The following is a 45,275-nucleotide window of genomic DNA, read 5'->3' as shown; positions in this document are numbered from 1 at the left end:
CACCAGATCCTAAGTCTGGCGCGGCTACCAATTACGCCACAGGCGCGTGAGAAGCTTTATTTCTCATTTGCGATGCAAAGGTACGCTTTTTTTTTATACCTACAAACATTTCACTGATTTTTTTTCAAAAAAGTACATGCTTCCTCTATTATCGTATCTTTTCCGCGCAAAATATCCTCTTCCGTCATGTCTACACGTATATCCGGATCAATGCCAAACTCTATCTGATTCATCTCCGAATCGTACATTGGGGCTGCCGAAAATCTTATAGACCATCCGTTTGGTATTTCCGAAGAGAATGGCAATCCGGAACCTCCTCCAGTCTTATCGCCCATTATTGTTACAAGAGGCATACTTTTCATGCAATTTACAAAATCGTTTGTAGAGCTGTACGAACGTCTGTTTGCCAGAACTACAGCTTTTCTTTGCCAGCGTATCCCATTGGAAGGTTCAAGATAAACAGGTTCTGGTGTTGAAAACTCATTATGGCCAGGCCCTGTCTTGTGAGACATATACCCTACAAGAATTTTTTCATTTGTAAATCTTGAAGCCAATTTCTGTGCTGTAGTAAGATTTCCTCCTCCATTGTTTCTGACATCTATTATCAACCCGTCACAAAGCTCCATCTCTTTCAGCATATAATCCAGGTTCCCATCACCTATTCCATTAGAGAAACTGGAACAATACACATATCCTATATTATTTTCCAATATCTGATATGTCAGCCCTGATGTATTTACATAATCCTTTCCAAGATAATTGCTCTGGATGCTGTCACTAAAATTACGCGGATATGCATCAAACCATTCTCTGTACTGCGAAGTACCATATCCGCTACTCAAGTTCACATGCCCGTCACGAAGTTCGTTTACCATTTCAGACAGAACTTCAAATAAATTGTAACTGGACATATCGGAAGTGATACGTTTGGAATATCGGGAATATACTTCGTCCCAGTCAAGCCCATACACTTCATTCTTATAATCAAGGAAACAATATTGTTCGTCGATGATCCGCCACAACGACTCAAAATTTGCCTGAGGAGTATTGCCTGAAACATCCTCTCTGATACATGATGACGAAAGCACAGACAACAGCAAGAAAATCAATACTGCAAATAAAGAATTATTCTTCAGTTTCATAAGAAATATCATTTAATCAAAATGGATTAACCTTAGAAGGAAGGCTTATTCTGTTCTTTCCTCTAATCATCTGAAAATTTCTGACAAAGCCTATCATGAAATTATGAGAATAGAAATGACTTTTCAGATTATTGACTTTAGCCTGCTGTATATCGCACAGATAACCGGCACGCATTATCGTCTTGCCTATAGGAAAATCCAGAGTCAGCATCTGACGCACTGTAGGAGCATTGTGAAATGATGTGAAAAGTACATTCTTTCCACTATGTTTCAATGAGAATATTTCATAATAAGACTGCCCATATTCCGGCGAGAACATCAATCCCATAAAAGGAATATTTGCCTGATATCTCAAAGTCATAGGATAACGGCCTATTCTGAGTTTATATATCGCCATGGCTGAAGCATCAATACTGCCATAAACCTTTGCCTGGGCAGGATTATTGGAATTGCGCGTATTATAAATGAATCCACCATTGAGGTCCAGCATCGGACCGAACAATATCTTCAGCCTGTCGTCCACATTATACTGATAATGCAATGCGTACGTCCAGTTAAACATTCCGGAATACGATTTCCCTGATTTTGAGATATTATCAGTGCTTGAGGCATTGACCTGCACTATGCGCTGCGCAGAAACACGACCTCCCATAAGCCTTGTCATACGCATGCTTTCGTGCATGAATCTCAGTTCAGGGCCACGATATTCCAGCGGAGAGAGATATGTGTCGTACACATTAGTTTTACCAGCTCCGACCATAACAGAACGTACGATATACTTATCGTGTGATAATGAATCCTGTGCCAGCACTCCGGCACAAGACATCAACAGTATAAGCAAAACCGATATAAATAATCTACTCATAGGGCTAAAACAACTTCATCTGACCATCATCCTCATTTGGAGTATCCACATCATTATTCTCCACCTCATCAGCTTCAGACTGTACTTCCGGTTCCTCCTCCCTAATTATAGGTTCCAATTCTTCTATTTTATCCACAGCAAATGTAGTAAGTCGTTTTCCTTTAGCCTTAAAGCTCTTGACTCCGACAAATTCGCCGGCATCAACAATCATAGGTTCTCTGAAACTGTCGTGACCACCAAAGACAACATTTATCCTTGGATATGTTTCCGAAGTAAGAAGCAACAGTTCGTTCTGTTTATTCTCACCCAGGAAGTTCTGACGTTTGGTACTCTGTTCGAAACAGAACCTCTTCAGATATGGATAATTCTGCTGGTCGGCATCGTAAAGGACGGCAGTCCAAACCTTATCCGGATCGTATTTTTCCAAAATCATTATGTCTGTATCATAATGGTTATTCAAATCGAAATCCGATGTATAGAATTCTCCGTTCTTATGCACCACAAGTATGCAGTCTTCACTCTGGAATTCTCCCAGATATTCACCACGTCCGTCGTAATTAAGGCGTAGCACATCATAATCGAACCACACTTTTCTACCTCCAAGAGTAGAGCCTCCCTTATGCTTAAGACTTATCTTATGTACTTCCAGACGAGTAAGCAAGTTACCCATTGACTGGCGTCCTTTGATAGATATTTCACTGAAATCACGTTCCAGTATCAGTTTCTTTATTCTAGGATTAGGTCGGAGTGCAACCTTCACCACTTCCGCCTCACCATTTGGGTTGGCAGTAAAGTACATTATCTTAGAGCCAGGATTTCCCTGAGTGACATCATACTCACGGTCGCGTATCATCGAAGTCACATTGAAACGCTTAATAAAGTAAGCTCCATCCTTTCCGTCGCGGTATATCACATTATATATAGTACGCTTGTCATTCTTCTTGAAGATATTCACATACAGGATATTCTTACCTACGAAGAGTTTGTCGCTTATCCTAACTATCTTATATTTACCGTCCTTATAGAATATTATCACATCGTCAATATCAGAACAGTTGCACACATACTCATCCTTCTTCAGCCCTGTACCGATGAAACCTTCCTCACGGTTGATGTAAAGTTTTTCGTTTGCTTCCGCTACCTTGGTAGCCACAATGACATCGAAGTTTCTGATTTCAGTCTTACGCTCGAAGTTCTTGCCATATTTGGCTTTAAGCCCTTCATACCAGTTGATGGTATAATCTGTGATATGAGCAAGATGATTGTCAATTTCCTCTATTTCACCCTTAAGACGCGCTATAAGTTCATCAGCCTTATCCTTGTTGAACTTCAGAATACGTGCCATCTTTATCTCCATCAGTTTCAATATATCTTCTTTGGTTACCTCGCGCACCATTTGAGGATAGAACGGAGTCAGACGGTCGTCGATATGTTCGCATGCGGCATCCATATTTTCAGCCTGTTCGAACTTAGCATCCTTATATATACGCTCTTCGATGAATATTTTCTCCAGTGAAGAGAAATGCAGAGCTTCCAGCTTTTCATCGCGTTCGATATTAAGTTCCTGTCGGAGCAAATCCAAAGTATTGTCAGTAGATTTCTTAAGCACATCGCTGACAGAAAGGAAGTGCGGCTTCTTATTGTCTATCACACAGCAGTTTGGAGATATATTAACCTCGCAGTCTGTAAATGCATACAGGGCATCAAGCGTCTTGTCCGACGAAACACCCGGAGCAAGATGCACAAGAATCTCAACCTTTCCGGCTGTATTATCTTCTACCTTCTTGACCTTGATTTTTCCTTTTTCTACAGCCTTAAGTATAGAGTCTATAAGTGAAGATGTAGTTTTTCCGTATGGAATTTCACTGATACACAGAGTCTTGTTGTCAAGTTTTGAAATTTTGGCTCTCACTCGTACCACTCCACCACGTTCTCCGTCGTTATATTTCGATACATCTATCGAACCGCCGGTCTGGAAATCAGGATAAAGCTGGAATGGCTCGCCTTTAAGATAAGCTATGGCAGCATCACACAGCTCATTGAAATTATGAGGAAGAATTTTAGACGACAGACCTACGGCAATACCCTCAACACCCTGCGCCAAGAGCAAAGGAAACTTCACAGGCAAAGTGATAGGTTCTCTGTTTCGTCCGTCGTATGACGATTGCCACTGAGTAGTTTTCGGATTGAAGACTACATCTAGAGCGAATTTTGATAATCGTGCCTCGATATAACGAGGTGCAGCCGCACTGTCACCGGTAAGTATATTACCCCAGTTTCCCTGACAGTCGATGAGAAGTTCCTTCTGTCCGAGCTGTACCAGCGCATCACCGATAGAGGCATCACCGTGAGGATGGAACTGCATGGTATGACCTACTATGTTTGCCACCTTGTTGTATCTACCGTCGTCCAGACGCTTCATGGAGTGCAGTATTCTTCTCTGCACAGGTTTCAATCCGTCATTGATATGCGGTACGGCTCTTTCAAGTATTACATACGAAGCATAGTCAAGAAACCAGTTCTGATACATTCCGCTCAGCTGATGCCTCACAGCATCATTCGATGTATCAGCCGGTTTATAATCTGAATGGCCTTCGCCTCCCTGCAATTCGTTCTCTTTATCAAAAGTATCTTCGCTCATTTTTAGTATTTTAATCTAGAATAAAACTGTCTTTGCAAATTTAAGAAAAAAAGAGGATATACCACGAAAAGATATATCCTCTTATTTAGACTATTTTATTTTAAAATCTGTTATTTAGCCACTTTTTCAAGCCATTTCACCATGAACAGCATTACTCCCATAGAGATGAGACATACTATCATGAATATTGCCCAACAGTATGCGATAGGAATAGCATTATACATAAGAGGGCCAATCCACAACAGGAGGTTACCTACAGCAGTAGCACCAAGCCACAATCCCTGGCAAAGTCCCAGAAGATGTTTTGGAGCCACCTTCGAAACAAATGACAATCCAAGTGGAGAGATGAACAATTCTGCCACTGTAAGAAGGAAGTAAAGAACTATAAGCACCCATGCTCCGGCCTTCACCTGCTGGTCAATAGGAAGGTCTCTGTATTCTGCAGCAGAAGGATATCCCATTACAAATGAATAACCTGCAAGGAACAGATAAGCCAAGCCAGCGATAAACATACCGATAGCAATCTTACGAGGTGTAGAGATTTCCTTGCCTCTTCTGGAAAGAGAACCGAAAATCATCATGATTATCGGTGTAAGAGTAATCACAAAGAATGGATTTACAGCCTGCCATATTTCAGGAGCAATTGTAGATGTATCAACAAAGTCTCTGGCGAAAAGCGAAAGTGAAGTACCGTTCTGATGGAAAGAGAACCAGAAGAAGATAACAACGCCAAGTACTGCAAACAATGCATACAGACGCTGCTTGATTTCCTTAGCCATTGCAGCCTTTTCTTCAGCTGTATAAGTAACGGCAGCCGCAGCCTCTTTCTTTCCCGGATTTGGGAATTTGCTCTTAGTAGCGAAGAAGATTACCAAAGAAATAAGCATTGCCGCTACAGAAGCAACGAATGAATAATGGATACCTTCATTGAATATCTGAAGATACTGAGCACAGGATGCAGCCATATCTGCAGTCTCGCCAACACACTGCGACATCAGCTGGTTCAAGTTACCCATAGCTTCAGCCGACATACCGTCAGCACCTTTGGCAATATAGTCATGACACAAAGCTGGCAGACTTGCATTGTAAACCATATTATGCGCACTAAGCCACCAACTTCTCAACAGAGGAGCGATAAACGGAGCTATAAGTCCACCGATATTGATAAACACATAGAATATCTGGAATCCTGAGTCTCTCTTACTTTTTGCTTCAACCAGTTCCCTTTCACCTTTAGTGGCAGCCTCAGCTTCAAGGTCATCATACATCTGACCAACAATAGCCTGAAGGTTACCTTTGAAGAGACCATTACCGAAAGCGATAAGGAACAATGCAATACAAGTAAGAGTAAGCAACCATGTAGTATTGCCGGCATTTGCTGTAATAGGAACAGAGAGTGCAATATATCCTATGGCCATAATCACAAGACCTGCCATGATTGTACCTTTATAATTCTGCTTTCTATCGGCTATAAGTCCACCGACAAGACTCAGAAGATAAATACCTGCATAAAAGAATGAATAGATAAGTGTACTTTTTTCCTCACTTATACCAAATTTAGAACAAAGGAATAACACCAGCACAGCGTTCATGATATAGTAGCCAAAACGCTCTCCCATGTTCGAAAGTGCCGCAGGTATCAATCCTTTAGGATGCTTGTTAAACATAAATAATGAAGATTTAAATGATTAATGAATAATTTTTTATGCAAAAATAAAGAAAAAACGGATATTACGCAATATCACGATTATTAAACACAGGTTTTGAGCTGACATAATTATCTTCGGGCATAGAATATAAAAACAAAAAGCCAGCAGATATAAAGGAAGACAAGGCAGATATTTATAAAACAAGGAGACTATCCTTTACGGACAGCCTCCTCAAAAATGAAAATAACTTTATATAAATCCTTCCATAATTTGGAAGGTATTATTAAGCGTTATTATTCAGCCAATTTGTTGTCTGAACCCAAAACGTTGATGATTTTGTGTTTGTAAAGTTTTTCCATGTTGTCACGAGCAGGACCAAGATACTTACGTGGGTCGAATTCAGCTGGTTTTTCAGCGAATACCTGACGTATAGCAGCAGTCATAGCAAGACGAGAGTCAGAGTCGATGTTGATCTTGCAAACTGCAGACTTAGCAGCCTTACGCAACTGTTCTTCTGGAATACCGATAGCAGCCTTCAAAGCACCACCGTATTTGTTGATAGTATCAACTTCTTCCTGTGGAACTGAAGAAGATCCGTGAAGTACGATAGGGAATCCAGGAAGTTTTTCCATAACTGCATCCAATACGTCGAATGCCAATGGAGGAGGAACCATACGTCCAGTTTCTGGATCGATGTGGCACTGTTCTGGAGTAAATTTGTATGCACCGTGAGAAGTACCGATTGAAATAGCCAATGAGTCGCAACCTGTACGAGTAGCGAAGTCGATTACTTCTTCTGGATTAGTGTAAGTGTGGTGGTCAGAAGAAACTTCGTCTTCAACACCTGCCAATACACCAAGTTCACCTTCTACAGTTACCTCAAACTGGTGAGCGTATTCAACAACTTTCTTAGTCAAAGCAACGTTTTCTTCGTATGGAAGGTGAGAACCGTCGATCATCACTGAAGAGAAACCAGAGTCGATACAGCTCTTGCAAGTTTCGAATGTATCTCCGTGGTCAAGGTGAAGAACGATTTCAGGATGTTCGCAACCCAATTCCTTAGCATATTCTACAGCACCCTGAGCCATGTAACGCAACAAAGTAGCGTTAGCATACTGACGAGCACCTTTAGAAACCTGAAGGATAACAGGTGATTTAGTTTCAACTGCAGCCTTGATGATAGCCTGCATCTGTTCCATATTATTGAAGTTGAAAGCAGGGATTGCATATCCACCTTTGATTGCTCTGGCAAACATGTCTCTTGTGTTCACCAAGCCTAAGTCTTTGTAATTAACCATTGTTTCTACTATTTATAATGTTAGTGATTAAATTCCATTGCAAAAATAACAATTAATATATTCTTACCTTCAATTTTAAAAGAAAAAAATATACACAAATCTATATATATTGGATAAATACATCAGTTATTACAAACTTATACACGTATAATGCAATGTAGATATTGCAAGTTTTACATTCTACGTATACTAATACATGAAACGAGATATACAGAAACATTCATCTGATTTGACAGAAAATACAAGAAAACATTTTATTCTCTCTATATATAATCTATATTTATATAAATACAAACTATTTTTTTGTATATATAACCTATATTTATAAAAACACAACTTGTATTTATAGAATAAAACAAAGAAAAAGACTTTTTTGAACACGACAAAATGAAAATAATTCCAGGCTATGACAACGGCCTTATAACTAAATACGAACACATTATATATTAATATATTATCGTCGGAAAGTTTTTATAAAAAACATACGTAAAAAGTTTTCTCTTTTAAAAGAAAAAGCGTATCTTTGCAACCCGAAACAGACCATTACACACGACTAAGTGTTACCAACTAGTCAAAAAATAATAATAAATAAAGTATATACTGAAATGAAAAAAGGAATTCATCCAGAAAACTACCGTCCGGTAGTATTTAAAGACATGTCAAACGGCGATATGTTTCTTTCTCGTTCAACTTGTGCTACAAAAGACACAATTGAATTTGAAGGTGAAACTTACCCATTGGTAAAGTTGGAAATCTCTAATACTTCTCACCCGTTCTACACAGGTAAGTCTAAGTTGGTAGACACAGCTGGACGTGTTGATAAGTTCATGAGCCGTTACAACCGTATTAAGAAATAATACAAAAAGAAATCAAATAAAAACGGGCAACCCATTTTTTGGATTGCCCGTTTTTATTTTGTACATTTTCATTCTTTGTTTTAAGTCAATCTGAACAGAGCGACACAATTTTAGAATACTTGATTTTTATTTCTTCAGGAAATCTTCCCTTGTTGGAGAAAAGCAATCAACAATTACTCCCGGTTCCAGACATATACAGCTATGAAGTACATCCGGCTCCATATACATTCCGTCACCGGCCGTAACTATTTTCTTCTTTCCTCCAATAGTAAACTCAAACTTTCCACTCGATACAAAAGTAACCTGTGAATGATAATGAGCATGCTCAACTCCTACCGGACCTTTTTTCTCAGCCTTGATTTTCACCATCATAAGTTGGCCATCATATCCTAATATCTGACGCTTAACTCCGTCTCCTATAGTTTCCCATTCTATCTTATCTTCTTGAATAAATGTTTCACTTCTTGTTTTTTTCATTTCATTACCATTTTCAGAGTTAGCATAAACTGAATTTGTTACAATTGTTGCCATAAACAATACGGCTGTGAGAATCATCTTTTTCATGTAATAAAAATATTTGAAGTTTATATTATGAAATATTATTTTACATAATCCAATTTTATTACTACAACCCTTATATTCTGATCCTGCTTATCAGTCTGAATTTTTGCTATATGCCAATCTGACGGGAAAAACAAAAAGAAACGTTCAGGAGTAGAATCAATAAACATAGCCTTAGAAGCATCATAAGTATAACCTATAATATCCGGTTTATATGCTCGGTTAGGATATGAAGTCTCATGATCAAGTAAAGCAAAACGTTCTGTACCTTTTACTACATACTGAAGATCGATGTGATGATAGTGAGACTCCGATCCACGTTTTTCCAAAGAATCGTTTGTGCTATCCTCTACACTTGCATACAACTCCGTGCCCGGAATCTGATGTCTTCCGGCGGAAACATTCAGCAAATCAGTCTTAGCCAACCATGAAAACACTGCATCCCATTGCTTTTTGTTCTTATGATACTGCAAATAAAACTCCCCAAGATTAGTACTGACATCTGGTAAAGCCTTGAATCCGTTACTCCATTCCCTTTGCAAGACCCAATTCGTATAATTAACCTGCGATTTACAACAATTCTGCGAGTACGAAATATTACAATTTAGTACCAGAAGAAATAACACTAACAAAAGCTTAAAATTTTTTTTCATATTCTTCAGATTTAATAAATACAACATAATAGGTTTTCACGACAAAAATAACTAAAAGGCTTCAAACGTGTCCACAGTAAACCAAGTTATGCTAATATATTTTCAACTTAATCACAATCATTAATAAAATTATAATTCTTCAAAAACGCTATCATATCATCAAGTGTTCTATAATAATATTTATTCGAGCCTTCTTTTTTGTAATTAAAAAAGCCATGTCCTTGTCCGGAATATAGATATACATCACAAATATTTCCTTGTTCATTCATATTATTCTGAAACCTTAATATTGTTTCTACAGGAATTAATTTATCTTTTGTACCAATCATTACCAATGTAGGGGGCATCATCCTTTTTATATTATGCGCCGGTGAGAACTCCTTATAATATTCTTTGACTTTATTATATGCATACCCTCCAACTGGTCCATTATCTAAAACAGGATTAAATAAAACCAGAGCATCAGGAACAGGATTAATATCTTTATTGTCTGACTCATCGTCAAAAGATTCTATAACAGCAGTAGCTATGGCCAAATGTCCACCGGCAGACCCTCCTGATGCAGCTATTTTTTTAGAGTCTATATTCAACTTGTCTGAGTGCATACGAATATATCTCATAGCAGATCTGGCATCACTAATGCAATCTTTAGGCGAAACCCCACTGATCTTCATTGTCCGATAATCAGCAAGAATAGCAACCATGCCCATTTTGTTTAAAACCAAAGCATGAGGTAAAAACTGTTCGCTATTGACATTATACCACCCGCCTCCGAAGAAAAATACTATTGCAGGATACTGTTTCTCTTTACAAAAGTCATCAGGATAATAAATATTCATTTTTAATTCTACAGAATCAACAGTCTTATAAACCACTGTCTTTTTATTCGTAGTGCTTAAATGATCATCTACTCTATTTGAAGCTACAGTAATTACAGGAATAGAACAAAACAAAATAAAGAACAATAGATTCAAATAAACGAATATTGCAAGGAAAGAACTTCTCATAATATTTTATCATTTAAATTTATACAAAACCAATTTACTTGCAGGTGGCAGTTCCCCTTCTGGTTTTCTGTCTCTGTTTGCATCAAGAGTTTCCCAACGCAATAAATACTTCCCTTTAACAAGAGTACGTACATACATTCCCGGAAAATCGGATACAACCTCATCATACGATTCAGGATAAACACGTACCGGTTCACGTTTGCCACAAGCCTCCAAAGTATTTTCGTCAAACAAAATCTCGCCTTTTCCTTCTTTTATATGATTATAGCCAAAGGCCATTTTACCATCTTTGATTGAAATCGGATTGGTTATAGACAACTCATTTTTCATAGAGCCGTTTCCTTCAAACTGCCAGCGATACTCCCAATCAGTAAGTTTGGACAATTTCCATTCATTATCAATATATTTAGCCGCATAAAGTTGATTGTAACCGTTTTCATCATACTTATGATAACCAATAATTGGATGATTTTGTGAGTCAAAACCTAATTTGATACCTGGATTAAACAATCCACCTTTCACTGGAGTAGCATCTACCCAAAACTCTTTTTTCTCTAACACAATAGGTAATTCAGTCTTTACCCCAGCAATATTCTCCCAATGTAACAGGTCTTTGCTGCGAGCATACGAAAGCGTATGATTGGTTGAGCAATCAGGGGTTTCTCTCCATACCCATATCAGATGATAATAGCCGTCACCACCCAACACAGGACCTTGCATATAAGCGTTTCTTTTACCTTCACCATATGTTAAGTGAGTATCCAACAATCTTTTCCATGACTTTGTCTTAACATCATATATGTTGTATATTTCTGACCCGTTTCCACTTCCACCAGTTCTATAATGAAATATCAGATTACCATCAGGAGATTCCATAAAAGAAGGATAGGTCATACGTTTTTCATCTACTCCAGTCATCTTTTCCACTTGACGTACAGAATGAATATCGTATGGCATTTCTGAACGGAAATATATCAATGGCACAGCATGCATGTTACCAGATACATGTAGATAACCTTCTTTATCGAATGCCATCGTTATATAATTATGACTATCCCACCCTATTTTTGAGGGTAAAACTTTATATTCCAGTTTACCGGATTTCAGGTCACAGGTCGCCAATGTCATCTGATGAAGTGAATCATAGTAAGCCATATACAACTTATCATTCTTTTCAAGCATAGAGAATCCTACTCTGAATGCTGATACTACCTTAGATATTTCCACTCCTTCCTTAGGAAAATCAAAAACTTTTTGATTAGTACATGCAGACAATAATGTCGCCAGAAGAATAAAACTTAATAATTTAACTCTATTCATAACTCACAAATTTATTTAACTTCAATTCGATTATTAGACAAAACAGAAAAGACTGTAGTAAAATTTATTTTTTCATTTTGTATATATAAAAAACATTTGAATTATATAAAGCTATAACTATTGTCCCACATATTTCCAACCGACTAGAATTACCAACATATATCAGAAAAAAATCCTATAGCTAATTTATTCTTTATCAGTTTATATCAATGAAGGCTTTTTCTATATTAAAGCAAGAAAAGTAAGTTTTATTAAACGAAGTAACAATTTAAAGTTTTTCATATAATAACATTCTCATAATTTATCGCAACCTGATAAATATAACAGATTCATAATTTCCCCATTACAAAAATGGTATTACCGCATTTTATTTTCAAATCCCAAATATATCAAACAAAAAATTAAATCCATAATATTAATAACAAAAAAATCCTGCAAAGAATAAAAATATTCCATGCAGGATTAAGAAACAAACTAATATGGTGTAATTACAAAGTCTTCTTGTAAAGTTCTAGAATTATCTCTTCTGTCACCTCACGAGGATTACCAGGAGTACATACATCTGCGTATGCAGCCTTTGCAAGACGTGGAAGGTCTTCTGCCTTGATACCAAGTTCAGAAAGATGCTGAGGTATTCCTACACGTACTGAAAGCTCTTTCACTGCTTTAACAGCAGCATCAGCAGCTTCTTCCTTGCTCATTCCAGCTGAATATACATTCATAGCTTTGGCTATGTCAACATACTTATCGAGTGCTGCAGGTGCATTGAATTCCATAATAGTAGGCAAAAGTAATGCATTTGCTACACCATGAGGAATATCAAATATAGCTCCCAATGGATGAGCCATTCCGTGTACAACTCCCAAACCTACGTTAGAGAATGCCATACCGGCTATGTACTGTGCTACGGCCATACCATTACGTGCCTCTGCATTATTAGGTTCGTTTACTGCTGTTTCAAGATAGCGGGCAATCATCTCAATAGCCTTGATTTCGAACATGTCACTCATTTCCCAAGCACCTTTAGTGATAAGGCCCTCGATAGCATGAGTCAATGCATCAAGACCTGTAGCTGCAGTAAGACTCTTTGGAAGAGTATACATAAGTTCGGCATCTACTATAGCAATGGCAGGAATATCGTTAGGATCAACACAAACCATCTTCTTGTGGTTTTCCTCATCTGTTATCACATAGTTTATAGTAACTTCAGCTGCTGTTCCGGCTGTTGTTGGAAGAGCTATAATAGGTACTGACTTTTTCTTTGTATCGGCAACACCTTCAAGAGAAACCACGTCTGAGAACTCAGGATTGTTAGTTATAATACCAATAGCTTTAGCTGTATCCATTGATGAACCACCACCAATAGCAATAATAAAATCTGCTCCTGAAGCTGCATACGCTGCGAGACCTGCTTTAACGTTAGAAACAGTTGGGTTAGGTTTGATTTCGCTGAACACTTCGTATGGGATATTGGCATTGCGCAAAACTGATAATACTTTATCAGCAACTCCAAACTTAATCAAGTCCTTATCTGTTGCAACAAAAGCTTTAGTCAAGCCAAGACGTGAAATTTCTTTTGGAAGAACTTCTCTCGCTCCGGGACCGAAGTAAGATACTTCGTTTAATACGAATCTATTTATCATAATAATCAATTTTATAGGTTAAACACTCTTTTAAGTTCATCCATCTGTTCATCTGTCATTCCCTTAGGTACAAATCCCATTGAGCATGCAGACTCATAAATCTTGGCAGACTTAGACAGTGTATCTATCATATCGAATGCCTCAATCAGATCCTCACCAATAGCAATTGCTCCGTGTTTTTCCCACATAACTACATCATATTCGTCAAGCTGTTTGATAGTTTCCTCAGCAAGAACTACAGAGCCAGGCAACTGGTATCTTGCTATACCTAAACCTTTCGGACAGAAAGCACGTGTTTCAGGTATCATACTCCAAAGAATCTTGCTCAATACATCTTTTTCAAGAAAAGCCGGATTATGAGTCATTGCGACTAGTTCTATAGGATGTGTGTGAACAACAACTTTATTCTTCCTACCTTTTCCTAGAAGATAATCATGCATCATCAGATGTGAAGGCAATTCAGAAGTAGGACGTATATATTCTTCTGCAATGATGTCATAATATGTACCGTCTTCTGAGATACGTATTATTGACATATTTTTCATTGGAGTAGAATGTACATAACGCATTCTTTTACCTGTACCAGTTACAATGAAATAATTGTTGCACAAATTCTTTACAGGCTGTGGAAGCACAATAGATTCACCAAGTGGCTTAAGCGAAGTAATAGTTTCATCTACTACATCTGTAATATTATAAGATATATTACCACCATTGCGTTCTGCCCATCCGCGTTCCCAAAGGTAACCGGCTACTTCGGCTATCTGAGAGATAATTTCTGAAATTGAATTGTTGTAAACCATCGTTAAGTTATAATTAAATACTATTTAAAATACATTTAGACATTTCTTAAAATCATCTTCTATACCAATGAAGGGAAGAAGATTGAAAATATCAAAATCAATAGACCAACCCCTAAAGCAACAAGAGTCTTACGGTCTGCACCTGCCCATTCGCGCAGGATAATTCCCCACAAATTTGAAAAGACAACATTTAGTGACATAAGTATGCTCCAGGCAAATGCCATAAGGACAGCATTGTCGGTAAAGAAGCTTTTACCCATTTCCAGACCGAAGAACTGTGAATACCATAATACTCCTGCAAGCATGCAGAACAATACATTGTTAATGAACAGTGACGGAGAAACTTTAAAATAGTCTTTCGTTGTTCCATTCTTTATATTCTGCCAGAAACAATAAGCTGCATTGGTAAGGAAACCACCAAAAGTAACCAACAGAATAACAGGCAATCCGGCATAAAGCGGATTGACATTAGCAGATAAAGCTGCCTCTTTAATTGAACTACCGGCATCAAGACCTAGTGCAAAACATGCACTCATAACTCCGGCTAAAAGAGCTACAAGCAAGCCTTTAGTAAGAGCGAAATCTTTAACAGCCGCTTTCTTTTCTTCTTCACTCATAGACTGTGAGCGAAGAGAACCGCTATATCCTATTACCGCGATACCTGCAAGAGTTATACAAACACCTAAAAGAAGTATAAGTCCCTCGCCATGAAACAAATCAGTACCGGCCATAAGTGCGGGAAACAACGTACCGAAAGCTGCACATGTTCCTAAAGAAATAGACTGTCCCAAAGCCACGCCAAGATAACGCATACTTAGTCCGAATGTAAGTCCGCCTACTCCCCACAACACTCCATATACTATTGCCTTCAGAGCTCCTCCTGACGATAGTAATGAAAAAAGGGAACCACCCTCGGGCACCGCCAAGAGTGCTCCGAGAAGTGGAAATACCAACCAGGCAAATATGCCTTGTACCAACCAGAAGTTTTCCCATTCCCAAGATTTGATTTTCTTGATTGGAACATATGAACTGGACTGGCCAAAACTACCTATGGCTATTATTAATAAACCTAATAAAACATCCATTTTATCAACGTTTTGAAGTAACCTCAGCTTCGTATTTTTCTACTTCCGCTATAAAGTCATTGCCTACAGGTACCCCGTTCTTCAGGCAGAACATGTCATAGACTGCATTCCAAGGCAATGCCTTAGCTTCTTCAAGAAGAGCCAGACGCTGGAATCCCATATCGTTTGCTTCATATTCGCGAAGTTTTGCAAGTGGCTCAAGCAATGCACGACACATACTCTTCTGTGCAGCACGGCTACCAATCACATACGCACCTATACGGTTGATTGAAGCATCGAAATAGTCGAGACCGTAATGAACTCTGTCGAGAGCGTCACAACGAACGATTTCACTGAACAAATCGAGTGTAGGATCGTCCATTATTGTTACATGGTCTGAGTCCCAACGAACAGGACGGCTTACATGAAGCATCAGTTCTGGAACATAAAGCAGGAGTGAAGATACTTTGTCAGCTACGCTTTCAGTCGGGTGGAAGTGACCTGTATCAAGAGTTACCATCTTATTGTTCTGTGCTCCGTATGCTACATAGAATTCATTTGAACCTACAGTGTAGCTTTCAAGTCCGATACCGAACACTTTTGATTCGATACAGTCCTTCATATTCTTGTATTCAGTTGCGAAAATCTCATCAAGAGAGTTCTTGAGGTTTTCACGATACTTCATACGGTTTACGGTAATATCCTTGCTACCGTCGTGTACCCATACGTTCATGATACATGGATCGCCCTGAGCCTTACCCATATCTTCTGCAATGGCACGGCAACGCTTGCTGTGTTCAATCCAGAAATCACGAATACCCTTATCTGGATTTGAAAGTGAAAGGTTTCCACTCTTCGGATGACCGAAACATGTAGTGTTGAAGTCAAGCTTCATATCGTTTTCCTTACCCCATTCTATCCAGCTCTGGAAATGAGTTGTGTCAACTTCATCACGGTCTACTACCTTACCCTGGAAATCACCATAGATTTCGTGAAGATTCAGACGGTGTGTTCCCGGAATCATTGATTTAGCCTTTATGATGTCAGCACGAAGTTCGTCAATGTTTCTTGCCTTTCCAGGATAATTACCTGTAGCCTGAATTCCTCCGCTAAGCTGTCCTGCCTGTACTTCAAAACCGGCTACATCATCAGCCTGCCAGCAATGAAGTGAAAGGTGGAAATTCTGCATCTGTTCCAATACTTTGTCTGTATCTACACCTAATGCTGCATAACGTTCTTTTGCGATCTCGTACGATTTTACAATTAATTCTTCTTTCATGGTTTTTAAGTTTATAAGTTTATGATTTTTATTTTATTACTTGTTTATGATTTCCAGATACTTCTGATATGCTTCATTCCAACTTTCTGAATCCATAGGATTATATGTGGAAAGCTCTACGTTGGCAGAAATCACATTTCTCATTTCCTGAAGTGAATTTACAATTCCGGCAGCTTTAGCCTGTAGCATGATATTTCCTACAGATGAAGCCTCAGCAGGACCTGCAATAACAGGAAGTCCTATCGCATTTGAAGTAAACTGATTAAGAAGTGCATTTCTTGAACCTCCTCCTATAACATGAAGTTTTTCAATAGGATTCTCTGCCAATGTATTGAATACATCAAGTGTCTCACGATATTTCATTGCAAGACTCTCGAAAATCATTCTTATATAAGCTGCATGAGTCTGAGGCGCATCCTGTCCTGTTCTCTTACAGTATTCATTGATAGCCTCTGGCATATCTGCAGGATTGACAAACAGAGCATCATCAGGATCGATAAAGCATTTGAAGCCCTCTGCTTCGGAAGCCATCTTTACCATTTCAGGGTAAGAATATTCTATACCGTCCTTCTTCCAGCGTTTCAGACACTGTTCCACAATCCACATACCGGTAATATTCTTCAGAAGCCTGATTGTTCCGTCCACACCTCCTTCATTTGTTATATTGTATTCAGCAGTTTTTTCATTTACCACCGGATGTTCTGTTTCAATACCCATAAGTGACCATGTGCCTGAACTAAGATATGCAAAATTCTTATCCAAGGCTGGGATTGCAGCAACAGCTGAAGCTGTATCGTGTTCTGCCACAGCAACAACAGGTACAGGTTGTATTTGGAGTTCTTCGGCCAGTTCGTCAGTAATATTTCCAATCACAGTACCAGGCTTTACAATAGAAGCCCACTTTTCTCTATCTACTCCAACACTCTTAAGTAACACATCATCCCAGTCTCTTGACTCCGGATTTAACAAACCTGAAGTAGATGCTATGGTATATTCTGTGACTTTCTTTCCTGTAAGCATATAGTTCAACGCATCCGGAATAAAAAGTATTTTATCTGCGTTCTGCATTGAATTACATTTACGCCCATTCATCACATAAAGTTGGAAGATTGTATTGAAATCCATGTGCTGTATACCGCTGCGCATATACACATCCTTGGAGCTCATAACTTTATCGAAATATTCTTCTTTCTTTCCGATAGTCTGTGGGTCTCTGTATGCGTATGGTATGCCACATAATTCTCCATCCGGATTTACACATACGATATCCACGCCCCAAGTATCAATACCCGCCGATGTTACAGGTATTCCTTTACGGGCTACTTCCGTAAAACCTTTCTTCAGATTTTCATACAATGAATAAATGTTCCAATAAAAATGTCCGTTCCACTGCAACATTTGATTAGGAAAACGTGTTATTTCTTCTAAGGTTAACTTCTCTCCTTCCAGTTTTCCCAGTATAGTTCTGCCACTTGTGGCACCTAAATCGAATGCAATAAAATAGTTTACTTTCATAAAAACAATGGTTAACTTGATTACTATGCAAAGATAGTAATTTAGTTCTTAAAGCATTAGTAAAAAATGATGTTAGAAATGGAAGATTTGACGGAAATACATATCTTTGCAAAAATGCCATTATCATGAGAAACGACGCATCAAAAAATTATAAATACCTTATAAGCAGTCAACGGGACGAAGACTGGGGAATAACAGTCAACACTGTAGGATGTGAAACTATTGGAAGTAATTATGAAACATATCCACCACGAACAGGACATCCTGCACAGTTTTTCTTCACACCATCGCGTGGAAGAAGATTAGACAGTTACCAATTACTGTACATAACAAAAGGAAGAGGTATATTTTTCAAATCTCCAGAAGAAAGTATAGAAATAAAGGAAGGTGACATGATTATATTACGTCCTCACCAGTGGCACAGCTATATGCCAGACAAGAAAACCGGTTGGACTGAAATGTGGATTGGTTTCGAAGGAGCAAACATGGACAGCAGATTCAAAAATAATTTCTTCAATAAAGAACAAATAATATATAGAATCGGTGTACAGGATAATATAGTAAATCTATACGACCAGGCCATAAGGATAGCGAATGAAGAGAAGGCTGCTTGTCAACAGTTTCTTGCAGGAATTGCAAATCTGATTCTTGGCATGACTATGTACTACGATTACAACAAGTGTTTCGATACTACGACAGAAGCCCAGATAGACAAAGCAAAAATCATAATAAGAGAAAATCTACTGAAAGGTATCACACCAGAAGATGTAGCCTCCAGAATCAACATAAGTTATTCGTGGTTCAGAAAATTATTTAAAGATTACACTGGAGTTTCCCCAGCACATTACATTCAGGAATTGAAAATACAGGAAGCTAAACAACTATTATCAGGAAGCGATACTAATATAAAAGATGTCTCATATTATTTAGGTTTCGACGACATAGCGTATTTTTCAAAAGTATTCAAGAAATATACCGGATTTACTCCTATCGAATACAAAAGAATTTACTATTGACTATAAACATACTGGCTATACGAGTTTAGATCGAATATTGTCAGAACGAATACATTTTTGTACCTTTGCACTTCAAACAACAGATTTCTATATATGGAATTAAAAGAACATTTCTCCGATAAAATATTCAGTATAATATCCGAAACTGCAGACGAACTGGGATTGGAATGCTATGTAGTAGGAGGCTATGTGCGAGATATATTCCTGAAACGACACTCAAAGGACATTGATGTGGTAGTGGTAGGAAGCGGTATCGATATAGCACAGGCACTAGGCAAAAAATTGGGCAAAGGAGCTAATGTTTCGGTGTTCAAGAATTTCGGGACTGCACAGGTGAAGTTCAGGGACATCGAAGTGGAATTTGTAGGTGCAAGAAAAGAATCATATAGCCACGACAGCAGAAAGCCAATAGTGGAAAACGGAACACTGGAGGACGACCAGAACAGACGCGATTTTACAATAAACGCTATGGCCGTCTGCCTGAACAAAGACCGTTTCGGCGAGTTGGTTGACCCATTTGACGGTATGGAGGATCTTAAAGACAGAATCATAAGAACCCCTCTTGATCCGGACATAACATTCAGCGATGACCCTCTGAGAATGATGAGATGTATCCGTTTTGCCACTCAGCTGAACTTCTACATAGAGGACGAGACATTCGAAGCTTTAGGGAGAAATAAGGAACGTATCAAGATTATATCAAAGGAACGTATCGCAGACGAACTGAATAAAATAATATTATCACCTATACCGTCGAAAGGATTCGTAGATCTTGACAGATGCGGGCTTTTGGAACTTATATTCCCTGAGCTATGTGCCTTACAAGGTGTAGAGACAAGAAACGGAAGAGCCCATAAGGATAATTTTTATCACACGCTTGAAGTACTCGACAATATATCGAAAGCTACAGACAATCTGTGGCTCAGATGGTCTGCCCTGCTTCATGACATAGGCAAACCTAAGACTAAAAGATGGGAACAGAAAGCCGGATGGACTTTCCATAACCATAACTACATCGGCGAGAAGATGATACCGGACATATTCAGGAAAATGAAACTTCCAATGAACGAAAAGATGAAATATGTCCAGAAAATGGTGAGCCTCCACATGCGTCCTATAGTAATAGCCGACGAAGAGGTTACTGATTCTGCAGTAAGACGACTACTCTTTGAAGCAGGTGATGATATTGACGATCTGATGTGTCTGTGTGAAGCGGATATCACCTCTAAGAACGAAGCCAGAAAACAACGTTTCCTGGACAATTTCAAGCTTGTAAGACAAAAACTGAAAGATCTCGAAGAAAAAGACAGGATAAGAAATTTCCAACCCCCTGTAGATGGAGCTGAGATTATGAGAGTTTTCAACTTACAGCCTTGCCGCGAAATAGGTGACTTGAAAAGTTATATCAAAGATGCTATTTTGGACGGTGTAATACCTAACGAACACGATGCAGCATTTGAATATATGATGGAAAAAGCAAAAAAGATGGGATTGAAACCAGTCGATGAATAATACAATCCCTATTTTTATCATCCTGTAGTATTATTGAAATCTACGGGATGATAAATTTTCACAAGACTAAAGCAAAACCTAAAATAAAATCACCGAAAATCTAATATATTTTAATTTTACTCCAAATAAAGTTTTCCACAAAGCCCACTCACAAACCATTCTAAAACATTTTTTAAAGCTAAAAATTTCCATTTTTGTAAATTCCAAATATTTTGATATTTTTTATTTCAGAAATTTGTTTATAGCTTTGCAATACTTTTTCAGAGTGACATCAGTCTCAAAAGGGAATACCGTGAAATTCGGTAACAGTACCCGCTGCTGTGATTCTTGATGAAACGGAACAAGGTTATTCCGACCACTGCCTCATTGGCGGGAAGGTGTTCCGCGGAAAGATCAGTCAGAAGACCTGCCCTGAAAAAGAAAAACAAATAATTGTATGATTTAAAAGACAAAAAAATGGAAACAAAAGACATCTGCATCATCAAAAGAGACGGGAAGCGGGAAAACTTCTCATCTGCAAAAATCTACAACGCCATTACCAAAGCTTTCGTAGCATCAGATCTTACAGACTGCGAAAACCTTATCGACGAAATAACACAGAGGGTAATCAATCATTTCAATACGCCTACCATAGGTGTGGAAGAAATACAGGACCTTGTAGAAATGGAATTGATGAAAGTAAGACCGGAAGTAGCGAAAAAATATATCATCTACAGGCAGTGGAGAAACACCGAACGCGACCGCAAGACAAAAATCAAACATATAATGGATGGCATTGTGGCTATCGACAAGAATGATGTCAACCTTAGTAACGCCAACATGTCAAGTCATACTCCGGCCGGGCAGATGATGACTTTTGCATCTGAAATTACAAAAGACTATACTTACAAATACCTTCTGCCTAAAAAATATGCAGAGGCACACCAGTTGGGTGATATTCACATTCACGATCTGGACTATTATCCCACAAAGACTACCACATGCATACAGTATGACCTGGAAGACTTGTTCGAGAGAGGATTTCACACAAAGAACGGAAGCATACGTACTCCACAGTCTATTCAGAGTTATGCCACTCTTGCTACAATAATCTTCCAGACTAACCAGAACGAACAGCACGGAGGACAGGCAATACCGGCATTCGATTTCTTTATGGCCAAAGGAGTTCTGAAAAGCTACCAAAAGAGTGTAGTTTCAATCATGTCTTTCTTTATGGAAATGAAAGGCATTGACATAACAGAAGAGACTCTGAAAGATTACGTAAAAAAGCATCTCATGACAATAGTCCCGTCTGAAGATGATAAAAACAACCTTATAGAAGAGCTAAAATCAATAGGTGCAAGCATAGAAAAGAAAGAACTGGAACATATCTTAAACAAGGCAAACGAACGTACTCGCAAAGATACTCACCAGGCGATGGAAGGTTTTATCCACAACCTTAACACGATGCACTCAAGAGGCGGCAACCAAGTAGTTTTCAGCTCTATAAACTATGGCACTGACACGTCGGCAGAAGGAAGAATGGTTATAGAAGAGTTGCTTAAATCTACAATAGAAGGCCTTGGAGCTCACGGTGAAGTTCCTGTATTCCCGATACAAATTTTCAAGATAAAGGATGGGGTGTCATATTCGGAAGAGGATTATCAGCTTGCAATGAGCGACTTCGATGCCGCAATGGAAGGAAAGCTACAGTTCAAGGCACCAAACTTCGACCTTTTCCTAAAAGCATGCCGTACTACAGCCAAAGCTTTATTCCCTAACTTCATGTTCCTTGATACCCCATTCAACAAACATGAATTATGGAGAGCAGATGATCCACACAGATATAAATACGAGCTTGCCACAATGGGATGCCGCACAAGAGTATTCGAAAACATTAATGGCGAAAAGACATCACTTGGAAGAGGTAACCTATCATTCACCACAATGAACATGCCAAGACTGGCTATAGAAGCTAGAATCAAGGCAGAAAGTATTATCGATTCAAACAACAAGGAGGCTATCGAACAAAAAGCCAAAGAAGTATTCCTTCAGTCGGTAGAAGAAATGGCAGAAATGATAGCCGAACAGCTATACTCAAGATACCAGTATCAGAAAACAGCCTTGGCAAGACAATTCCCATTTATGATGGGCAACAACGTTTGGAAAGGCGGATGCAACGTAAATCCTAACGAAGAAGTCGGTGACATACTGAATCAGGGAACACTTGGTATAGGTTTCATCGGAGGTCACAACGCAATGGTTGCACTCTACGGTCAGGGACACGGACACAACAAGAAATCATGGGATACTCTTTACGAGGCTGTTAAGAAAATGAACGATGTAGCCAAGAGATATAAAGAGAAATATCATCTTAACTACTCTGTCCTTGCCACTCCTGCAGAAGGCCTGTCAGGAAGATTCACAAAGATGGACAAACGCAAATATGGTATTATAGAAGGAGTAAATGACAGAGATTATTATGTCAACTCATTCCATGTTGATGTAAAAGAACCTATCAACATCGTTGACAAGATTAAATGTGAGGCTCCTTTCCATGCACTTACCCTTGGAGGGCACATCACATACGTGGAACTGGACGGTGAAGCTCAGAAAAATGTAAAAGCTATAGCCAAAATCGTGAAAGTAATGAACGACGAAGGTATTGGTTACGGTTCAATAAACCATCCAGTTGACACTTGCCACAACTGCGGCTACAGAGGTGTAATCTACAGTAAATGCCCTATATGCAACAGCGAAAACATACTCCGCATGCGCCGTATCACAGGTTACCTGACAGGTGATTTGAACAGCTGGAATTCGGCAAAACGTGCAGAAGAACGTGATAGGGTAAAACATGCCTAATCTGAAAAATGATACATTATTTATATACATATCCTGAAACAATAGTCGATGGTGACGGCATCCGGTACTCAATTTATTTATCTGGATGCGGTCACCGTTGTAAAGGATGTCATAATCCTGAATCTTGGAATCCCAAAGCTGGAAAACCTCTTACCGATGAAGCCTTGGAAAATATAATCAAAGAAATAAAAAGCAATCCCTTACTAGACGGAGTGACATTTACCGGTGGGGATCCTTTCTTCAATCCTGAAGAATTCCGCACTATACTTGAAAAGGTCCGGAAATCCACTGGATTAAATATATGGTGTTATACAGGCTATACACTGGAAGAACTCATGAACGATAATAGAAGAAAAGATCTACTGCAATATATAGATGTACTTGTGGATGGAAAATTTATAGAGGAACTATACTCTCCCACTCTTGAATTCAGAGGAAGCAGTAATCAAAGAATTCTATTTCTGGACAGACTTGTATAAAGAATATAAAATTAATGCAATTAAGGACCGAGCTACGTTGAAGATCGTATCACGGTCCTTTCATCTTTTATACCATACTTTAATTACATATACAACACCGAAATGCATAAATATAATATCCAACATAAAACAAAACTTTTTCTCGAAATATGTTACAAAACATCTTATTCAAGTATCTATCTAATTCTTAAAATTAACAATAACACCATTAATTCTATTTTTTAATTGATAATTTATCAACTAAAAACATTTACAAGTTAGAAATAATATCTCGATGTGTTTTTCCGTTCACGAACACGGAGCACACACAAGTGAAAACATGATATAAATCAAGAAAAACATATATTAATATAAAAAACAGTCTTCATCTATTGCAGAACAAGAAAAAATATATACCTTTGCATCGTGGTTGTGAAACCAGAGAGTAAATTAATAAATAGCACAAAACATAAAGGTATTAGACTTACTTAAGGTATAAAAATAAAAAAGGTATTAGATAAAGGTTATTAGTTAAAGTATAAATTAAGGTATTAGGTTTAAGGTAAAAAAAGGTATTAGTAAAATTAGGTAAAAGGTTTTCAGTTTAAAGGATAAAAAGTAAATAGGTTTAGTGCTAAGGTAAGAAGAAAGATTAAAAAGGATAACAATTAAGACTAGAAAAACCAAAGAAACAAAGAACCCTAAAATGGGGGGTTCTTTTAGGAAGCCGGCGGCATTCAACTGATGAATGGCGCCTTTTTTTTGTACCCACTATTTAAATAAATAAACTATGTGGCACATTTATTCTTAAAACAGATTCTGACAATGCACAAATAAAATATCTACATAATTGCAACATCATCATTGCAATTTCAATACACATAAAATGAAATAATGATTTTTTTCCGTAATTAAGTATAAAAGCACAGAAAATACCATTTATTTGCCATCGGTAAATCCGTTATTTCTTCGATAATTTCTTAACTTTGTAGCGAAAGAAAAAAACAGACAATAAAAACACTTTTATAACATAACATAAATAATTTGAATTATGGAATTTGTAACAAACGAAAAACTTACTATCGTAGGTGCTGCCGGTATGATCGGTTCTAACATGGCTCAGACTGCAATCATGATGGGCTTGACTAATAACATCTGCTTGTACGACCCATACGCTCCAGGTTTGGAAGGTGTAGCTGAAGAATTGTTCCACTGCGGTTTCGAAGGTGTAAACATCACTTTCACTTCTGATATTAAAGAAGCTTTGACAGGTGCTAAATATATCGTTAACTCAGGTGGTGCTGCTCGTAAAGCAGGTATGACTCGTGAAGATCTTCTTAAAGGTAATGCTGCTATTGCTGAAGAATTCGGTAAGAACGTTAAGGCTTACTGCCCAGATGTAAAACACATCGTTATCATCTTCAACCCAGCTGATATCACTGGTCTTATCACTTTGTTGTATTCAGGTTTGAAACCAGGTCAGGTTACAACTCTTGCAGCTCTTGACTCTACTCGTCTTCGCAGCGAATTAGCTAAACACTTCGGTATTTCTATGGACGCTGTTGAAAACTGCCGTACATATGGTGGTCATGGCGAACAGATGGCTGTATTCGCTTCTACAGCTAAAGTTAACGGTAAAGCTTTGACTGACATCATCGGTACAGATGCTTTGACTAAAGAACAGTGGGCTGAAATCCAGCAGAAAGTAACTAAGGGTGGTGCTAACATCATCAACCTCCGCGGACGTTCTTCATTCCAGAGCCCATCATACGTTTCTATCGAAATGATTGGTGCTGCTATGGGTGGTAAAGCATTCCGTTGGCCAGCTGGTACATACGTATCAAACGATAAGTATGACCACATCATGATGGCTTGGGAAACTTCTATCGACACTGAAGGTTGCCACTGCGCTGCTTTGAACGGAACAGCTGAAGAACAGGCTGCTTTGGATAAGAGCTACGAACACTTGTGCGCTCTTCGTGACGAAGTTATCGCTATGGGCGTTCTTCCTCCAGTATCAGAATGGAACGCATTGAACCCAAATATTAAATAATTAATATTCAGGTTTAAAATTATATCAGGGGAAACCGCGTATGTGGTTTCCCCTATTTTTATACCTATAAATCATAATTTTTTATGTACTTTTGCAGCCAGTATGATAGATCAGGCCACCATAGACAGAATTCTTGATGCAGCACAAATAGTTGATGTTGTTTCCGACTTCGTTACTCTGCGCAAGCGTGGAGTCAACTACGTAGGTTTGTGCCCTTTCCATAATGAAAAGACTCCATCGTTCAGCGTTTCTCCAAGCAAGGGAGTATGTAAATGCTTCAGCTGTGGAAAAGGTGGAAACGCGGTACACTTCATAATGGAACACGAACAACTGTCGTACTATGAAGCTCTGAAATGGCTTGCAAAGAAGTATAATATCGAAATAAAGGAAAGAGAGCTTACAAAGGAGGAAAAGCAGTCTCAAAGTCTGAGAGAAAGTCTTTTCCTTGTCAACCAGTTTGCAGCAGAATATTTTCAGGACATTTTATACAACAACATTGACGGACAAAGCATTGGTATGACTTATTTCCGCCAGAGAGGATTCCGTGACGATATTATCAAGAAATTCCAACTTGGCTATTGCACAGAGTCTAAAGATGCATTAGCTAAAACAGCCGTACAGAAAGGCTACAAACAAGAACTATTACTCAAAACCGGACTGTGTTACATGAAAGATGATGGAAAAACCATACGCGACCGTTTCTGGGGACGTGTGATTTTCCCGGTTCACAACATCACCGGAAAGGTTGTTGCATTCGGAGGACGTGTACTAAGTGCTGCAACAAAAAACGTACAGATGAAGTACGTCAACTCTCCTGAATCAGAAATCTATCATAAGAGCAAAGAGCTGTACGGAATATATTTTGCCAAACAGTCAATAATCCGTCAGGACAGATGTTTCCTTGTAGAAGGTTACACAGACGTTATCTCAATGCATCAGAGTGGTATCGAAAACGTTGTGGCATCATCAGGTACGGCACTAACATCAGACCAGATAAGACTGATACACAGATTTACAAATAACATCACAGTATTATACGACGGTGACGGTGCGGGTATAAAAGCCAGTATCCGCGGTATTGACATGCTTTTGGAAGAAGGTATGAATATAAAGGTATGTCTGCTTCCAGACGGTGAGGATCCTGACAGCTTCGCCAGGAAGCATAATGCTACGGAATATCAGGCATACATCAATAACAATGAAGTTGACTTTATACGTTTCAAGACCAACCTGCTTATGGAAGAGGCAGGCAAAGACCCTATCAAAAGGGCTGAACTGATTTCAAGCATAGTAAAAAGTATATCGGTTATTCCCGACAGCATAGTCCGTTCTGTATATATCAGAGAGTGCAGTCAGCTGCTTAAAATGGATGAAAAAATCCTGGTTGAAGCTACAGCCAAACTTATTGAACAGGCAGCTGAAAGTAAGGAAAAGGAAGAAGAAAGAAAGAGACAAAGAGAGGAATACAACAGAAGACAGCAGGCAATCTCCACTCCACAACAAGAAGAGGAAATTGCTTCAAACAGTAATGCCAACAATAATGTAGATATTGTTCCACCTATGAACAATCCTACTATTGATAGAAACGAAACTCCCGTTCTTTCGCCTGAAGGTAATATAGCTCCTCTGGAATTAATGCCGGAAGCGACATCACCGGTTGACACATATTCATCATACATCCCCGCACAAGGAAATGAGAACAAGGTTTTCTACAAGCAGGAAGAAAGTCTTGTGAAAATGATTATCAGATATGGAGAGAAAGTAGTATGCTGTGTAGAAGACGAAGAAGGCAACGAACAGCCATTCACCGTAACAGAATATATTGCATACAATCTGAAAGTTGACGACATACAGTTCCACAATCCTATACACAGAAAGATACTAAAGGAAGCGGAAGAGAACGTACATAATGAAAACTTTGTGGCTGAGAGGTATTTCCTTTCAAATCCGGATCAGCAGATAAGTAAGGTTGCTGCCGACATGTCGAGCGACAGGTATCAACTTAGCAATTATCATTCTAAAGGCCAGAAAATAATAACAGACGAAGAACGCCTGTATGAACTTGTTCCCCGCCTGCTGCTGGATTTTAAGATTTCTATTTTAAAGGAAGAGATGAAACATACCCTTCAAGCGCTGAACGATCCTGCCATAGCCGCCAATCCTGAAAAATGTGCTGAGATAATGGCACATTTCAAAGATTTGACAGAAACACAGAACATGATTCTGAAAGATGCAGGCGATCGTACTACCAGCCTCTATTAATGGTTATTTCTGATAAGATTCATGAACTCCTCACGAGTCTTTGCCTGATTAAAAGCTCCTGTGAAATCGGATGTAGTGGTTATTGAATTCTGTTTTTCAACACCACGCATCTGCATACACATATGCTTAGCTTCCACAACAACCATTACTCCAAGCGGATTCAATGTCTCCTGAATGCACTCCTTTATCTGTAGAGTCATTCGTTCCTGTACCTGCAATCGGTGTGAAAAGATATCCACCACACGCGCAATCTTACTCAATCCTGTTATATACCCATTAGGTATATAAGCCACATGAGCCTTACCGTAAAACGGGAGCATATGATGTTCGCATAAAGAGAAGAAATCAATATCCTTCACAATGACCATCTGACTGTATTCCTCCTGGAATTTAGCAGCATTAAGTACAGCCTTAGGATCCATATCGTATCCTCTTGTAAGAGTAAGCATAGCCTTTGCCACACGTTCAGGAGTTTTCAGGAGTCCTTCACGTTCCGGGTCTTCACCAAGCAAAGACAAGATCTCCTTATAGTGTCCCATCAGTTTCTGCACCTTTTCCTCAGGCCAGTTTATCATATCAGTTGTCATCATCATTATATTACTCTATATGAATGTTTATCTGTTCACGAACTATTGCAACTTCCTTAAAATTACCGGCAGCCTTCAGTTGTCTCATTGCAACATGAGCTTCTTCAATGCTTTTATAATCACCTACTCTGCATAGCCAGCGCGGTGGCTGAAAGAAAGTATATACCGGCATATCCGGAAATTTTTCCTTTACCTTTTCAGCTACCGAGTTTGCCTCGTCTCTTGCCTGTCTGGAGTTATTACCTGCATAGACCTGCACACGATAGCCACGCGTTTTAATCACTCTCTGCGTTTCTGAAGCTCCAGTTCTGACAAAACGCTTGCCTATAATCTCGGTTATTTGAGCATCCTGATGCACCGTTACTTTACCCTGTCCGGGAACATTAGTCTGCAGGCTTTCTACTATATTACTCTGAGCACAAACCACCCCCGAAGAAATAGTAAAGATTAAAGATAAAAGATATTTCATCATACCGATTTATTAAATTTTTAAAGACAGTATGCCGGATAATAACATCCGGAATACTGTCATAATATTACACTCCAGACTTATAGTGTCTGCAAATAAATTATTTGAATGCGTCGATGATACCCTTGAAGTCAGCAGCTTTCAAAGCAGCTCCACCGATAAGACCACCGTCAACATCTGGATTAGCAAACAATTCCTTAGCGTTAGAAGGCTTGCAGCTACCACCGTAAAGGATAGAAGTGTTTTCAGCAACTTCCTTACCGTATTTAGCAGCAACCAATGAACGGATGTGAGCGTGAATTTCCTGAGCCTGTTCTGGAGTAGCAGTCTTACCTGTACCGATAGCCCAAACTGGTTCATAAGCCAAGATTACTTTACCGAAATCTTCAGCTGACAAAGAGAATACAGAAGCAAGCTGAGCCTCAACTACTTCATTCTGTTTGTTAGCTTCACGTTCTTCAAGAACTTCACCAATACAGAAGATTGGCTTCAAGTTGTTAGCCAAAGCAAGTTTAACTTTTTCTTCAAGGATTTCTACTGTTTCGTGATAGTAAGCACGACGTTCAGAGTGACCAAGGATTACGTACTGAGCACCTGTAGAAGCTACCATTTCAGCAGAAACTTCACCTGTATATGCACCTGAAACTTTGTCCGCACAGTTTTCTGCACCTACACCGATGATTGCACTGTCAACGATAGGAGTTACAGAAGCCAAGTGGATGAACGGAGTACAGATTATCACGTCGCAGTTTGGCTTGTCAGCAGTCAAAACTTCATTCAATTCTTTTGCCAAAGCAATACCTTCTTGCAGGTTCTTGTTCATTTTCCAGTTACCTGCTACAATGTTTTTTCTCATCTTGTTTGAAATAATTAATTAGTTAAATATAAAAGGTTATAATCAATCTTTCTTTTCATTTACTCCTTTATTTGGAGCTGGGACAAACTTTTTCTTTCTGTGTATATTCAACCATATCAAATCTATGATTATGAACAGTATCAACGGTCCGAAGAACCAAACCAACATTTCTACAACCTTAGTCCAGAATGTATTATCGTTAAGTTGTCCTATTGGAAGTTCCTCCAAAGGTCCTGACAGCTGATATTCGTCTGGTAAAGAAAAATTACTCCATTTTCTTATCACCACACCGTCTTTCAATAATATCATACCAGGATTTGAACGAATTATTGTTTTCAACGTTATCTCATCCATAGTAGCAAACGGATATTCTGCTCCTGTATAATCCTGCCACCTTGATATAGCTTCATCTGACGATGCCGTTACACAATAGAACTTATATCCATGGTCCAACGAATAATCATACACTTCGTTTATCAAGTCCATTGAACTGTCATCTGCCTTTTCAAGCCATGGAGATACCAAAAGAAAAACATAATTGCTATTCAGGATTTCTTCTGTAATATCTGTTCCATCATCATTCGATATCACCACAAAATCCTTGATTGGCGGTTCATATCCCTTTTCCTTCAGGACAGTCTGCGACTCTACAAACGTCCATGTTGAATCTGTTGGAAAATTATCTATAGTAAAATCCTTCCTGACACCATTTTTCTGATAAGTAAATATGGTCTCATAAACCGGAAGTTTAACTCCTTCTGGTATTTCCATTCCTGCCTTTATGTCAGCACCAATGTGATACGGACGAAAGTCAAATACCGGTAAATGGTTCAGAGTGAAATATGTAAACAGAAAAATAAATACCGTACTATACATGGCTACAAGCCAATCCATCTTATCAGTCACCAACTTAAAGACACTCCTATTGCGCACAAAAACAAATAACGATGCCAAAAGAAGGACTACATTTTTCCAAAACGTATCCCAATTGGACAAATGGACAGCATCACCGAAGCATCCACAATCGGAAATAGGATTTGAAAGAGCAAGCCATAGAGTGAGCGGAGTCATTACAAGCATAAAAAGCAAGCAAGATATTGAAGCCAATTTACGCCGTATTCCGAACAACAGATAAGAGCCCAACGTAAATTCCACTATAGCCATTATCCATGCCATTAGATAAGGGACAAAGCCGGAGATCCAACCGGATAATCCGAAGGCTTCAAAATAATCTTCTACTTTATAGACTGTTCCCATCGGATCATTGGCCTTAATGAATCCCGAAAACAGGAATACTATAGCCAAGAGGAAGCGACATATATTTACGCCTACATGAACAGCCCTATGTATATACTTATTCTCCAAACTCTAGTTTTATTAATCCGAACACCGAATAGTTAATCATATCCATGTAGTTGGCATCCACTCCTTCCGAAACCAATGTCTCACCACCTAGTTCTTCTATCTGCTTGGTTCTGTATATCTTCATAAGGATCAAGTCCGTATATGACGATATACGCATACTGCGCCAAGCCTCATCGTAATCATGGTTTTTTGCCAACATAAGCTCCAATGCTTTCTTTGCGTATTTGTCATACATCTCAAGCGCACGCTCTATGCTCATGTCGTTAGTCTCGGCAAAACCCAGTTCCAACTGGATAAGTCCTATTATACCATAATTTACTATTGCTATGAATTCCGAACGGATACCTTCGTCGATAAGGGCAACACCCTTCACCTCTATACTGCGGATGCGGTTAGCCTTTATGAATATCTGGTCTGTTACCGAAGACGGACGCATGATGCGCCACGCTGCGCCATAATCATGCAATTTCTTTTCGTAAAGGCTACGACATATTTCTATAACGTGTTCAAACTGTTGTTTAGTATCTTTCATAAACCAATTAAATATGTGGCAAAGTTACTTATTTTTCATATAAACACATAATAAAAAAGGTGGAAATGCTTTTGCATTCCACCTTTTTTAATCATATAAACGTCAAATAAGATTCTATATTAAAGTATTATACAGAATTATGAACAACGCAACACCTGTCCTATTCTGAGAACTGTATTACGTTTTATACCGTTCATGCTACACAGCTTGTCAATTGAGATATGATATTTTCTTGATATTGAGCCCAAAGTGTCACCACTTTTAATTTTATGATAACGTATGGAGTTAGCAGCAGCAGTAACCTTCTTCATGTCACCGTTCTTGAGTGCAGCCAGTGCTCTTGTACGCTGATAATTATACATATTGGCTCCCTTTATGAAGAGATAGCTGTCTGCCACAATATCCTGTTTTGGAAAATCGAAAAGGAATTCAGGATTGATTACCTGACCGAGCAATCTTGTTTCGAAATGAAGATGCGAACCTGTTGAACGTCCTGTATTTCCACCCAGACCTATCACCTCGCCAGCCTTTACAAACTGGTCTTCCTTGACTAGTTGTTTCGAAAGGTGACCATAGATTGTTTCAAGTCCGTTATCATGGCGAATTACAACATACTTACCGTAACCTGAACGTTCGTATCTCACGATTCTTACTCTACCACTGAACGCCGCACGTATTGTATCGCCGATATATACCTTAATATCAAGGCCGTTGTGCATACGTCTCCAACGTGGACCACATTTTGAAGTAATCTTTGTATGCGGAGTAGGCATGCAGAATCCTGTAAGATCAATTCTGAAAGTATCTGGCACTGTCACTTCTTTTCCGTATGCATGAACCCTTTCATTACTCCATTCCGGATACAGTGAATAAGCCGGGTAAAAGGCCTGTTCTGTTTCTATCTGACGTACCAAAGCTAGTGAGTCAACAGACTTTAGTTTCCTATCTATGGGTGCCTGCTTGGCCAACAAATCCTGTGCCGAAGTACTGACAGACACTAAAGCAAAAGCTGCGACCGATAATGTTCTAAGAATTTTAATAAGCATTTTACAGTTAATATTTTTATATATAAGTATAAGAAAAAACACGTTTTGCACATATTATCCCTTATACCCAACAACTCAAAACTAAAAAGGTTTTCAAAAAATCCTTGTAAAGATAAGTTTTTTTGAGGAGGGAGACAAATCGGGTTAAGTATTTTTTACGTATTTTCATACACTATATACGTAAACACAAGTATTATATGTTGAGTAACATATTTTGCGTAATCAGAGATGTTACTATTCCTTTACATACACTCCGTTATTCCACTTAAATTTCAATGAATCCACAGCATAAGGTTTCATCAGTTCGGCATTTTCCTTACCCATGGTTTCAAGAGTTTTGTACTTAAAGACTATGTTATTGTCTTTGTCTGATAATTCAGCTTTCATAACAAACATCTCATCTGTAAATTCTTCTTTTGAAACAGTGTTTATACTGTCATTTGCAGCCTTATAGAAATCGGCATGCTGAGGGAGTGATATGAATTCACTCAACGGTAATTCCTTCCAGTCAGTAGAATAAAAATATACACGACTGTCTTCTGCAGGTCCGCTATAAGTTTTTATCACACACACCACATTAACCGAATCATTCAAAGGCAACAGTTTCATTTCCTCTGACGATGATTCTGTAGTTTTAATTTTCAGATAATCGTCCGTAAGTTTCAACATTTCCGATTTACCTCCGAATCTGTTCTTTACCACAGCCTTCATTCCCGATGAAAGAAAATCGGCAAAATCCTGACGATTAACTTTAGTCAGCAACGGAGATAGTGAATCAGGCATTGACACGAATACTGAATTAATATTTTGTGCATTAGCCGAAAGGCCTAATAGTATGGATAACAATAGAATAAATCTCATATTTACATTATAAAAGAATTATAAAAAATTGAAAACAGTTTAATGTTTCTTGGTGCCGACTATAGTCGACAGTAGTGCTGACTATAGTCAGTAATGCTGTCGACTATAGTCAGCAGCTCTGCCCACTACAGTCGGCAGCAAACTATATACTGGTTCAACGAAACAGTTTCTCTATATCATCATCGTTCATGAGCGCAAGAACAGTCTTTCCGTCTGGTGTATAATTAGGTGACGGTGCTGAAAAAAGTCCGTCAACCAAAGCATTCATTTCATCGTTGGAAAGCACCTGACCAGCAACAATAGCAGATGCACGTGCCATTGAAAGCGCTATCATGCTTTGAACTTCTTCTTTCACTTTACAACCTTTCTCTATTGCCGAATGAACAATATTTGTTATAAGCTGCTCTGGATTTAGGCCTTCAATATCAGCTGGTACTCCATTAATGGAATATGTTCCTCCACCTAGTGGGCTGAGTTCAAATCCCAAAGATGTCAAATCGTCCATAATTTCTTCCAGCACAGGTACCTCGGAAGGCGAAAAATGAACCATATCAGGAAACAACATACGTTGCGACAAACCAACGTGTTTCTGTATCTGATCCATATACTTGTCATATAAAATCCTTACATGTGCCCTGTGTTGGTCAATAATCATAAGTCCAGACTTCACAGAAGTGAGAATATACGTTCCTTTATACTGATAATGCTGCGCAGACTTCTCTGCAATGACAGCATCCGGATGCTCGTCATATATAGTCGGCTCGGTAGTTTCTTCTGCTTCTTGATATTTTCCAGAGAAAACCATATCGTCCGGAAATGCCGGAATAGTATCATCCGTCTGACGTTCGTGTTTTTCCAGACCTTGATAAAATGGTTCCCATTCAGTTTTTTTCTTTCCGGCTGATGAATATGAAGACGGAGGAATAATAGAAGAAGTCTGGTTAAACGGATTATAAGTCGGATCGTATGATGTGACAGGAGCCCCCCCTCCAAAAGAACCTGCCATATCAATAGCCGGAATGTCAGGCATTCCTTCTGTATCGAAATCTATAGAAGGTACGGCATTGAATCGTCCCAATGTTTCTTTCACTGCAGCAGATAATATCTGCCAAATGGCCTGTTCGTTCTCAAACTTTATTTCGGTCTTTGTAGGGTGGATATTTACGTCGATATTTGCAGGATCAACATCAAAATATATAAAATATGACACCTGTTCGCCAGTAGGAACAAGATGTTCGTATGCATCGGCTACTGCCTTATGGAAATATGGGTGACGCATATATCTGCCATTAACAAAAAAGAACTGACGGGCCCCTTTCTTTCTGGCTGTTTCCGGCTTACCGATGAAACCATGTATTTTCACCATCGTAGTGTCGATATCCAGCGAGAGGAGATCCTGATTCAATTTTTTGCCAAATACTCCCATTATGCGCTGCCTCAACTGTATGGCAGGCAGGTTAAGGATTTCCGTTCCATTATGATGGAATGTAAACGATACTTCAGGATTTACAAGAGCTATTCTTTCGAATTCCGATATTATGTTGCTCAATTCTGTCTGATTAGATTTGAGGAACTTTCTTCGTGCAGGAACATTAAAGAACAGATTGCGTACAATGAAATTACTACCTTCAGGACATGCCACAGGTTCTTGTTTTTCCACTTTGGAACCGGAAATAAGTATTGAAGTACCCAATTCCTCGCCATGCTGCTTTGTACGCAATTCCACCTCAGCAACCGCAGCTATCGAAGCCAGCGCCTCTCCACGGAAACCCATAGTCCGTAGAGCAAATAAATCCGAAGCCTCTCGTATTTTTGATGTGGCATGGCGCTCGAAAGCAAGACGTGCGTCAGTTTCCGACATCCCCTTACCATTGTCTATCACCTGAATACATGTCTTTCCGGCATCAGTAACAGACACATCAATATGTCCGGCTCCGGCATCAATGGCATTCTCTACCAATTCCTTTATCACCGAAGCAGGCCTCTGTATAACTTCACCCGCTGCAATCTGGTTGGCTACAGAATCGGGCAACAAACGGATTATATCGCTCATAAATTATGTTTCTCCTTTATTTAATCAAAAAGTAAAGCTACCTGTTACAAGATAGTGCAAGATATAAAGTAATAACACAATTGCAACAAACAAGGTTGCATAACTGAGCGGTTTTCTACCACTCTCCTTACGACGTTTCAAATATTTTGTTCCTTCCACAAATTTTCCTCTGATATCTTCAGGAGAAAATTCTTTTGGAGGCAACATGCCAAGCTCACGTTTTGCAGTTTCTTCTATCTTCTGCAATTTTTCCTTACGCTCGTCCACATAGATATACTCATGGTGATACGCTCTTGGTTTTCTCATTGTAAACATTCCCATAATATTATCTATTTATCGTTAAACAAATGTTGGTTCGGCAATTCAATAGGTCCACGCGAACTCTTCTTGAGCTGATCCTCTACTTTTTTGCCTCGCCATATAAATATATCCTTCTTATTTAAAGGACGAATATAATCAAACCATACGAAATTGTCAAGATGGCTTTTCTCCAAAGGTATCTGCGACATAGGATACAGTGTACCGTTCGACTTAGGACTCATAACCATTCGCTCCAATTGCTGGTTTTCCAAATATATGTCAAGCTGACTGGTTTCTGACACATTCATTCCTATCAAAATACTATCTGAATCCATAGGATAATACACAAGTCTGACTGAACCTATCACCTCGACTTTTTCCATAAGTCCGTCTTCGAAATATGCCTTGATTTCCTTTCCTGAAATCTGATTAAACAATGTAGTATCTACAGGTATCTGCTCCACGGAAAGAGCCTGATTTATGATATGTGCCCAGTCAATGGTACTATCGTTCATGTATATATTAATCTGTTCACCCAAGAGTTGCTGATTTTCATTCCAAAGAACAGGGTCCTTATACATGATAAGACATGAATCTTTCGATGAAAACACTAGAGAATCAGCCACACCTTGAACATCTGTTCTGTAAAATCTTACTTTATGATAAGCCTTTACTTCCCTATACATAGAGTCAGTATCAAGATGAAAAGTATTCATGCTAAGCGTATCGGCATGAAGAAAAAGACTATCTCCCTGAGAATAATCTATAGCCAGTGCATTCTTTGTAACGAAAGCACTCTTCAGTTTCTCGTTATAATAGCCATAATCTCCAAGCATCATATTTTTATTGAGGGTATCAGTCATGACAATGTTTGAGAAAGCCTCACCTATACCTGTATTTCTGTCGTAGAACAAAGAATCCCCCGTAAGCTGCTTACTATCGCTTGTAAGAACCGAACGCAGATACAAATCAGCCTTTCCAGTCTGGGTATCATAATATCCTGACTCAGAATAAATATAATTGTTATCACTATAAATATCTGAAGGACCCACTATATTAGCGACCTTTGTCTGTGTACTGTATTTCAGCGTATCGGACAACATTGTGAATTGTGGATTTTCCAGTTTCACGTTATAATAGAAAACAGACATCTTGGTAGAAGGACTGTATTCTCCCCATTCTGAAGTCAGTACATTCTGATCGTCCATCATTGTACCTCCGTCAAAGAAATATCCAAGATTGAATATTCTGTCATAATTCAAACTATCCGTGAGTAATGTAGTTGTTCTGTTTTCCATTCTCACGTTCATTCTCATCTGAGCAATCTGCGTCAGTCCGTCATAATACAGCCTGTCACCATACAGGAACAAAGTATCACCCTGTTCCATCCGAACATTGCTGAATGCCTCGAACGAGTTTATCTTATCATAATAGTATGCACTGTCGCAATACATATATACACTGTCATGGCGGAAAACCACATTACCAACTACTATCTGTGCATCAGGATGCTGAGCGTCTTTTTTCAACTTGTCGGCACGCAACAGATATACCTTACTTTTCTGTTTAGGTTGTGTCTGTGTCCTGCCATTTTGCTGCATATTTGCAGCGGTCATGCAAAAGCCCAACAGGCAGAGAGCACATAACACCAGTACTCTCTGCCCGCCAAACAATATTATTTTATTCTTTATGTTAAACATTCTGTCTATTTAGGCAATAATGTAAATTATCAATCTTTAATCCATCCCGGATACTTGAAATCACATTTTCTCCAGTTAGGATTTATTCGGACGTATGTATTTTTCTGTTTTTCAAGGATCCACTTTTGGATTATCTCTTCACTTCGCTTAGCAGTCACCATGCTCTTCAGTCTCTGATAGTCCTCAGTGATAGTAGCTTTGTGTGCATCGATTCTGTTTTTAAGTTTAACGATAGCGCAAACCTCTTTACCTTTTGAATTTATCATCGTAAATGGTTTGGACACCTCACCTATTTGCATACCTTCGACAACCTTTGCCACTTCCTGAGAAACAAGTCCCGCAAGATGCTGCATCTCAAAACGTGAAGTTCCAGTCTGTGAATTAGCAAGCAATCCGTGATTGTTCTTTGTATCCTTGTCCTGAGAGACCCAAGTGGCAGCCTCATCGAATGTAACCTTACCCTTTCTTATATCATTAGCCAAGGTATCAAGTTTGTTCAAAGCCTCCTCAATCTCGGCTTCATCTACTTTTGGTTTCATCAATATATGACGATAACTTACACGGTCACCACGTTTTTCTATCAACTGTGCTATATGAAAACCGTATTCAGTCTCAAATACTTTCGAAATCTTTTTTGGATCCGTCATATTGAAAATCACATTGGCAAACTCAGGAGTCAACTCACCTCTACCTGTAAATCCGTATTCACCTCCTCGACGTGCAGAACCCGGATCTTCTGAATAATACATAGCCAATACAGAGAAAGACGATTCTCCTTTATAGATTTGTTCTGTAAATTCACGAAGTTTTTTCTTAACTCTTTCTATTTCCTCTTCCTTGACTTTAGGTTCACGTGTGATAATCTGAACCTCAACCTGAGTAGGTATACTTGGAATACTATCAGCAGGTAGATTCTTAAAATAATTTCTCACCTCTGCAGGAGTAAGCTTGATGTCTCCCACCAACTCACGCTGCATTTGCTGAACTATAAGTCCGTTTCTTATGTTTTCCCTCAACATCTCACGTATCTGAGTAGATGTCTTGTTATAATATTCCTCCATTTTCTCTTTCGAACCTATCTGATCTATAAGCCATGCAGTCTGCTGCTCTACCTTCTGAATAACTTCCTGCTCAGACACTTCCACACTGTCTATTTCTGCCTGATGTAAGAAAAGTTTCTGTACAGCCAGTTCTTCAGGAATAACGCAATATGGGTCTCCGTCAAAACGTCTTCCCTCATATTGTGCATTCAGACGCTCGTTTTCAACATCTGATTTTAGAATCGCTTCATCTCCAACTACCCAAACGACCTCGTCTATCACATTGTCCTGGGCTTTAACTGTTAATCCTACAATCATCAAAAGTAGGAATAAACTTACTTTTCTGACATTTAATTTATTCATTTGAGCTATTAAAATATTTTATATCATTATTTTCAGAGGCTTCTTTATACAAGTCTTCTTTCATTCTTGTTATAAACTCTACCCTCTTCGTATTCATTAGTATCTCTTTAATATCATTACCGGCATATTCCAACGGTAACACTTCACCTTGACCAAGAAATTCTTCTACATGCAAAAAATAATAAAATGCAGTATCACTTACTTCAATATTCTTTTCTTTTGTATACTTTCCCTTATCAGCTTCCTTAACAGGCATCCTCAACATAATTTCATCCAGAGGTCGCCATCTGTCATAAAAATACTCATAATCAACAGCATTACGTAAGCCATATTTTTCCAGTCTGTCGATAGAACGTTCTGATGAATCTTTATACCAAAGTCTGACCTGCGATATACCAGACGCAGTTTTTGGAAGTTTTATATATAGACCTTTAATATACGGTTCTCTAGCAAGAAAAATTCCATTGTTCTGGTTATAATAGTTTTCAATATCACTATCAGAAATATTACTTTCTACTTCCTGACTGACAATCTGTTCAATATAAGAATGTGTTATCAATGTCTTCCTGTATGACTGAACAAGTTCTTCTATCTTTTCATTATCTGGAATATTTCCTTCCGCCTTTTCATACAACAGGACATTTTCAATCCAGTTTCTTATGTATTTATCAGCCATTTCCGAACTGTCCTGTTCAGAAATTCCAGGAGGTATTGCTGACACAACTTCTTCTTTATAAAGGAAATCCTTGCCAACTTGGACCAGAGGAGTTTTTCCCTTATGATCTACCGTTTCGGTACAGCCGTATGACAGTATCACTAAAACTGATATTAAACTAGAAAAGCATCTATTATTCATCATTATACAAATCTGTGAACGAAGATACTGTATAAATTAATTACTTCCATCAGAATTAACGGTTTTTAAAACGTCTATATACTTTTCTACCCTTAATTCACGCTCGAGATTTTCAAAGTAAGCCTCTTCATGATAAAGATAATAATCCTGAAGTAAAACTTCATAAACATCCTTATAGCTATCAGGCGTGTAATCCAAACACTTCCCAAACGTGAAAGTATAAGGATAATCTTCAAGTTTATCGTATTCACCACACTTGAAAACCAATTTATCAACATATACATTCTCTCCTATCTGAAACAAACCTGTTTCCATCAACGCATCATAATCAGAATTCTCTCTCATCATTGCTTCAAGAGCCGGTTCCCATTCTTCAACGGGCAACTTTCTTATGTTCTTTTTTATTCTTCTGGCAGCCCTTTTATTTTTACAATGAATTACAGCGCCCTTAAAATGAGGGAATTCCCACCTGTATTTCTTTCTATTTTCTTTAAAGAAAACTTCCAGATCCTCATTCCTATATTTTTTTAAGTGCTCATCATAATATTTCTCCCACTGAGAGGCTAACAATACATCATCTACACAATCTTTATATCCTAACATTTCTAAGTCTGATTTTATCAGAATATGAACACCCTCAGGTGAGATAAAAGGTTTGGAACAAGTTGACCCGTTATTTCTCAAAAATTCATTTTTAACCTCATCCAACAGATATTCCTGATTAATTACTTCTTCACAAAAGAATCTCACATCTGAAAACGTATCGCATATTTCCCATACTTTTATACCTGACTCAAGCTTTGAATATACTTCATTCATAAACTTCAATCCATAACAGGTATCTTCATTCTGAAGAACTCTGTATGTCAACAGATAAGCAAAAGGATGATTTACTATATTTTGATTTTCAACAGAATCTGATATAATTTCTTCAATGATAGCATTCCTTAACGTCCCGTCTATATTTTTGTCTAATCCAAGCCTTCTAGCATCAAAAGCCTTCAACTTAAACCTTGAAAAATAATGAAAGAAATCATCCTTAGAGCAATCTTTATATCTGGATATATCAGAATATAAAAATTCGAACTCGGACAAATACACTTCGGCATCACCTATCCTCATTATCACTTTATCAGCATTATCTACACCGTTAAATGAAAACAGGAATAAGTTACAGACAAATAAAAAATAACATATCACGAAAAATCTTTCCATATCACAACAAAAAAGCATGGACTATACATAAGCGTAAAAGCTTTATATACAATCCATGCCAATTCTAATATTTATTTCAAATTATTGAGGACGGCTATAGTTTGGAGCTTCACTTGTAATAGCTACATCGTGTGGATGACTTTCCAAAACTCCTGCATTTGTAATGCGAGTAAACTTAGCATTATGAAGTTCCATAATATTATGAGCTCCACAATATCCCATACCGGCACGCAAACCACCAGTCAACTGATAAATTACTTCATAAAGTGTTCCTTTATAAGGGACACGCGCAGCGATACCTTCCGGAACAAGTTTCTTTACATCTGTAGTAGAACCTTGGAAATAACGGTCCTTAGAACCATTCTCCATTGCTTCAAGAGATCCCATACCACGATATGATTTAAATTTACGTCCGTTAAAAATGATCGTATCACCAGGAGCCTCTTCAGTACCAGCAACAAGAGAACCAATCATTACACTGTATCCACCAGCTGCCAATGCCTTAACCACATCGCCAGAGTAGCGTAAACCACCATCAGCAATCAAAGGCACTCCAGTTCCTTCCAAAGCCTTAGCTACATCGTAAACAGCTGAAAGCTGAGGTACACCAACACCGGCTACTACACGAGTTGTACAGATAGATCCAGGACCAATACCTACTTTAACAGCATCAGCACCTGCTTCTACCAAAGCCTTTGCCGCAGCACCTGTAGCCACGTTACCAACAACGATATCTACGTTAGGGAAGCGTTGCTTAGCTTCTTTAAGTTTATCAATCACATATTTTGAATGTCCGTGAGCAGTATCAATAACAATAGCATCTGCACCCGCATTAACAAGTGCTTCCATACGTTCCAAAGTATCGACTGTTACACCAACACCGGCAGCAACACGCAGACGTCCCTGAGCATCCTTGCAAGCCATTGGTTTATCTTTTGCCTTAGTTATGTCCTTGTATGTGATAAGACCTATCAGTTTACCGTTTTCATCAACTACAGGAAGCTTTTCAATCTTGTTTTCCTGAAGAATCTGAGCAGCAGTTTCCATATCTGTAGACTGCTTAGTAGTAATGATATTTTCAGAAGTCATTACCTCCTGTATCTGTTTTTCCATGTCCTTCTCGAAACGAAGGTCACGATTAGTTACGATACCAACAAGATAATTCTCGTTATCCACAACAGGAATACCACCAATCTTATATTCAGCCATGATATTCAATGCATCTTTCACTTTTGCATCTCTGTTGATAGTAACAGGATTGGAAATCATACCGTTTTCGGCACGTTTCACTGTTGCTACCTGACGAGCCTGTTCAGCAATTGACATATTTTTGTGGATTACACCGATACCACCCTCTCTGGCAATAGCAATAGCCATCTGAGACTCTGTAACTGTATCCATAGCAGCAGTCACAAAAGGGATTTTCAACTCGATGTTTCTTGAGAACTTAGTCGTGAGTTCGACTGTTTTAGGTAATACTTCAGAATAGGCAGGGATTAACAAAACATCATCGTAAGTCAATCCATCCATAACAACTTTATCTGCAATAAATGACATAGGGCTTTATGCTTTTGATTATTATTGCGTGCAAATATACTATTTTTATACGAATTATATAAATAGAACAAAACACATTAACATATTTTTACGACAAAAAAAGCTTCGCCAAACCTGTCAGGAGGGCGAAGCCTAAATAATATCTTTTAATTGGCCATTTCTGAAATAAACTTGATTCTAACCAGTCTGATTTCTTCTTCTGTATAATCATCACCTAGTTCATCCATGGCATCCTCAATCTTATCCGTTTCAGACTCCTTGAAATAATCATAAATGTCAAGCATGTGATCTTCATCCATTATTTCTTCAAGGAAGTAGTCTATATTAAGCTTTGTACCGGAATAGACAATAGCCTCAACTTCATCCAGCAATTCTACAAAATCAATACCTTTTGCGACTGCAATATCGTCAAGAGCCACTTTACGGTCTATACTCTGGATTATAGAAACTTTAAGTTTTGATTTGTTTGCAACAGTACGTACCCTTAAATCTTCAGGCCTGTCTATTTCATTTTCCTCACAATGAGTCTTGATCAAATCACAGAACTCCTGTCCATAACGTTTTGCCTTGCCGGCACCAACTCCTGGTATATTCTGCAATTCTTCAAGTGTCACAGGATAAATAGTAGCCATAGCTTCCAACGAAGGATCCTGGAAAATCACATATGGAGGTACATCCAGCTTCTTTGACATTTTTTTTCGTAAATCCTTAAGCATTGAGTACAATACCGGATCCACAGCACACGATGCTCCTCCACGCATTGGAGTTTCTTCCACTTCATCCTCGTCAAAATCAGTATCTTCAACTATTTTGAATGATTTAGGATTCTTGAGGAATTTATGTCCGCTTGGGGTTACTTTCAGCAAACCATAATTCTCAACATCCTTAACCAAATATCCTGCAATTAAAGCTTGACGTATCACTGAATTCCACAAGCGTTCTTCTTCACCCATACCCGAACCGAAAACCTCGAGTTCATCATGTTTATGAGCCAACACTTCTGATGTTTCTTTTCCCAGCAATACATCAATAATATAATCTTGTTTGAAATTTTCTTTTACTGCAACGATTGTTTCAATCACTGCACACAATAATTCCTGAGCCTCCACTTGTTTCTTTGGATTTAAACAGTTATCACAATTACCACAATTATCTTCAGTATATTCCTCACCGAAATAGTGCAACAGTATTTTTCTTCTACAAACCGACGATTCAGCATAAGCTGCAGTCTCAAGAAGAAGCTGTTTTCCTATTTCCTGTTCAGATACAGGTTTACCCTGCATGAACTTCTCCAGTTTCTGTAAATCCTTATTCGAATAGAATGCTATACACTGACCTTCTCCACCATCTCTTCCGGCTCGTCCTGTTTCCTGATAATACCCTTCAAGACTCTTTGGGATATCATAATGCAACACGTATCTTACATCGGGTTTATCAATTCCCATACCGAAAGCTATTGTAGCAACTATGACATCAATATTCTCCTTTAGGAAATCATCCTGATTAGTATTCCTGGTAGCAGCATCCATACCGGCATGATACGGCCTTGCCTTAATACCATTAGCAACCAGAATCTCAGCAAGTTCTTCTACTTTTTTTCTGCTTAAGCAATAAATAATTCCAGATTTATCAGGATTTTGCTTAATAAACTTGATAATATCACGATCAATATTATTAGTTTTCGGACGTACCTCGTAATACAAATTTGGACGATTAAATGAAGACTTGAATTCTGCCGCATCGGTCATTCCCAAATTTTTCTGGATATCCATTTTTACTTTTGGAGTAGCAGTTGCTGTTAACGCGATGACAGGAGCTTTACCAATTTCATTTATTATTGGCCTTATCCTTCTATATTCAGGTCTGAAATCATGCCCCCACTCAGAAATACAATGAGCTTCATCAATGGCATAAAACGAGATTTTAACATTCCTGAGAAAATCAACATTTTCTTCTTTAGTAAGAGATTCAGGAGCTACGTATAGCAATTTAGTCTTACCTGAAGATATATCAGCTTTCACCTGATCTATAGC

General features: G+C 38.5%; 36 protein-coding genes and 1 riboswitch (1 of these 37 only partly in view). Of the genes, 7 read left to right on the top strand and 29 right to left on the bottom strand.

Annotated features, from left to right (window positions below):
- Positions 1–110: 110 nt before the first annotated feature.
- The 5 genes from Q0486_RS02850 to Q0486_RS02830 form a co-directional block, all read right to left on the bottom strand.
- Positions 111–1,136 (bottom strand): S41 family peptidase, encoded by a 1,026-nt coding sequence (locus tag Q0486_RS02850; RefSeq protein WP_299230200.1) that lies wholly within the window; start codon positions 1,134–1,136, stop codon positions 111–113.
- Between the two features lie 22 nt (positions 1,137–1,158).
- Entirely contained in the window at positions 1,159–2,007 is an 849-nt protein-coding gene (locus tag Q0486_RS02845; protein ID WP_299230191.1) for a DUF3316 domain-containing protein, read from the bottom strand.
- Between the two features lie 4 nt (positions 2,008–2,011).
- On the bottom strand, positions 2,012–4,648 hold the full coding sequence (locus tag Q0486_RS02840) for a DNA gyrase/topoisomerase IV subunit A (protein WP_299230190.1): 2,637 nt from the start codon (positions 4,646–4,648) through the stop codon (positions 2,012–2,014).
- Between the two features lie 110 nt (positions 4,649–4,758).
- Positions 4,759–6,315 carry a peptide MFS transporter gene (locus Q0486_RS02835; protein ID WP_299230189.1) on the bottom strand — a complete coding sequence of 519 codons (1,557 nt, stop codon included), beginning with the start codon at positions 6,313–6,315 and terminating at the stop codon, positions 4,759–4,761.
- A gap of 275 nt (positions 6,316–6,590) precedes the next feature.
- Entirely contained in the window at positions 6,591–7,595 is a 1,005-nt protein-coding gene (locus Q0486_RS02830) for a class II fructose-bisphosphate aldolase (RefSeq protein ID WP_299230188.1), read from the bottom strand.
- A 605-nt stretch (positions 7,596–8,200) separates the two neighbouring features.
- Here Q0486_RS02830 and Q0486_RS02825 point away from each other — a divergent pair.
- On the top strand, positions 8,201–8,452 hold the full coding sequence (locus Q0486_RS02825) for a type B 50S ribosomal protein L31 (RefSeq protein WP_087428283.1): 252 nt from the start codon (positions 8,201–8,203) through the stop codon (positions 8,450–8,452).
- 126 nt (positions 8,453–8,578) lie between these two features.
- On the opposite strand, the gene Q0486_RS02820 is transcribed toward Q0486_RS02825, so the two are convergent.
- The 9 genes from Q0486_RS02820 to Q0486_RS02780 form a co-directional block, all read right to left on the bottom strand.
- Complete coding sequence (locus Q0486_RS02820) at positions 8,579–8,929, bottom strand: cupin domain-containing protein (protein ID WP_299230199.1); 351 nt, start codon at positions 8,927–8,929, stop codon at positions 8,579–8,581.
- Positions 8,930–9,051: 122 nt separating this feature from the next.
- Complete coding sequence (locus Q0486_RS02815; protein ID WP_299230187.1) at positions 9,052–9,666, bottom strand: YhcH/YjgK/YiaL family protein; 615 nt, start codon at positions 9,664–9,666, stop codon at positions 9,052–9,054.
- Between the two features lie 107 nt (positions 9,667–9,773).
- The gene (locus Q0486_RS02810) at positions 9,774–10,673 is read right to left on the bottom strand and encodes an alpha/beta hydrolase (RefSeq protein WP_299230186.1); all 900 of its coding nucleotides are present in this window, start codon (positions 10,671–10,673) and stop codon (positions 9,774–9,776) included.
- Positions 10,674–10,682: 9 nt separating this feature from the next.
- Entirely contained in the window at positions 10,683–11,993 is a 1,311-nt protein-coding gene (locus Q0486_RS02805) for a BNR repeat-containing protein (protein WP_299230185.1), read from the bottom strand.
- 488 nt (positions 11,994–12,481) lie between these two features.
- The gene (fucO, locus tag Q0486_RS02800) at positions 12,482–13,636 is read right to left on the bottom strand and encodes a lactaldehyde reductase (protein WP_299230184.1); all 1,155 of its coding nucleotides are present in this window, start codon (positions 13,634–13,636) and stop codon (positions 12,482–12,484) included.
- 11 nt (positions 13,637–13,647) lie between these two features.
- Positions 13,648–14,439, bottom strand: a complete 792-nt coding sequence (rhaD, locus tag Q0486_RS02795; protein ID WP_299230183.1) for a rhamnulose-1-phosphate aldolase — start codon at positions 14,437–14,439, stop codon at positions 13,648–13,650.
- 59 nt (positions 14,440–14,498) lie between these two features.
- Positions 14,499–15,524: an L-rhamnose/proton symporter RhaT gene (gene rhaT / locus Q0486_RS02790; protein WP_299230182.1), complete on the bottom strand. Its 1,026-nt coding sequence runs from the start codon at positions 15,522–15,524 to the stop codon at positions 14,499–14,501.
- Between the two features lie 4 nt (positions 15,525–15,528).
- Entirely contained in the window at positions 15,529–16,782 is a 1,254-nt protein-coding gene (locus Q0486_RS02785) for an L-rhamnose isomerase (protein WP_299230181.1), read from the bottom strand.
- 36 nt (positions 16,783–16,818) lie between these two features.
- Positions 16,819–18,297, bottom strand: a complete 1,479-nt coding sequence (locus Q0486_RS02780) for a rhamnulokinase family protein (protein ID WP_299230180.1) — start codon at positions 18,295–18,297, stop codon at positions 16,819–16,821.
- A gap of 125 nt (positions 18,298–18,422) precedes the next feature.
- Between Q0486_RS02780 and Q0486_RS02775 the strand changes: the two genes are divergently transcribed.
- The 6 genes from Q0486_RS02775 to dnaG all read left to right on the top strand — a co-directional run bounded on the left by Q0486_RS02775 (position 18,423) and on the right by dnaG (position 28,442).
- Positions 18,423–19,313, top strand: coding sequence for an AraC family transcriptional regulator (locus tag Q0486_RS02775; protein WP_299230179.1), 891 nt, complete (start codon positions 18,423–18,425; stop codon positions 19,311–19,313).
- A 93-nt stretch (positions 19,314–19,406) separates the two neighbouring features.
- On the top strand, positions 19,407–20,825 hold the full coding sequence (locus Q0486_RS02770; protein ID WP_299230178.1) for an HD domain-containing protein: 1,419 nt from the start codon (positions 19,407–19,409) through the stop codon (positions 20,823–20,825).
- Positions 20,826–21,071: 246 nt separating this feature from the next.
- Positions 21,072–21,254: riboswitch (cobalamin riboswitch) on the top strand.
- Between the two features lie 27 nt (positions 21,255–21,281).
- On the top strand, positions 21,282–23,669 hold the full coding sequence (locus Q0486_RS02765) for an anaerobic ribonucleoside triphosphate reductase (protein ID WP_299230177.1): 2,388 nt from the start codon (positions 21,282–21,284) through the stop codon (positions 23,667–23,669).
- Between the two features lie 8 nt (positions 23,670–23,677).
- On the top strand, positions 23,678–24,148 hold the full coding sequence (gene nrdG, locus Q0486_RS02760; protein ID WP_299230176.1) for an anaerobic ribonucleoside-triphosphate reductase activating protein: 471 nt from the start codon (positions 23,678–23,680) through the stop codon (positions 24,146–24,148).
- A gap of 1,030 nt (positions 24,149–25,178) precedes the next feature.
- Positions 25,179–26,180 carry a malate dehydrogenase gene (locus Q0486_RS02755; RefSeq protein ID WP_204393004.1) on the top strand — a complete coding sequence of 334 codons (1,002 nt, stop codon included), beginning with the start codon at positions 25,179–25,181 and terminating at the stop codon, positions 26,178–26,180.
- A 102-nt stretch (positions 26,181–26,282) separates the two neighbouring features.
- On the top strand, positions 26,283–28,442 hold the full coding sequence (gene dnaG / locus Q0486_RS02750; protein ID WP_299230175.1) for a DNA primase: 2,160 nt from the start codon (positions 26,283–26,285) through the stop codon (positions 28,440–28,442).
- On the opposite strand, the gene folE is transcribed toward dnaG, so the two are convergent.
- The 15 genes from folE to recQ all read right to left on the bottom strand — a co-directional run.
- On the bottom strand, positions 28,439–29,032 hold the full coding sequence (folE, locus tag Q0486_RS02745) for a GTP cyclohydrolase I FolE (protein ID WP_299230198.1): 594 nt from the start codon (positions 29,030–29,032) through the stop codon (positions 28,439–28,441). The two genes, dnaG and folE, sit on opposite strands and share 4 nt — an antisense overlap.
- A gap of 7 nt (positions 29,033–29,039) precedes the next feature.
- Entirely contained in the window at positions 29,040–29,498 is a 459-nt protein-coding gene (locus Q0486_RS02740; RefSeq protein WP_299230197.1) for an SPOR domain-containing protein, read from the bottom strand.
- Between the two features lie 100 nt (positions 29,499–29,598).
- Positions 29,599–30,354, bottom strand: a complete 756-nt coding sequence (tpiA, locus tag Q0486_RS02735) for a triose-phosphate isomerase (RefSeq protein WP_299230174.1) — start codon at positions 30,352–30,354, stop codon at positions 29,599–29,601.
- 42 nt (positions 30,355–30,396) lie between these two features.
- Positions 30,397–31,719: a BT_3928 family protein gene (locus Q0486_RS02730; RefSeq protein ID WP_299230173.1), complete on the bottom strand. Its 1,323-nt coding sequence runs from the start codon at positions 31,717–31,719 to the stop codon at positions 30,397–30,399.
- Complete coding sequence (locus tag Q0486_RS02725; protein ID WP_154044174.1) at positions 31,709–32,251, bottom strand: DUF1599 domain-containing protein; 543 nt, start codon at positions 32,249–32,251, stop codon at positions 31,709–31,711. Before Q0486_RS02725 ends, Q0486_RS02730 begins: the two co-directional genes overlap by 11 nt.
- 137 nt (positions 32,252–32,388) lie before the next feature.
- Positions 32,389–33,297, bottom strand: a complete 909-nt coding sequence (locus Q0486_RS02720) for a peptidoglycan DD-metalloendopeptidase family protein (protein WP_299230172.1) — start codon at positions 33,295–33,297, stop codon at positions 32,389–32,391.
- Between the two features lie 234 nt (positions 33,298–33,531).
- Positions 33,532–34,158 (bottom strand): DUF3256 family protein, encoded by a 627-nt coding sequence (locus tag Q0486_RS02715; protein ID WP_299230171.1) that lies wholly within the window; start codon positions 34,156–34,158, stop codon positions 33,532–33,534.
- A 154-nt stretch (positions 34,159–34,312) separates the two neighbouring features.
- Entirely contained in the window at positions 34,313–36,211 is a 1,899-nt protein-coding gene (mutL, locus tag Q0486_RS02710; protein WP_299230170.1) for a DNA mismatch repair endonuclease MutL, read from the bottom strand.
- Between the two features lie 24 nt (positions 36,212–36,235).
- Positions 36,236–36,532: a hypothetical protein gene (locus Q0486_RS02705; protein WP_287677556.1), complete on the bottom strand. Its 297-nt coding sequence runs from the start codon at positions 36,530–36,532 to the stop codon at positions 36,236–36,238.
- 8 nt (positions 36,533–36,540) lie between these two features.
- A complete protein-coding gene (locus Q0486_RS02700; RefSeq protein ID WP_299230196.1) occupies positions 36,541–38,127 on the bottom strand; it encodes an OstA-like protein in 1,587 nt (528 codons plus the stop codon).
- A 113-nt stretch (positions 38,128–38,240) separates the two neighbouring features.
- Positions 38,241–39,614, bottom strand: coding sequence for a peptidylprolyl isomerase (locus tag Q0486_RS02695; RefSeq protein WP_299230169.1), 1,374 nt, complete (start codon positions 39,612–39,614; stop codon positions 38,241–38,243).
- Complete coding sequence (locus Q0486_RS02690) at positions 39,607–40,470, bottom strand: peptidyl-prolyl cis-trans isomerase (protein WP_299230195.1); 864 nt, start codon at positions 40,468–40,470, stop codon at positions 39,607–39,609. Before Q0486_RS02690 ends, Q0486_RS02695 begins: the two co-directional genes overlap by 8 nt.
- Positions 40,471–40,506: 36 nt before the next feature.
- Positions 40,507–41,685: a hypothetical protein gene (locus Q0486_RS02685; protein WP_299230168.1), complete on the bottom strand. Its 1,179-nt coding sequence runs from the start codon at positions 41,683–41,685 to the stop codon at positions 40,507–40,509.
- Positions 41,686–41,766: 81 nt separating this feature from the next.
- Positions 41,767–43,242, bottom strand: coding sequence for an IMP dehydrogenase (gene guaB, locus Q0486_RS02680; RefSeq protein ID WP_299230167.1), 1,476 nt, complete (start codon positions 43,240–43,242; stop codon positions 41,767–41,769).
- 146 nt (positions 43,243–43,388) lie between these two features.
- A protein-coding gene (recQ, locus tag Q0486_RS02675) for a DNA helicase RecQ (protein ID WP_299230166.1) crosses the window boundary here: on the bottom strand, positions 43,389–45,275 show its 3' portion. The gene runs 297 nt beyond the window's last position; only the last 1,887 of its 2,184 coding nucleotides appear in the window; its start codon lies beyond the right edge, outside the window; its stop codon occupies positions 43,389–43,391.

The sequence above is a fragment of the uncultured Bacteroides sp. genome (assembly GCF_937912035.1).
Lineage (GTDB): Bacteria > Bacteroidota > Bacteroidia > Bacteroidales > Bacteroidaceae > Phocaeicola.
The sequence above is the reverse complement of the archived record's forward strand: the minus strand, read 5'-3'. Positions and strand labels throughout refer to the sequence as shown.

Coding starts and splice junctions, on each gene's coding strand:
- Q0486_RS02820 (WP_299230199.1), bottom strand. CDS start 8,929: ATGAAAAAAACAAGAAGTGAAACATTTATTCAAGAAGATAAGATAGAA.
- guaB (WP_299230167.1), bottom strand. CDS start 43,242: ATGTCATTTATTGCAGATAAAGTTGTTATGGATGGATTGACTTACGAT.
- Q0486_RS02835 (WP_299230189.1), bottom strand. CDS start 6,315: ATGTTTAACAAGCATCCTAAAGGATTGATACCTGCGGCACTTTCGAAC.
- Q0486_RS02690 (WP_299230195.1), bottom strand. CDS start 40,470: ATGAATAATAGATGCTTTTCTAGTTTAATATCAGTTTTAGTGATACTG.
- Q0486_RS02830 (WP_299230188.1), bottom strand. CDS start 7,595: ATGGTTAATTACAAAGACTTAGGCTTGGTGAACACAAGAGACATGTTT.
- Q0486_RS02755 (WP_204393004.1), top strand. CDS start 25,179: ATGGAATTTGTAACAAACGAAAAACTTACTATCGTAGGTGCTGCCGGT.
- rhaD (WP_299230183.1), bottom strand. CDS start 14,439: ATGGTTTACAACAATTCAATTTCAGAAATTATCTCTCAGATAGCCGAA.
- rhaT (WP_299230182.1), bottom strand. CDS start 15,524: ATGGATGTTTTATTAGGTTTATTAATAATAGCCATAGGTAGTTTTGGC.
- Q0486_RS02770 (WP_299230178.1), top strand. CDS start 19,407: ATGGAATTAAAAGAACATTTCTCCGATAAAATATTCAGTATAATATCC.
- nrdG (WP_299230176.1), top strand. CDS start 23,678: ATGATACATTATTTATATACATATCCTGAAACAATAGTCGATGGTGAC.
- Q0486_RS02720 (WP_299230172.1), bottom strand. CDS start 33,297: ATGCTTATTAAAATTCTTAGAACATTATCGGTCGCAGCTTTTGCTTTA.
- Q0486_RS02725 (WP_154044174.1), bottom strand. CDS start 32,251: ATGAAAGATACTAAACAACAGTTTGAACACGTTATAGAAATATGTCGT.
- dnaG (WP_299230175.1), top strand. CDS start 26,283: ATGATAGATCAGGCCACCATAGACAGAATTCTTGATGCAGCACAAATA.
- Q0486_RS02780 (WP_299230180.1), bottom strand. CDS start 18,297: ATGAAAGTAAACTATTTTATTGCATTCGATTTAGGTGCCACAAGTGGC.
- Q0486_RS02810 (WP_299230186.1), bottom strand. CDS start 10,673: ATGAGAAGTTCTTTCCTTGCAATATTCGTTTATTTGAATCTATTGTTC.
- Q0486_RS02775 (WP_299230179.1), top strand. CDS start 18,423: ATGAGAAACGACGCATCAAAAAATTATAAATACCTTATAAGCAGTCAA.
- Q0486_RS02840 (WP_299230190.1), bottom strand. CDS start 4,648: ATGAGCGAAGATACTTTTGATAAAGAGAACGAATTGCAGGGAGGCGAA.
- Q0486_RS02695 (WP_299230169.1), bottom strand. CDS start 39,614: ATGAATAAATTAAATGTCAGAAAAGTAAGTTTATTCCTACTTTTGATG.
- tpiA (WP_299230174.1), bottom strand. CDS start 30,354: ATGAGAAAAAACATTGTAGCAGGTAACTGGAAAATGAACAAGAACCTG.
- fucO (WP_299230184.1), bottom strand. CDS start 13,636: ATGATAAATAGATTCGTATTAAACGAAGTATCTTACTTCGGTCCCGGA.
- Q0486_RS02765 (WP_299230177.1), top strand. CDS start 21,282: ATGGAAACAAAAGACATCTGCATCATCAAAAGAGACGGGAAGCGGGAA.
- Q0486_RS02785 (WP_299230181.1), bottom strand. CDS start 16,782: ATGAAAGAAGAATTAATTGTAAAATCGTACGAGATCGCAAAAGAACGT.
- Q0486_RS02700 (WP_299230196.1), bottom strand. CDS start 38,127: ATGACCGCTGCAAATATGCAGCAAAATGGCAGGACACAGACACAACCT.
- Q0486_RS02715 (WP_299230171.1), bottom strand. CDS start 34,158: ATGAGATTTATTCTATTGTTATCCATACTATTAGGCCTTTCGGCTAAT.
- Q0486_RS02740 (WP_299230197.1), bottom strand. CDS start 29,498: ATGAAATATCTTTTATCTTTAATCTTTACTATTTCTTCGGGGGTGGTT.
- Q0486_RS02825 (WP_087428283.1), top strand. CDS start 8,201: ATGAAAAAAGGAATTCATCCAGAAAACTACCGTCCGGTAGTATTTAAA.
- Q0486_RS02815 (WP_299230187.1), bottom strand. CDS start 9,666: ATGAAAAAAAATTTTAAGCTTTTGTTAGTGTTATTTCTTCTGGTACTA.
- mutL (WP_299230170.1), bottom strand. CDS start 36,211: ATGAGCGATATAATCCGTTTGTTGCCCGATTCTGTAGCCAACCAGATT.
- Q0486_RS02705 (WP_287677556.1), bottom strand. CDS start 36,532: ATGGGAATGTTTACAATGAGAAAACCAAGAGCGTATCACCATGAGTAT.
- Q0486_RS02845 (WP_299230191.1), bottom strand. CDS start 2,007: ATGAGTAGATTATTTATATCGGTTTTGCTTATACTGTTGATGTCTTGT.
- Q0486_RS02685 (WP_299230168.1), bottom strand. CDS start 41,685: ATGGAAAGATTTTTCGTGATATGTTATTTTTTATTTGTCTGTAACTTA.
- folE (WP_299230198.1), bottom strand. CDS start 29,032: ATGATGACAACTGATATGATAAACTGGCCTGAGGAAAAGGTGCAGAAA.
- Q0486_RS02805 (WP_299230185.1), bottom strand. CDS start 11,993: ATGAATAGAGTTAAATTATTAAGTTTTATTCTTCTGGCGACATTATTG.